Source organism: Candidatus Sulfotelmatobacter sp., from assembly GCA_035504415.1.
In the GTDB taxonomy this organism is placed as follows: Bacteria; Vulcanimicrobiota; Vulcanimicrobiia; order Vulcanimicrobiales; family Vulcanimicrobiaceae; genus Vulcanimicrobium.
On sequence record DATJRY010000003.1, the window covers coordinates 56,260 to 113,930 of the forward strand.

At 66.4% G+C, this 57,671-nt stretch carries 44 protein-coding genes (2 of these 44 only partly in view); 39 read left to right on the plus strand and 5 right to left on the minus strand.

Annotated features, from left to right (window positions below; translation table 11 throughout):
* From VMD91_00525 to VMD91_00555, 7 genes are all read left to right on the plus strand, one after another.
* A protein-coding gene (locus tag VMD91_00525) for a chemotaxis response regulator protein-glutamate methylesterase (protein HTW82530.1) crosses the window boundary here: on the plus strand, window positions 1-144 show its 3' end. It extends 993 nt beyond the left edge of the window; only the last 144 of its 1,137 coding nucleotides appear in the window; the start codon falls outside the window, past its left edge; it ends in the stop codon at window positions 142-144.
* A gap of 124 nt (window positions 145-268) precedes the next feature.
* On the plus strand, window positions 269-1,114 hold the full coding sequence (locus VMD91_00530) for a FliA/WhiG family RNA polymerase sigma factor (protein ID HTW82531.1): 846 nt from the start codon (window positions 269-271) through the stop codon (window positions 1,112-1,114).
* 19 nt (window positions 1,115-1,133) lie between these two features.
* A complete protein-coding gene (locus VMD91_00535) occupies window positions 1,134-1,454 on the plus strand; it encodes a hypothetical protein (GenBank protein HTW82532.1) in 321 nt (106 codons plus the stop codon).
* 11 nt (window positions 1,455-1,465) lie between these two features.
* Window positions 1,466-3,688 (plus strand): hypothetical protein, encoded by a 2,223-nt coding sequence (locus tag VMD91_00540; protein ID HTW82533.1) that lies wholly within the window; start codon window positions 1,466-1,468, stop codon window positions 3,686-3,688.
* On the plus strand, window positions 3,685-3,984 hold the full coding sequence (locus VMD91_00545) for an EscU/YscU/HrcU family type III secretion system export apparatus switch protein (GenBank protein ID HTW82534.1): 300 nt from the start codon (window positions 3,685-3,687) through the stop codon (window positions 3,982-3,984). The genes VMD91_00540 and VMD91_00545 overlap by 4 nt, the downstream gene beginning before the upstream one ends.
* A 20-nt stretch (window positions 3,985-4,004) precedes the next feature.
* The gene (locus VMD91_00550) at window positions 4,005-5,540 is read left to right on the plus strand and encodes a hypothetical protein (GenBank protein HTW82535.1); all 1,536 of its coding nucleotides are present in this window, start codon (window positions 4,005-4,007) and stop codon (window positions 5,538-5,540) included.
* The gene (locus tag VMD91_00555; GenBank protein ID HTW82536.1) at window positions 5,540-7,075 is read left to right on the plus strand and encodes a hypothetical protein; all 1,536 of its coding nucleotides are present in this window, start codon (window positions 5,540-5,542) and stop codon (window positions 7,073-7,075) included. Before VMD91_00550 ends, VMD91_00555 begins: the two co-directional genes overlap by 1 nt.
* Window positions 7,076-7,103: 28 nt before the next feature.
* On the opposite strand, the gene VMD91_00560 is transcribed toward VMD91_00555, so the two are convergent.
* Window positions 7,104-8,024 carry an aldo/keto reductase gene (locus VMD91_00560; protein HTW82537.1) on the minus strand — a complete coding sequence of 307 codons (921 nt, stop codon included), beginning with the start codon at window positions 8,022-8,024 and terminating at the stop codon, window positions 7,104-7,106.
* Between the two features lie 40 nt (window positions 8,025-8,064).
* Here VMD91_00560 and ftsY point away from each other — a divergent pair, with 40 nt between their 5' ends.
* The gene (gene ftsY / locus VMD91_00565) at window positions 8,065-8,988 is read left to right on the plus strand and encodes a signal recognition particle-docking protein FtsY (GenBank protein ID HTW82538.1); all 924 of its coding nucleotides are present in this window, start codon (window positions 8,065-8,067) and stop codon (window positions 8,986-8,988) included.
* A gap of 9 nt (window positions 8,989-8,997) precedes the next feature.
* Here ftsY and VMD91_00570 read toward each other — a convergent pair whose 3' ends face one another.
* Entirely contained in the window at window positions 8,998-10,833 is a 1,836-nt protein-coding gene (locus VMD91_00570; GenBank protein ID HTW82539.1) for a hypothetical protein, read from the minus strand.
* Window positions 10,834-10,957: 124 nt separating this feature from the next.
* On the opposite strand from VMD91_00570, the gene VMD91_00575 reads away from it, so the two are divergent.
* The gene (locus tag VMD91_00575; GenBank protein HTW82540.1) at window positions 10,958-11,611 is read left to right on the plus strand and encodes an HAD-IA family hydrolase; all 654 of its coding nucleotides are present in this window, start codon (window positions 10,958-10,960) and stop codon (window positions 11,609-11,611) included.
* Here VMD91_00575 and VMD91_00580 read toward each other — a convergent pair.
* Together VMD91_00580 and VMD91_00585 are read right to left on the minus strand one after the other, a co-directional pair.
* A complete protein-coding gene (locus VMD91_00580) occupies window positions 11,600-12,085 on the minus strand; it encodes an SRPBCC domain-containing protein (GenBank protein HTW82541.1) in 486 nt (161 codons plus the stop codon). The two genes, VMD91_00575 and VMD91_00580, sit on opposite strands and share 12 nt — an antisense overlap.
* Window positions 12,086-12,170: 85 nt before the next feature.
* Window positions 12,171-12,503 (minus strand): metalloregulator ArsR/SmtB family transcription factor, encoded by a 333-nt coding sequence (locus tag VMD91_00585; GenBank protein HTW82542.1) that lies wholly within the window; start codon window positions 12,501-12,503, stop codon window positions 12,171-12,173.
* 177 nt (window positions 12,504-12,680) lie between these two features.
* Here VMD91_00585 and recA point away from each other — a divergent pair, with 177 nt between their 5' ends.
* The 10 genes from recA to VMD91_00635 all read left to right on the plus strand — a co-directional run bounded on the left by recA (window position 12,681) and on the right by VMD91_00635 (window position 23,193).
* Window positions 12,681-13,730: a recombinase RecA gene (gene recA / locus VMD91_00590; protein HTW82543.1), complete on the plus strand. Its 1,050-nt coding sequence runs from the start codon at window positions 12,681-12,683 to the stop codon at window positions 13,728-13,730.
* 6 nt (window positions 13,731-13,736) lie between these two features.
* On the plus strand, window positions 13,737-14,195 hold the full coding sequence (locus VMD91_00595) for a regulatory protein RecX (protein HTW82544.1): 459 nt from the start codon (window positions 13,737-13,739) through the stop codon (window positions 14,193-14,195).
* 77 nt (window positions 14,196-14,272) lie between these two features.
* Window positions 14,273-15,595 carry a glycoside hydrolase family 125 protein gene (locus VMD91_00600; protein ID HTW82545.1) on the plus strand — a complete coding sequence of 441 codons (1,323 nt, stop codon included), beginning with the start codon at window positions 14,273-14,275 and terminating at the stop codon, window positions 15,593-15,595.
* 129 nt (window positions 15,596-15,724) lie between these two features.
* The gene (locus tag VMD91_00605) at window positions 15,725-16,963 is read left to right on the plus strand and encodes an adenylosuccinate synthase (protein HTW82546.1); all 1,239 of its coding nucleotides are present in this window, start codon (window positions 15,725-15,727) and stop codon (window positions 16,961-16,963) included.
* A gap of 154 nt (window positions 16,964-17,117) precedes the next feature.
* Window positions 17,118-18,779, plus strand: a complete 1,662-nt coding sequence (gene fliF, locus VMD91_00610; GenBank protein ID HTW82547.1) for a flagellar basal-body MS-ring/collar protein FliF — start codon at window positions 17,118-17,120, stop codon at window positions 18,777-18,779.
* Window positions 18,780-18,785: 6 nt separating this feature from the next.
* Window positions 18,786-19,868 carry a flagellar motor switch protein FliG gene (gene fliG / locus VMD91_00615; GenBank protein HTW82548.1) on the plus strand — a complete coding sequence of 361 codons (1,083 nt, stop codon included), beginning with the start codon at window positions 18,786-18,788 and terminating at the stop codon, window positions 19,866-19,868.
* A gap of 1 nt (window position 19,869) precedes the next feature.
* The gene (locus tag VMD91_00620; protein HTW82549.1) at window positions 19,870-20,754 is read left to right on the plus strand and encodes a FliH/SctL family protein; all 885 of its coding nucleotides are present in this window, start codon (window positions 19,870-19,872) and stop codon (window positions 20,752-20,754) included.
* Window positions 20,751-22,082 (plus strand): FliI/YscN family ATPase, encoded by a 1,332-nt coding sequence (locus tag VMD91_00625; GenBank protein ID HTW82550.1) that lies wholly within the window; start codon window positions 20,751-20,753, stop codon window positions 22,080-22,082. Before VMD91_00620 ends, VMD91_00625 begins: the two co-directional genes overlap by 4 nt.
* Window positions 22,082-22,537: a flagellar export protein FliJ gene (gene fliJ / locus VMD91_00630; GenBank protein ID HTW82551.1), complete on the plus strand. Its 456-nt coding sequence runs from the start codon at window positions 22,082-22,084 to the stop codon at window positions 22,535-22,537. The genes VMD91_00625 and fliJ overlap by 1 nt, the downstream gene beginning before the upstream one ends.
* Window positions 22,534-23,193, plus strand: a complete 660-nt coding sequence (locus tag VMD91_00635; GenBank protein ID HTW82552.1) for a hypothetical protein — start codon at window positions 22,534-22,536, stop codon at window positions 23,191-23,193. The genes fliJ and VMD91_00635 overlap by 4 nt, the downstream gene beginning before the upstream one ends.
* Before the next feature lie 162 nt (window positions 23,194-23,355).
* Here the strand turns inward: VMD91_00635 and VMD91_00640 are convergent, their stop codons facing one another.
* Entirely contained in the window at window positions 23,356-24,051 is a 696-nt protein-coding gene (locus VMD91_00640; protein ID HTW82553.1) for a hypothetical protein, read from the minus strand.
* Between the two features lie 7 nt (window positions 24,052-24,058).
* Between VMD91_00640 and VMD91_00645 the strand changes: the two genes are divergently transcribed.
* The 20 genes from VMD91_00645 to VMD91_00740 form a co-directional block, all read left to right on the plus strand.
* Window positions 24,059-25,099 (plus strand): flagellar hook-length control protein FliK, encoded by a 1,041-nt coding sequence (locus VMD91_00645; GenBank protein ID HTW82554.1) that lies wholly within the window; start codon window positions 24,059-24,061, stop codon window positions 25,097-25,099.
* Window positions 25,100-25,109: 10 nt separating this feature from the next.
* Window positions 25,110-25,619: a flagellar hook capping FlgD N-terminal domain-containing protein gene (locus VMD91_00650; GenBank protein HTW82555.1), complete on the plus strand. Its 510-nt coding sequence runs from the start codon at window positions 25,110-25,112 to the stop codon at window positions 25,617-25,619.
* A 1-nt stretch (window position 25,620) separates the two neighbouring features.
* Window positions 25,621-26,022, plus strand: a complete 402-nt coding sequence (locus VMD91_00655; GenBank protein ID HTW82556.1) for a TIGR02530 family flagellar biosynthesis protein — start codon at window positions 25,621-25,623, stop codon at window positions 26,020-26,022.
* A gap of 111 nt (window positions 26,023-26,133) precedes the next feature.
* A complete protein-coding gene (locus tag VMD91_00660) occupies window positions 26,134-28,287 on the plus strand; it encodes a flagellar hook-basal body complex protein (protein HTW82557.1) in 2,154 nt (717 codons plus the stop codon).
* 205 nt (window positions 28,288-28,492) lie between these two features.
* The gene (locus VMD91_00665; protein ID HTW82558.1) at window positions 28,493-45,127 is read left to right on the plus strand and encodes a hypothetical protein; all 16,635 of its coding nucleotides are present in this window, start codon (window positions 28,493-28,495) and stop codon (window positions 45,125-45,127) included.
* A 587-nt stretch (window positions 45,128-45,714) separates the two neighbouring features.
* Window positions 45,715-46,542 carry a hypothetical protein gene (locus tag VMD91_00670; protein ID HTW82559.1) on the plus strand — a complete coding sequence of 276 codons (828 nt, stop codon included), beginning with the start codon at window positions 45,715-45,717 and terminating at the stop codon, window positions 46,540-46,542.
* A gap of 121 nt (window positions 46,543-46,663) precedes the next feature.
* Entirely contained in the window at window positions 46,664-46,870 is a 207-nt protein-coding gene (locus VMD91_00675) for a flagellar FlbD family protein (GenBank protein HTW82560.1), read from the plus strand.
* Window positions 46,871-47,019: 149 nt separating this feature from the next.
* The gene (locus VMD91_00680; protein ID HTW82561.1) at window positions 47,020-47,853 is read left to right on the plus strand and encodes a motility protein A; all 834 of its coding nucleotides are present in this window, start codon (window positions 47,020-47,022) and stop codon (window positions 47,851-47,853) included.
* 63 nt (window positions 47,854-47,916) lie between these two features.
* Window positions 47,917-48,609 (plus strand): flagellar motor protein MotB, encoded by a 693-nt coding sequence (locus VMD91_00685; GenBank protein HTW82562.1) that lies wholly within the window; start codon window positions 47,917-47,919, stop codon window positions 48,607-48,609.
* A gap of 2 nt (window positions 48,610-48,611) precedes the next feature.
* Window positions 48,612-49,592, plus strand: a complete 981-nt coding sequence (gene fliM, locus VMD91_00690; GenBank protein HTW82563.1) for a flagellar motor switch protein FliM — start codon at window positions 48,612-48,614, stop codon at window positions 49,590-49,592.
* 2 nt (window positions 49,593-49,594) lie between these two features.
* Window positions 49,595-50,488 (plus strand): flagellar motor switch protein FliN, encoded by an 894-nt coding sequence (gene fliN, locus VMD91_00695; GenBank protein ID HTW82564.1) that lies wholly within the window; start codon window positions 49,595-49,597, stop codon window positions 50,486-50,488.
* Between the two features lie 28 nt (window positions 50,489-50,516).
* Window positions 50,517-50,861, plus strand: a complete 345-nt coding sequence (locus VMD91_00700; GenBank protein ID HTW82565.1) for a flagellar biosynthetic protein FliO — start codon at window positions 50,517-50,519, stop codon at window positions 50,859-50,861.
* Window positions 50,858-51,643, plus strand: coding sequence for a flagellar type III secretion system pore protein FliP (gene fliP / locus VMD91_00705; protein ID HTW82566.1), 786 nt, complete (start codon window positions 50,858-50,860; stop codon window positions 51,641-51,643). The genes VMD91_00700 and fliP overlap by 4 nt, the downstream gene beginning before the upstream one ends.
* A gap of 4 nt (window positions 51,644-51,647) precedes the next feature.
* Entirely contained in the window at window positions 51,648-51,917 is a 270-nt protein-coding gene (gene fliQ, locus VMD91_00710) for a flagellar biosynthesis protein FliQ (protein HTW82567.1), read from the plus strand.
* The gene (gene fliR, locus VMD91_00715) at window positions 51,914-52,705 is read left to right on the plus strand and encodes a flagellar biosynthetic protein FliR (protein ID HTW82568.1); all 792 of its coding nucleotides are present in this window, start codon (window positions 51,914-51,916) and stop codon (window positions 52,703-52,705) included. The genes fliQ and fliR overlap by 4 nt, the downstream gene beginning before the upstream one ends.
* Window positions 52,705-53,772, plus strand: coding sequence for a flagellar biosynthesis protein FlhB (gene flhB, locus VMD91_00720; GenBank protein HTW82569.1), 1,068 nt, complete (start codon window positions 52,705-52,707; stop codon window positions 53,770-53,772). Before fliR ends, flhB begins: the two co-directional genes overlap by 1 nt.
* Before the next feature lie 115 nt (window positions 53,773-53,887).
* Window positions 53,888-56,020: a flagellar biosynthesis protein FlhA gene (gene flhA / locus VMD91_00725; GenBank protein ID HTW82570.1), complete on the plus strand. Its 2,133-nt coding sequence runs from the start codon at window positions 53,888-53,890 to the stop codon at window positions 56,018-56,020.
* Window positions 56,021-56,023: 3 nt separating this feature from the next.
* Window positions 56,024-56,704: a PilZ domain-containing protein gene (locus VMD91_00730; protein HTW82571.1), complete on the plus strand. Its 681-nt coding sequence runs from the start codon at window positions 56,024-56,026 to the stop codon at window positions 56,702-56,704.
* 20 nt (window positions 56,705-56,724) lie between these two features.
* The gene (locus tag VMD91_00735; protein HTW82572.1) at window positions 56,725-57,090 is read left to right on the plus strand and encodes a response regulator; all 366 of its coding nucleotides are present in this window, start codon (window positions 56,725-56,727) and stop codon (window positions 57,088-57,090) included.
* On the plus strand, window positions 57,087-57,671 hold the 5' portion of the coding sequence (locus tag VMD91_00740) for a chemotaxis protein CheC (GenBank protein HTW82573.1). 27 nt of this gene lie beyond the right edge of the window; only the first 585 of its 612 coding nucleotides appear in the window; it begins with the start codon at window positions 57,087-57,089; its stop codon lies beyond the right edge, outside the window. The genes VMD91_00735 and VMD91_00740 overlap by 4 nt, the downstream gene beginning before the upstream one ends.

Sequence of the window (57,671 nt, forward strand, 5' to 3'; positions counted from 1 at the left end):
GTCGGTCAGGACGAGGCCAGCGCGGTCGTCTACGGGATGCCGCGCGCGGCGGCGGTCGCCGGCTTGGTGGACCGCGTCGTCCCGCTCGACGCGGTCGGTCGCACGCTCTGCGAGCTGACGGGCACTGCGTTTGCTCCGGCTTGACGGGAAGGCAACCATCATTTAACCCGGCTCACACTTTCGCGGGAGGCCTGTACGGGGGAGCCGGACACTACCTGCGTGAACCGATGGAGACGATGGGAGTGGGTGCCCGACGTGGGAGCATGCCGTGAAAGCACTCCGTGATGGCTCGCGCTACGTGATCGGCGGAGTCGAGCTCAGTCGTGAGGAGATCGTCCACAAGTATTTACACCTGGTGAAGTATGTCGCCGGGCGTATCTCCATCAACTTGCCCCCCAACGTCGAGATCAACGACCTGATCAACGATGGCATCCTGGGCCTGATCGACGCGATCGAGAAGTACGACGACGAGCGCGGCGTCAAGTTCGAAACCTACGCCATCACCCGCATCAACGGCGCCATTCTGGACGCCTTGCGTGCCCTGGATTGGGTGCCCCGTGCCGTCCGCCAGCGGGCGCGCGAGCTCGAGCGCATCTATCAAGAGCTGGAAGTCCAGCTCGGCCGGGCCGCGACCGAGGAAGAAGTCGCCGACCGGATGGGGCTCTCGGTCAAAGAGCTCGACGTCCTGATGCAAAAGATTCGCGGGACCTCGGTCCTCTCGCTCGAGGAGTTCCTCCCCAACGAGCGGGGCTACGAGATCCCGCTGCTCGACACGCTCCGCGACGACGGCACCGAGGTCACCAACGCCGTCGAGGCCCGCGAGATCAAGGCCGCGCTGATCCGGGCCGTCGACGAGCTGCCGCCGCAAGAGCGGACCGTCATCTCGCTCTACTATTTCGAAGGGCTGACCCTCAAGGAGATCAAGGGCGCCCTGAACGTCTCGGAGTCGCGGGTCTCGCAGATCCACGCCCAGGCCGTGATCCACCTGCGCACGAAGTTACGGGCACTGCGCGCCGACCTTGGTTACCGTGAGGGCGACCCGACGGTGAAGCAGAAGTACACGCGACGCAACGCCGCGCAGGCTTCGACCGGGGACGTCGGGGCCACCGGCTAAGACTCGGAGGCACACGCTCGTGGCGATTCGTCCCACCGACCTGCAAGGGGCGATCTTCCAGGCGACGCAAACGGCGCCCATCACGCAGCGCGCCGAAGAAGCGCCGCGCCTGGCGCAGGCCGCCGCGCAGGCAGCCTTCGTCAACGAGACCGAAGTCCGCGAGGAGCGGGTCGCCGGCACGTCCGAGGCGCTGGGCAACAAGATCGACCCCAACGCGCACCATCGCCAGGACGCGGAATACGACCCGCAGGAGCGCCGTCACGCCGGCGCGTTCGAGGAGGTCGTCGACGAAGCTGCGGGCTTGGACGAACCGGCCCACCTCATCGACTTCACCGCTTGAGGTAGGCGAAGGTGTCCGTCGACCCGCTCGGGGGTGCCGGCGCCGCGGAGCTCGCGGCGCTCGTCGACGCCGAGCTGGCGGCGTTGGCGGCCAACGGCGAAGCGCTGCAGGCCCTTGTCGCGCAGCACCAGGGTGCGGTCGTGCAGGCGCGCGTGCTGGCCTCGAACGGGCTGACCGATCTGCTCGAGATCGGCGGCCTGCGCGTGGCCGCCTCGTTGCCGCCGACCGTGCATCCCGGCGACCTGCTGCTGGTGCAGATCACGGGAAGCTCCGAGGACGGCGGGATCCAGCTGCAGATCGTCCAGAACGAAGGGCCCCTCGCCGCTCAGCCGCAGGCCCCGCCGGTGATTCAGAACCCGCTGCCGCCGATCATCCCGCCGGCGGCCAGCAGCACCGCGACGACGGCACCACCGGCACCGGCGACACCCGCGACGGTACCGACGGCGCCGTCGGCGAGTACGCCGGTATCGGTGAGCACGCCGACGGCGAACGCCGCGCCGGCCGGCGTTGCGTCGCCGCCGGTCGCGTTGCAGGCCGGCATGCAGGCGTCGGCGCGCATCGTCGGTACGCAAGGGCGCAGCGACGTCCTGATGGTCGGCGGGCAGCGCATCGTCGCCGCGCTGCCCCAACCGCAGCCGGTCGGCGCCAGCGTCACGGTGCGCATCCTGGCCGTCGAAGGCGATCGCGTGCAGCTGCTCGTCGTGCCGCCGGACGGCGACACCGCCAGCGCGCCGATGGTGAGCGGACGCGTCCTGCCGGCCAACGTGCTCGGTTCGCTGCTCTCGGACACGCCGGCGCCGCGCAGCGGTGCGCCCGTCGTGCCGGCACCGCCGACGTCGCCGCCGGCGAGCGCGAATCGGCCGCCCCCGGTCGTCTCGGGCGAGACGCAGCCGCGCGTGACCGTGCAGGCGCCGACCGGGACCGCGGGCGTGCCCGTGCGCGGAGCCGCCGACGGCGCACCGGCGCCGACCTCGATCGAGGCGCGCCTGGCCGCCGCGCGCGCGACCGCACCGCCGCCCGAACCCGCCTCGGGCGCAACCGCGGCCAACGAGCCGGCCGCTCCACCACCGCGGGCGGTCCTGCCGCCGCTGCTCGGACGCGCGCCGATTCCTGCCGCGCCGTCCGGACGATACGCCGCGCCCTTGCCGGTCGCCGCACCGCTCGGCGTCACGCGTGCAGCCGGCTTGGCGGCGTACGCCGAGCCGGTCGCGTTGCTGCGCGCGCTGCGCCTGCCGGTCACGCCGAGCGGCGTGTCCGCCGCCACCATCGCGCTCGAGTCGCCCGAACGTCTTCCGGCCGCGCTCGCATCGCTGGAGAACGCGCTGCCGCGCGCGTCGAGCGATCCGCACGTCGCCACGCTGCGCACGCTGCTGGCGTTCGTCGGCCGGATCGACCCGCGTTCGCCGACCCTGCCGGCGCAGATCGCCGCGTACGTCGATCACGTCGTGACCGGCGGCGAACCGAAGCTCGCGCTGCTGTTGGCCGCCTCCGAAGCGGCCGATCCGACCGCGGTCGACGCACCGTTCGCCGACGCAACGCCGCCGGCTGCACCCGCCAACGCGCCGGCCGCCGCGGCGCCCGCGCCGCCGACGGCGGCAGCGGCGCCGGCTGCGCCGGCAGTGAGCGACGCCGGCACCGACCCGGCGGCGATGCGTCCGCTGGCCGCCGCGATGGCGGTCGAGCGCGCGGCCGCGCTCGACGTCGATCTCAAGCAGACGATGCTCGCGGTCGCGGCCGAGGGCCCGACCCTCTCCGCGCCGCTGAACACCGCGTTGACGAGCGCGCTGACCGCGCTGACCGCCGTGCAGACGAACGCCGCGCAAGCGTTGGCGGCGCGGCCCGACGGCTTCGCGTTCACGCTCCCGCTCGCGACGCCCAACGGGATCGCCAACGCGTCGATCGCGGTCAGCCGCGAGGGCGGCGGCTCGCAGCGGCAGCCACTCGACGCGAACAACTTCCACGTCGCGTTCGTGCTCGAGACCGCCAACTACGGCACCGTCGCGATCGATCTGATCACCGTCGATCGCGAGGTCAGCGTCGACGTACGCGCCGAGGCCGCGCCGGCCGTGCGCGCGTTCCGCGACGCGCTCGGTCATTTGACCGCGCGCCTGGAAGCGCTGCACTACCGCGTCTCGTCGGCCGGTGCGACGCTGGCGTCGACCGCGACCATCGGCGTCGCCGCGCCACCTTCACGGCCCGTCGATCCGAATGCGACGGTGGACCGCTCGGCATGAGATCGCGCTATTTCGACGCGCGCCGCAACGCGCCGGAACGTCCCGCCGCGGCGGCGCTCAACTACGACCCCACCAAGCCGGGGCCGCCCGAGATCGTCGCGATCGGACGCGGGCTGACCGCCGAGGAGATCGTGCGGCTGGCCCGCGAGCACGAGGTTCCCGTCCACCAGGATGCCGGGCTGGTCGAAGCGCTGGCCAAGCTCGAAGTCGGACAGCGGCTGCCCCGCGAGCTGTACGCGATCGTCGCCGAGGTCTTGGCGTTCGTGTACGCGGTCGACGCGCAGGCCTCGGCGTAGCGCGCGCGAAGCTCGTCTCCGTGATAATTAGGAGATACGTCGCCCTGGCGGCGGCGCTGTTGGCGTGTGCCCCGGGGGCGGGATTGGCGGCGGCGCCGGCCGCGTCGCCCGCGCCGGCACCCTCGCCGAGCGCGGCCCCGGCCTCGAACGAGGTCGTCACGCACCACACCGTCACCATCGACGGCCACCCGATCGCCTACACCGCGCACGCGGGCACGATTCCGCTGACCAACGCGGACGGCGAGGAGATCGCCCAGCAGTTCTACGTCGCCTACACGGCCGACGGTGCCGACCCGCGCACGCGGCCGGTCACGTTCTTGTGGAACGGCGGTCCCGGCTCGTCGACGATGTGGCTGCACATGGCCTCGTTCGGACCGTTGCGCGTCGCGATCCCCGGCAACGCGACGCCCCCCGCGCCGGGCACGCCGCTCGGCCCCAATCCCGAGTCGCTGATCGACACCACCGACTTGGTGTTCATCGACGCGATCGGCACCGGCTACAGCCGCATCACCGGCAAGGGGAAGCCGACCGACTTCTTCGGCGTCGACGAGGATGCCAAGGCGTTCGACCAGTTCATCCGCAGCTGGACGACGCGCAACGACCGCTGGGGCTCGCCGAAGTTCTTGTTCGGCGAGTCATACGGAACGACGCGCGCGGCCGACGTCGTCAACCGCCTGCAGGACGACGGGATGGCGATCGACGGCGTGGTGCTGCTCTCCTCGGCGCTCGACTTCAACTCGCTCGACAACAGCCAAGGCCCGGGCGAGGATCGCGGGTACATCGCGTTCCTGCCGACCGAGGCGGCGGTCGCGTGGTACCATCACGCGCTGCCGAATCAGCCCGCCGATCTGCCGGCGTTCCTCGATAGCGTGCGCGCGTTCGCGATCGGCCCGTACGCCGACGCGCTGATGCGCGGCGACACGCTCGACGCCGCCACGCGGGCGCGCATCGTCGCGACCCTGCACGCCGACACCGGACTCGATCCCGCCTACATCGAGCGCGCGCACTTGCGCCTCGATCCCAGCCGCTTCGAGCACCAGCTGCTGCACGGCCAAGGGATCGTGACCGGTCGTCTGGACGGGCGCTACTCCGGCCCCGACCTCGACCGCACCAATGACACCTCGCAGTACGATCCGACCAGCGACGACGCGCTCGCCGACGCCATCGTCGGCGCGTTCAGCGCCTACGCGCGCGACGGTCTGGACTACAAGGTCGATCGGCCCTACCTGGGGACGAACTACCCGCTGGTCGGCGCGCACTGGAACAACCGCACCGAGAACTCGATCGTCACCGCCAACGTCGCCGACGACTTGCGCCAAGCGATGGTCAAGAACCCGTACCTGCACGTCTTCTCCGCCAACGGCTGGTTCGATCTGGCGACGCCGTTCTTCGGCACGCAGTACACGCTCGACCATCTCGGGCTCGATGCGGCCGGGCGCGCCCGGATCGCCTACGGCTTCTATCCCTCCGGCCACATGGTCTACCTGAACGACGAGGCGCGTCGCGCCTTGAAGGCCGACCTGGTGCGCTTCTACCACGAATCGATGGCCCGCTGATGCGTCGCACGTTCCTCGCCCTCGCCTGCTGCGTGGTGGTCGCCGCGTTCGCGGCCGCACCGAGCGCGCTGCGCGCGCAAAGCGATCCGCCCGCCTCCCCCACCCCGACGCCCAAACCAATCCCGCGCGTGCCCGACGCCGTCACGCACCACACGATCGTGCTCGACGGCAAACGCATCGCGTACACCGCGCGCGCGGGCACGATCCTGCTGCGCGACGACGAAGGCCGTCCGACGGCCAGCGTGTTCGCGGTGTCGTACACCGCCGACGGTGCCGACGCGCGCACGCGACCGGTGACGTTCTTCTGGAACGGCGGCCCCGGCTCGTCGACGATTTGGCTGCACATGGGTTCGTTCGGCCCGGTGCGGGTCGCCGTGCCGAAGAACGCGGCCCAACCGGCCGCCGTCGGGACGCTGGTCGACAACGAGTCCTCGCTGCTCGACACCAGCGACCTGGTCTTCGTCGACGCGGTCGGTACCGGCTGGAGCGAGCTGGTCGGCAAGGCGACGACCAAGGACTTCTACGGCGTCGACGAAGACGCGAACGCGTTCAAGCAGTACGTCGAGCGCTGGCTGACCGCCAACGGGCGCTGGAGCTCGCCGAAGTTCCTGTTCGGCGAATCGTACGGCACGACGCGCGCGGCCAACGTGGTCAACAAGCTGCTCGACGACGGGGTCGCCTGCAACGGCGTGGTGCTGCTCTCCTCGGCGCTGGACTTCAACTTCTTGCCGCTGGGCCAAGGCGTCGGCGAGGACTACGCGTACATCGGCTACTTCCCGAGCGAGGCGGCGGTGGCGTGGTACCACCACCGGGTGCCCGGCAAGCCGCCGGACCTGATCACCTTCGTCAATCGCGCGCGCGCCTTCGCCGGCGGCCCGTACGCCGCCGCCCTGCGGCGCGGCGATACGCTCGATCCGGCCACGCGCGCGCAGATCATCGCGCAGATCCACGACTTCACCGGGCTGAGCACGAGCTACATCGACGCGGCGAATCTGCGGCTCGACCCCAACCGCTTCCAGGCGCAGCTGCTGCGCGGCAGCGATCAGAACATCGGCCGCTTCGACGGCCGCTACATCGGCCGCGAGATCGACCCCAACACGACCAATCCGAGCTTCGATCCGTCCGACACGATGACGTCGGCGGCGTACGTCTCGGCCTTCAATCACTACGCGCACGACGTGCTGGGCTACCGTTCGCAACGGCCGTACGACGTCGTCGACTTCACCGTCAACCAGGCGTGGAAGTACCAGCGCGGCGAGGACTCCAATGCCCCCAGCGTCGTCGGCGACCTGCAGGCGGCGATCGCGAAAGACCCAACCTTGCACGTCCTCTCGGCCAACGGCTACTTCGACCTGGCCACCGGCTTCTACGGTACCGAGTACCTGCTGCAGCACATGAACCTCGACGCCGCGCAGCAGCGTCAGGTCCAGTTCGTCTACTTCCGTGCCGGCCACGAGGTGTACCTGAACCACGACGCGCTGGTCGAGTTCAAGCGCTACCTGGTCGGCTGGTACAAGAACGCGCTGGAGCGCTGACCCGGCCCTCGCTGCCGGCGGCCGGCGTTTACATCGCCAGTTCCGACATCGGCGGGAAGCCGTGCTGCGCACGGCCCTCGTCGGCGTCGTTCTTCATCGAGGACTTGTAGAGCTCGAGGTGGCCGTCGGTCGCGCGGTCGTAGTACTTCTTGCGCAGCGCCTGCAGTTCGCTCTCCTCGAGCGGAGTGAAATCGTTCGCCACGCGCAGGTGGTGGTCGAGCACGGCTTGGCTGTCGATGCCGGTGATGGTGGTCAGCACGCCGGGCAGGGACATCGCGTAGCGCAGCGCGTCGTCGGGGTCCACGCCGCCGGCTTCGAGCATCCGCCCTTCGCTGAACGCCTTCATCCCGAGCACGGCGATGCCGCGCTCGCGCGCCGACGGGAGCACATGCCGCTCGAAGCTGCGGAAGTGCGGGTCGAGCACGTTCAGCGGCATCTGGACGGTGTCGAACGGGAAGCCGCGCTCGATCATCTCGCGATGGATGGCCGGGCGCTTGTGGCCGGTGAAGCCGACGAAGCGCACCTTGCCGGCGCGCTTCGCCTCGTCGAGCGCTTCGAGCACGCCGCCCTTGGCGTAGTGGCGCGCGGGATCGTCGTCGTAGACGCACTCGTGCACCTGCCACAGATCGAGGTGGTCGGTGCGCAAGCGCCGCAGCGACTCCTCGAGCTGCTCGCGCGCGACGTTGGCGTCGCGGCCGTGCGTGCAGACTTTCGTCATCAGGAAGACGCGGTCGCGCGCGCCGTTCTGCGCCAGCGCTTTGCCCATCCGCTCCTCGCTGACGTGGTCGTTGTACTCCCACGCGTTGTCGAGGAAGGTGATGCCGCCGTCGATCGCGGCGTGGAGCAGCCGAATCGCCTCCGCTTCGCCGGCGATCTTGCCGAGATGATAGCCGCCGAAACCGATGATCGAGACGGCCGCGTCGGGACCGAGCATGCGTTGCGGGATCATGCGGGCCCTGTACCCACCCGCGGCGAACACGCCGTCCCCGATGAGTTGGTTCGCGAAGCTGCGCACGGCGTTGACCCGGACGCGCGAGGCGTTCGGCGGTGAGCTCGAGGAGCTGGCCTTGGCGAAGCGCCCGGTCGACGAGGGGCTGTGGGACGACCTCGAAGAGTTGCTGCTGGCGGCCGATTTCGGCGTCCCGACGACGCTCAAGATCGTCGACGGGTTGCGCGCGGTCGCCCGCCAGGACCGCTATACGACGAGCGACCAGGTCGTCGCCCGGTTCCGCCGCGACGTCCAGAACTTCCTGACCCTCGCGCCGATGACGCTGACCCTGAGCGGCAAACCGGCAGTGGTGCTGGTCGTCGGCGTCAACGGCAGCGGGAAGACGACCACCATCGGCAAGCTGGCCGCGCTGCTGCGCGCGCAGGGCAAGAAGGTCATGGTCGTCGCCGCCGACACGTTCCGCGCCGCGGCCGCCGAGCAGCTCGCGATCTGGGCGCAGCGCGCGGGCGTCGAGTACGTGCGCGGCGCCGAAGGCTCGGATCCGTCATCGGTCGTGTTCGACGGGATGAGCGCGGCCAAGGCGCGCGACATCGACGTCGTGCTGGTCGACACCGCCGGGCGGCTGCAGACCAAGACCAACTTGATGGAAGAGCTCAAGAAGATGCGCCGGGTGATCGAGCGCGAGACCGGCGGGCCGCCGGCCGAGACGCTGCTGGTCGTCGACGGCACGACCGGGCAGAACGCGCTCTCGCAGGCCAAGCTGTTCAACGAGGCTACGCAGCTGACCGGCGTCGTCGTCACCAAGCTCGACTCGACCGCGAAGGGCGGCGTGCTGGTCGGGATCGTCGACCAGTTGGCGGTTCCGGTGAAGTTCGTCGGGGTCGGCGAAGGTCAGGACGCGCTGGCGCCGTTCGACCCGGCGCAATTCACCCGGGCCCTGTTCGAAGTCGCGCCGGCGGCCTGAGGCGTTCGCCTACGGCTCGACGACGAGCGCCTGCGGCTGCGTGATGCCGGTGGTGATCGTCGCGATCTTGGAGGTCAGCGCGAAGTTGAACTCCTGGATGTTGGGTTCGCCGGTGTTGGTACCGAGGTCGTTGACGTAGACGCCGTTCGCGCCGAGCCCGAGCGAACGCAGCTGGCTGACGGCACTGCCGGAGTAGTACGGTTCGTTGGACGAGATCGCGATCGCCGCCGACGGCGACGTCGTGCCGGCCGGGATGAGGAACATCTGCGAGGGATACGGACCGGAGCAACAGGACCACGCGTCTTCGTAGATGTTTCCCCCGGCGTCCGAGACGATCGCCGCGCCGACCCACGGCGAGATGTTGACCGTCGTCGCCGTCGAGCCGCTGGTCACCGGTGCCGCGAACTTGTAGATCTGATAACTTTGCGTGTTGACCACGAACAGGTTCCCGGACGGGTCGAGCGCCAGCGAGCCGGGCTCGGACACGCTCGTGATGGTGACCGCCGGGCTCGGGCTGCCGGTGACCGGTGCGGAGAACTTCCACACGTATGAGTTGTAGTCGTCGTCGATCCACAGGTCGCCGTTCGGTCCGACGGTGATGCCGGCCAAACTGTTTGCGATGCCGGTGAAGCCGATCGGATTCCACGCCGCTTGCGCGGCGCCGGTGTACGGCGGCGCGTATGCGGCCATGTTGTCACCGTTGGTGGTATCGCCGAGGTACAGCGTGCCGTTCGGCGCGACCGCCATCAGGCCGCCGCCGAAATCGATCGTCGTCGTCTTGGTGAACGACGGCGCGGCGAACACGGTCACGGTGTCGGTGGCTTGGTTGGCGACGAACAGGTCGCCGCCCGCGTCGGCGACGACGTTCTGCGGTTCGCCGACGGACGACCCGCTGAGCGTCACCAGCGGCGCGCTGCCGCCGTCCGCGTAGATCTCGACGTTGTTCGGACCCGACGTGCCGTCGCACGCGCTGCAGTTGGCCACCACCAGCGCGCGCACCATGTCGACGGTCACGTCGACCGGCCCGCAGACCGCGCCCGATTGCGCGCAGCCGTCGGTGGCCTGCCCCGTGTAGGTCGCGCTGACGCCGAACGTCGCGGTGTCGCTGCCGAACGTCGTCGGCGGCACCAGCGAGAACTGATTCGGCGACGTCGTCGTCGGCTGGACCGCCGTGGCCGCGAGGGCGCCCGTCGGCGCCGCGATGGTGAACGTCGGCGAGCCGGGACCGACGATGATGTTGCCGTCGGCATCGAGCGCCTGGGCGAGGAACGCGTGGGCGGCGGGACCGACCAAGTCGTACGCGTTGGTGCCGGTCGCCGGCGCGAGCGCCGAGAGCGCCGTGACGACGATTTGTGCCGGAACGCCCGACAAGCTCAAGGCGATCGAGTTGGTCTGGCCCGCGAGGATGGTGAAGGCGAGGTTCTGGCCGGTCGAGAGGACGTTGCCGGTCGCCGCTTGCGTGCCGGCGTCGTAGCCGTCGTACGTGGAGAGCGTCGCGGTGTAGCTGCCCGGCGCGAGCGAGACTTGCAGCGTGCACTGCGTACTGGCGAGCGTGCTCGAACAACCGGTGAACGTCGGCGTCAGGGCGACGGTCTCGTCGATCGTCGTCGGGCCGTTGATCGCGACGCTCAACGCCTGCGTCGCCGGCGACACGTAGGCCGGCACGCGGCTGCGACCGCTGGTGGCGGCCTTCTTCGGGATCGAGACGCGAAAGAGCGCGGTGCCCTTGCCGGACGGCTTGCCGGTCGGCGTCAGGCCGCTGCCGCCGCCGCCGCAGCCGGCGGCAGACCAACCGAGTACGATAACGCTCAGTGTGAGGCTGAAACGACGCCAAAACGAACGCATGCCCGCTCCTTAAGGACCTCGGCGCTGCGCGGCGTTCGCAGCGATTAGCGCATTTCCCCGCAGGACGGCCGTCGGCGGAGATTCGCTGGAGGGCGCAGGGCGCGTTCGAGCGAGAGAGGTTCGTATGGATACTCCGGCCGCACTGATCATCTTCGACTGCGACGGCGTTCTGGTCGACAGCGAACGGATCGTCAACGCGATCGAGTCGCGCGAGCTGCGACGCCTCGGGATCGAGCTCTCGCCCGATGAGGTGCGCCGCCGCTTCAAAGGCAAGACCATCGACGAGGACAACGCCGAGATCGAGCGCATCGCCGGTACGCGCGTGCCGGCGAGCTGGACCTACGACTACGCGATGGCGAGCGCGCTGGGCTTCGTGCGCGAGCTGCGCGCGGTCGACGGCGTCGAGGGCGTGATCGCGCGCGTGCAGGCGGCGGGCGTCGCGTCGTGCGTCGCCTCGCAGTCGCCGCCGGCCCGCGTCGCGCTCTCACTCGTCGTGACGAACCTGGACCGCTACTTCGGCGAACGCGTGTACACCGCGTCGGTGGTCGCGCGGCCGAAACCCGCGCCCGACCTGTTCTTGTACGCCGCCGCGGCGCTGGGCGTCGCGCCGGAGCGCAGCGTCGTGATCGAAGATTCGCCCAGCGGCGTGCGGGCCGCGGTTGCCGCCGGAATGGACGTCTACGGCTACGCGGCGGACGAAGACGCGCACGCGCTCGCCGCGGCCGGCGCGCGCGTCTTCACCGCGATGGCCGAGCTGCCCGCGCTGTTAGGTGTGTGAGGCGATGCGCTCGGCGTAGAGCGGTTCGAGCGCCGTGTAGTCGCTGTCTTCGGCGTCTTCCGCGGTGCCCGCCAGCGCCGCCGCGAGCCCCGCCAAACCGGCGTGCCAACCGGCGCCGAACCCGCTCAGCGACCCGGCGGGCATGCGGCTGTGCGTGAGCGTGAGCCGCACGCGGTCGCCGTCCGCACGCAGTTCCCAGCGCACGAGCCCATCGACCACCGGGCCACCGGACGCCTCCGGCTCGTTCCAAGTGTACTCGATGACCCGCGGCGGCTCGTACTCCGTGATGGTTCCGATCATCCCGAACGGAAACGAGACCCCCTCGCCGACGCGCGTTCCGACGGTGCCCCCTTCGAACCAGGTGGCCAGCAGCTCCGTCTTGGTGAGATGATCCCAGACGCGCTCGATCGGGCCGGGCAGCACGCGTTCGAAACGCAGCGTGCCGGGCGGGATGAAGGTGGCGAGCTCGTTCACGACGTCCGCTCCATCGTGGCGTGCGCGAACGACGGTGGTCGCTCGAAGCGAATCGTGTCGGGCGCGATGACGGTACCCTCGTCGGTCACGGCGTGTTCCTCCGCGTTGCGTCGGTGTCGGTGAGTTGGCGTTCCAGCGCGTCCAGGTGCGTCGACCAAAAACGGCGGAAGCGCGCCAGCCAGGCGTCGAGCTCCGCCAGCCCGTCCGGCGCGAGCGCGTAGATGCGGCGCTGCGCTTGCGGGCGGACGCGGACCAAGCCCGCGTCGCGCAGCACGCGCAGGTGTTGCGACACGGCCGGCGGCGTCATGTCGAAGCGGTGGGCCAGCTCGCCGGCGCCGTACTCGCGTTGCGCCAGCAGCTCGACGATGCGCCGCCGGGTCGGGTCGGCCAGCGCCGCGAAGGCTTCCACGGCGGTCATTATGTAGCTGTCGCTTAATTAAGTCAAGTCTTTTAGAGAATGCTCGTCGAACGTAGGTTCGATTGCCGGCCGGGGCGAACGTCGTGAATTAATAGGGCGCTGGTGCCATCCAGATGGCACCCGGGCGCGATACGGTCGAGTCCGTCAAACGATTCGACGCACACCGTACGGAGCATCATGGCCGACGAAAAACAAGTAGCCCTGAGCAACGCGCTCGCCCAGATCGAGCGCCAGTTCGGCAAGGGGTCCATCATGAAGATGGGCGAGATCCAGGAGCGGATGGCGTTCGACGTCATCTCGACCGGGTCGATCGCCCTCGACCTCGCCCTCGGCGTCGGCGGCTTGCCGCGCGGACGCATCGTCGAGATCTACGGTCCGGAGTCGTCCGGTAAGACCACCCTCGCGCTGCACGTCATCGCCGAGGCGCAGCGGGCCGGCGGCACCGCCGCCTTCGTCGACGTCGAGCACGCGCTCGACCCGACCTACGCCCAAGGGCTGGGCATCGATCTCGACAATCTGCTGGTCTCGCAACCGGACGCCGGCGAACAGGCACTCGAGATCGCCGAGATGCTGGTGCGCTCGAACGCGGTCGACGTCGTCGTCGTCGACTCGGTCGCGGCGCTGGTCACCAAGGCCGAGCTCGAAGGCGACATGGGCGATACCCACGTCGGCTTGCAGGCGCGCCTGATGTCGCAAGCGCTGCGCAAGCTGACCTCCGCGATCTCGCGCTCCAAGTGCGTCATGATCTTCATCAACCAGCTGCGCGAGAAGGTCGGCGTGATGTTCGGCAATCCCGAGACGACCTCGGGCGGCCGCGCGCTGAAGTTCTACGCCTCGGTGCGCCTGGACGTGCGCAAGCTCGAGCAGATCAAGGTCGGGCAGGACGTCGTCGGCTCGCGCACCCGGGTCAAGGTGGTCAAGAACAAGGTCGCGCCGCCGTTCCGGCAGGCCGAGTTCGACATCACTTACGGTAAGGGCATCTCGAAGATGGGCTCGATCATCGACGTGGCACTCGAACGCAACATCATCGGGAAGTCGGGCTCGTGGTATACCTACGGCGAGCAGCGCATCGGTCAGGGCCGCGAGAACGCCAAGGCGTACCTCGAGGAACACACCGACGTGGCCGACGAGATCTCGGTCAAGATCCGCGAGGCCCTCAAGGCCACCGCGTCGCCGAACGGGATCGCCAAGCCCGTCGGCGCGGTTGCGGTCGGCGACGACGAATAATCCGCGGTGGCGACCGCACGGGTGACGGCGCTGCGCATGTTGGCGCGGCGCCGTCTCACCGAGGCACAGTTGGCCGCCGGTCTGCAGCGCAAGGGGTTCGACGACGAGACCGTCGCCGCCGCACTCGAGGCGTGCAAACGTGACGGTCTGCTCGACGATCGACTCTACGCAGCGCTCTACGTCGAAGGCCGGCGCGCGCCGGTCGGCGACGCGCGGCTGGTCGCCGAGCTCGTCAAGCGCGGGATCGACCGTGAGGCCGCGCGCGAGCGGGTGCACACCTCGGAGACGTCCGAGGCGCAGCGCGCCGCGCTGGCCTACGAGCGGCTGCGCCGGACGACGCCGGCGCTCTCGTATCCGTCGGCCGCGCGCAAGCTGGAACGGCTCGGGTTTCCGGCGGCGTTGATCTATCGCGTCCTACGCGAGCGCGCCGGCGTCGATCTCGAGGGCCTCGCCGATCTGTGCTAGGGCTGGGAGTGACGATCGTCAAGCTCGTGTGACGCGCGAGGAAAGTGAAGGGACCGTATGGTAAGGGCGCTCTGAGGATGCGTTTCCACCTCGTCCGCGCGCTGCTTTGCATGCTCGTGGCCGTCGCGTTGCTCGCGCCGAGCTACGCCTTGGCAGTCGAACTCGACGCCGTCTCGAAAGCCGCGGCAGGGTATTCCGTCTCCGATCCCAAGCTGGAAGCGCTCTACCGGTCGGCCTTGCTCGAAACGGGCAAGGAGATCACCATCGCGTCCGACGGCACCGCGTACGTGCGCACCGGCGACATCCCGGCCGAATGGCTGCGCGACGCAAGCGCCGAGGTGCGCCCATACCTGTTCTTCGCCAAGGACGATCCGCAAGTGCGCAGCCTGCTGCGCGGGATCATCGCGCGCATGGGCAAGTACCTCCAGATCGATCCCTACGCGAACGCCTTCACGCTCGACTACCGCGTTTGGGAAGAGAAGTTCGAGCTCGACTCGCTGATCTACCCGATCTCGCTCTCGTGGACGTATTGGAAGCAGACCGGCGACGACTCGATCTTCACCGGCGATCTCTCGGCCGGGTTCGACAAGGCGCTCGAGACGATGGAGCGCGAGCAAGACCATCCGGCCGTTACGACGCACCCGTATTCGCACAAGGAGCTGCCCAACGGCGGACGCGGCAACAACGTCGGCTACACCGGGATGATCTGGACCGGCTTCCGTCCCTCCGACGACGCCTGCACGTACAACTATTTGATCCCCTCGGAGATGTTCGCCGTGGTCGGGCTGGGCGAGCTCGGCGAGATCGAGCGCGACGTCTACCACAACCTGATCAAAGCGCAGCGCGCGTTCGCGTTGCGCGATGAGGTGCAGGCCGGGATCCAGACGTACGGCGTCGTGTTCACGCCGAACTACGGCTACGTATACGCCTACGAGGTCGACGGACTCGGCAACTCGATCCTGATGGACGACGCCAACATCCCCTCGCTGCTGTCCGCTCCCTACCTCGGCTACGGTACGACCAACTCGCTGATCTACCGCAACACGCGGCGGTTCTTGCTCTCCAAGGACGATCCGACGTACTACGCCGGCAAGCTGGCACGCGGAATCGGCTCACCGCACACGAATGACGGCTACGTGTGGCCGTTGGCGCTGCTGATGCAAGGCTTCACGGCCACCAGCGAGACCGAACGCAAAGACGTCATGAACGAGCTGCTCGCGTCCGATCCGGGCGATCATCTGCTGCACGAATCGTTCAATCCCGACGACCCCGCGAAGTTCTCGCGCGTCGACTTCGCGTGGCCCAACGCGCTCTTCACCGAGTACGTGATGACCGACTTCGAAGGCGTCCCCGCGCTGCCGGTCGGCTCGACCTCCGACTTGGATTTCCGTGGCGACTAGCAGCATGGTGAGAAGCGCGCCCACGGGGAGCCGCGCCGTGAGGCAATCGTGAGCGCGCTCGGTGCGTGGGGGCCCCACGCGCAGCGTGGGGCGCGCGGAGCCGGGGGCGGAGCGCCGTTGGACATTTGCGTGGGGATTCAGTGGGGGGACGAGGGCAAGGGGCGGATCGTCGATTTGATGGCGCGCGACTACGGCGTCATCGCGCGCTTCGGCGGCGGCGACAACGCCGGGCACTCGATCGAGGTGGGTGACACCAAGCTGGCGTTGCACGTGGTGCCCTCCGGCGTGCTGGTCGAGAACACGCGGCTGCTGATCGGCGGCGGAACGGTGCTCTCGCTGCGCGGGCTGGTCGACGAGCTCGACACGCTGGCGAAGCTCGGCGTCGACATCGGGCGGATCGTCGTCTCCGACCGGGCGCACGTCGTGTTCCCGTATCATGGCGTGCTCGATCGCCTGGCGGAAAAACAGCGCGGCGGCTCGGCGATCGGAACGACCGGGCGCGGGATCGGGCCGGCCTACGTCGACCGGGTCGCGCGGCTCGGCGTGACCTTCGCCGACCTCGCCAAGCCGGAAGTGCTGGCGACGAAGATTCGCGCGACGCTGTTGGCGCGGGCCGCGCAGTTCGCCGGCGCCGACGAGGTCCCGCGCGAGGAAGACGTCGTCGGCGAGACGCTGGCGCTCGCGCGCCGCGTCGTCCCGCACGTCGTCGACGGCGTCGGCTGGCTGCAAGCCGCCTTCGCGCGAGGCGAGCGGGTGCTCGCCGAGGGCGCGCAAGGCACCATGCTGGACGTGACTTACGGCACCTATCCCTACGTCACCAGCTCGCACACGCTGGCCGGCGGCGCCTGCACCGGACTCGGGGTCGGTCCGACCGCGGTCGCGCGGGTGCTCGGCGTGGCGAAAGCCTACTGCACGCGCGTCGGCGGCGGCCCGTTCCCCTCCGAGCTGCTCGACGAGCGCGGCGAACGCTTGCGCGCGCAGGGACACGAGGTCGGGGTGACGACCGGTCGCCCGCGTCGCTGTGGGTGGTACGATGCGGTCGCCGCTCGCTACGCCGCGCAGCTCAACGGTTTGGACGCGATGGTCATCACCAAGCTCGACGTCCTCTCGGGGTTCGACCGGATCGGGATCGTGACCGGCTATCGCCGCGCGGACGGCCTCGAGGCCGGCGCCGAGGCGCTGATGGACCCCGACCTGCGGGTCGACGTCGAGGAACACCCCGGTTGGACGGAAGACCTGCGCGGGGTCCGCCGCATCGCCGATCTGCCGCCCACCGCGCGGTCCTTTCTCGACCGGCTGGCACAGCTCACGGGGACGCCGATCGCGGCCGTCTCGGTCGGTCCCGAGCGCTCGGCTATCGCGACGTGACACGGGTCGCACGCTTGCTCACCGCCGATCATCCAATAAAGGTGAGCAACCCTCGCGCCGATAGTGCTGATAGCGTCGTGCACGGAGGCACGATGGATCACGCCACGGTCGGCATACCGCGCGTCGCTGCGAGGACGGCGCGCAAAGGTGGCTTGTGGATCAATTGAGCTCGTCGTTCGCGGCGTTCACGGGGCGTTTCCGTGAATGGTGGAACGGCCAGTCCCCATCGACCCGGCTCGGATACGGCGCCGTGGTCTTGGCATTGGTCATCGGCGTGGCGATCTTCGGAGCGTTCCGCTTGCGGGGTCCGGCGTACGCGGTGCTGTTCAGCAACCTTCCGGCCGACGAAGCCAACGCGGTCCTACAAAAACTTGACGCGGAGAAGATCCCGCATCGGTTGGCCGACGGCGGGACGACCGTCCTGGTCCCCGAGCAGGACGTCGCCGAGCAGCGCGTCGAGCTCGCCGGTGAGAATGTCGTCAAGGGCGGCGGCACCGGCTGGGAGCTCTTCGACCGCACCAACCTCGGCATGACCGACTTCCAGGAGAAGATCGCCAAGGAGCGCGCCGTCGAAGGCGAGCTCGAACGGACGATCTCCGGCCTGAGCGAAGTGCAGTCCGCGCGCGTCCACATCGCCAGCCCCGAAGCCTCGCTCTACTCGACCTCGCAGCTGCCCACGACCGCGTCGGTCGCGATCGTCACCAAGCCCGGGATGCAGCTCGACGCGGCGCAGGTACGCGGCGTCACGCAGCTGGTCGCCGGCGCCGTCGACGGCCTCAAGCCCGAGAACGTCACGCTGGTCGATCAGAACGGCACCATCTTGCGTCCCGCGCCCCTGGGCGCGACCGCCGACGGCTCGACCGGAGACGACGGCGCGAGCGCGCTGCGCATGACGCAAGACCAGCTGGTCGCGAAAGAAAAGTTCGAGTCGGACCTGCAAGAGAATCTGCAGGGGCTGCTCGACAACACGCTGGGCGCGCACCACTCGGCCGTCCGCGTCGCGAGCGAGATGAACTTCGACGCGAACTCCACCGAGACCAAGCAGTACGCGCCGCAAGGCACGGTTCGCTCGCAGCAGACGGAGCGCGAAAGCTACAACGGTACCGGCACCCCGCCGCGTCAGGCCGGCGGCGTTCCCGGCACGACAACCAACGTCGTGCCGACCTATCAGGGGACGCAGCAGCAGCAGGGCAACAGCCGCTACACGCACACCAAGAACACGACCAACTACGAGATCACCGAGACCGACGGCAAGCACGTCGACGCGCCCGGGAAGGTCACGCGGTTGTCGGTCGCCGTCCTGGTCAACGTCCCGGCGACCGCGCCGGCCGGCGCCAACGCGCCGTACACGGTCGCGCCGGCCGACGTCACCAAGATTCGCAACGTCATCGCCGCCGCCGCCGGCATCGACCCGGCGCGCGGCGACCAGATCTCGGTCGAAGCGATTCCGTTCGCGCCGGTACCGAACGCCGTCGGGTACGGTCCGACCTCGACGACCGTGCTGGGTATCCCGCTGGTCCCGGCGCTGGCGCTGCTCGCGATCCTCGGTGTGATCGGTGCGGGCGCGGCCTTCGCCCTGGTGCGCCGCCGGACGTTCCGTCCGAGCGCCGAGCTCCCGACCTTCGACTCGACCTTGGCCGAAGAGCTGCCCTCGTTCGAAGAGCACCCCATGCTCGACGGCACCCCGTCGATCGCCGCCCCGATACGCTCCGCGGCCGACCTGACGCGCGAGCAGATGATCGAATACGTGACCACCGTCGCGCAAGAGAACCCCGACAACATCGCCAAGCTCGTGAAACTATGGCTCGCGGAGTAAACAGCTGTGATCTCTGATAAGCCGATCTTGACGCTTGGCGACGATCCGATCGGGACGTCCCTGGTCGACGCCTACGGCTCGGCGTCGGTTCCGGACATGACGGGGCCCGAGAAGGCCGCCATCTTGATGATCACGATCGGCCTGGAGCTGGCCGCGACGATCTTCAAGTTCCTGCGCCAAGACGAGGTCGAGCGGATCGTCCTGGAGATCGCGAAGATCTCGACGGTCGCGATCGACAAGCGCGACGCCGTCATCCAAGAAGCGTATCAGCGCGCGATCGCCCTCAAGTACATCAACGAGGGCGGGATCGAGTACGCCAAGGAGATCCTCGAGCGTTCGTTCGGCGCCGGCCAAGCCGACGACATGACGAACCGCCTCTTCGCGGCGCTCAAGCACGGCAACCCGCTCGAGCTGGTGAAGAAGACCGAGCCGGCGCAGCTGCTCGAGTTCATCAAGGAAGAGCATCCGCAGACCATCGCGCTCATTTTGGTCTACATGTCGCCCGACCAGGCCGGCGCCGTGCTCTCGCAGCTCGAGCCGGAGCTGCAGGGCGAAGTCGCGATGCGCATCGCCATCCTCCAGAAGACCGCACCGGAGATCCTCGAGCAATTGGACGAGCTGCTGGGTCGCCGTCTGCTGGTCAGCGGTTCCGACTTCACCAAGGCCGGCGGCGTGCAGTCGCTCGCGCAGGTCATGGGCTTCGTCGACCGCGAGACGGAGAAGAACATCCTCGACGGCCTGGCCCGGCGCGATCCGGCCGTCGCCGAGGAAGTCAAGAACCTGCTGTTCGTGTTCGAGGACATCATCAACCTCGACGACCGCGCGATCCAACGCGTCCTCAAGGAAGTGGACGGTAAGGATCTGGCCCTGGCGCTCAAGACCGCCAACGACGACCTCTTGGCCCGCATCTACAAGAACATGTCCACCCGCGCGGCGCAGACGCTGCGCGAGGACATCGAGGTGCTCGGCCCGGTGCGCGTCCGCGAGGTCGGCAAGGCGCAGCAGAACATCGTCGACGTGATTCGCACGCTCGAGGAGAACGGCCAGATCATCATCGCTCGCGGCGGGAAAGACGATCGGATAGTCTAGCTTGGGCCGCGTAGTCAAAGGCGCGAAGCTTCGGACTGAGCGCTATGCGCTCGCGGTTCCGGAGGCACCGCCGCCGCCGATCGCAGAGTACCTCGAGACCGACGGCGTCGAGCTGACGGACGGTTTCGCGTACGATGCGGACGGCGGGCTGCTGCCCGACTATCCGCTCGCGCCGCCGCCTCCGCCGGCGGTCGACGTCGAAGCGCTGCGCGCGCAGGCGCAAGCGCTGCTCGACCGCGCCGCGCAGGAGGCGGAGACGCTGCTGCGCGACGCGCATGCGCGGGCACGCACGCTGGTCGAGGAAGCCTCGGCCCACGCGCGCACGATCGAGCAGGATGCGCGCACGAAGGCGCACGACGAAGGATTCGCGCAGGGCCGCGAAGCGGCCGACCGCGACATGAACGACATGCTGGTGACGATGCGCGGGCTGCTCGAGATGGCGCGCGTCGAGCGCCACAAGCTGATCGAACAGGCGGAGCCGGAGCTGGTGCGCCTGGCTCTGGGCTTGGCCGAGCGCGTGCTGCACCAGCAGGTCGCGCTCGACCGCGGCGTGGTCATCGAGATGGCGAAGACCGCGATCGCGCGCTTGATCGAGCGCGACACGGTGACCGTGCGCGTCAATCCGGCCGACCTCGAGCGGATGCGCGAGCACCGTGACGAGCTGATCGCGATCGGAGACATCCGCAACCTGCGGGTGGTCGAAGACCAGCGCGTCGACCGCGGCGGCGTCGTCGTCGACACCGCGGCCGGGACGATCGACGCGCGGATCTCCACGCAGCTCGAAGAAGCGCGCAAGATCCTGCACATCGAGGAAGAGCTCATCGTCGAGCCGGCCCCGAGCGAACACCTCGCCGCGAACGGACTGACGACGGCGAGAGCGTCGTGACCACGACCGAACCGCGCCCGCACCCGTTCGACGCCGGCCGGTACCTCGAGGAGCTGAACGACGTCGACCTGATCCGCACCAACGGCCGGGTCAGCCAGGTGATCGGGACCGTGATCGAGTCGAACGGGCCGCCGATGGCGATCGGCGAGACCGCCGCCATCGCGTACCGCCGCACCGCCGAGCCGGTGCTCGCCGAAGCGGTCGGCTTCCGCGACGCCAAGGTGCTGTTGATGCCGCTCGGCGAGCTGGGCGGCATCGCCGCCGGCTCCGAGGTCGTCGCGCTCGGCCGCCCGTTGCAGTTGGGCCTCGCGCCGGGTTTGCTCGGCCGCGTCCTCGACGGCCTGGGCCGCCCGATCGACGGGCTGGGCGCGATCGCGGACGCGCGCCGCGCCGAGATCTCGGGCCGGCCGCCCAACTCGCTGACCCGCCGCCGCGTCACCGAACCGCTGGGCGTGGGCGTGCGCGCGATCGACGGCTTGCTGACGGTCGGCAAAGGCCAGCGCGTCGGCATCTTCGCCGGCTCGGGCGTGGGCAAGTCGACGCTGCTGGGGATGATGGCGCGCAACACCGCCGCCGACGTCAACGTCATCGCGCTCGTCGGCGAGCGCGGCAAAGAGGTCCGCGACTTCCTCGAGCGCGACCTGGGCGAAGCGGGTCTGCGGCGCTCGATCGTCGTCGTCGCAACCTCGGATCAACCGGCACTGGTCCGCATCAAGGCGGCCTTCGTCGCGACGCGCATCGCCGAGTTCTTCCGCGACCAAGGCCTGGACGTGATGCTGATGATGGACAGCGTCACGCGCTTCGCGATGGCGCAGCGCGAGGTCGGCCTGGCGATCGGCGAGCCGACGACGACGCGCGGCTACACGCCCTCGGTGTTCGCGCTGCTGCCGAAGCTGCTCGAGCGGACCGGGACCTCGGACGTCGGCACGATCACCGCGCTGTACACCGTCCTGGTCGACGGCGACGATCTCAACGAGCCGGTCTCCGACGCCGTGCGCTCGATCCTCGACGGGCACATCGTCCTCTCGCGCAAGCTGGCCTCGGCCAACCAGTACCCGGCGATCGACGTGCTGGGTTCGGTCAGCCGCGTCATGCCCGACGTGGTCCCGCCCTCGCACACCGCCGCCGCCTCGGTCGTGCGCGACATCCTGGCCACTTATCGCGACGCCGAAGACCTGGTCAACATCGGCGCCTACGTGCCGGGCTCGAACCCGCGCGTCGATCACGCGCTGGCGCGCATCGATCAGGTCCGCATGTTCTTGCGCCAAGGCATCTACGAGGGCTCGACCTTCGAAGACGCCGAGCGCGGCGTGCTGGGGCTGGGCTGATGCGCTTCCGTTTCCGGCTCGACCCGGTCCTCCAGCATCGCGAGCGCGTCGAGCGCGAGCGCGCCGGCGACCACGCCCGCATGCTGGCCGCGCAACTGGCCGCCGAAGCGGCGCGCGACGATCTGATCGGACGGCGCGACGGCGCGCGCGACCGCCTGATCCGCGAGCACGCCACGCTCGACGTCGTCGAGCTGCGCGCCACCTACGTCCACCTCGACTACCTCGACCGCGCCATCGTCGGCGCGCAGCAGAAGGTCGCGACCGCCAAGGTCGACACCGAGCAGGCGCGCCTCAAGCTCGTCGACGCGGCGCGTGACCGGCAAGTCCTCGACACCCTCAAGGAACGCCGCCGCGAGGCGTTCGCGCTCGAGGAGAATCGCGTCGAACAGCGCGAGCTCGACGACCTGAACGCCCGTCTGTTCGAGCGAACCGCTCCCGAAGGAACCGCATCGTGATCGTCACTCGTCGCCGGCGCCGCAAAGTCCGTCTCGGCCGCTACGTCCTCCCGCTGCTCGCGCTGGCCGCGCTGGCCGTCGCGCTGGCCTGGCCGCCCTCGCACAACGCGATCGCCAACGGACCGCTCAAGCCGTTCTGGACGGCTGCCGGCAACGTCTTGGGCGTTGCCGCCCGCCCGCTCAGCTTCGCCGCCCAGCAACAGACGATCGTCGACCGCAACCGCGAGATTCGCTCGCTGAACGCCCAGCTCGAGCAGTCCCGCCAGGCGCAAGCCGCGGACGACGCCCGCGTCACCGCGGCCCAGCAGCAGGTCCAATCGCTGCTGGCCCAACCGCGGCCGAGCACCGCCCCGATCGCCCGCAGCAGCCCCGGCGCCATCGCCGCGGCCGGCACGGCCGGCGCCGGCACGACCGAGATGACCGCCGGAGGCCAGCCCGCGACCGACGACGAGAAGCGGCTCGGGGCGACCTGGGCACAGATGGACCCGGACAAAGCGTCGGCGATCGCGCAGCGGCTGCCGGTCGAGGAGGTCAGCCGGATCCTCTCGACCATGGACCCTGGCGACGCGGCCGAGGTCCTCAACGCCCTGCCCCCCAAGCTCGGCGCCCAGGTCAGCGCGGCTGTCGCTCAGGTCCCGGACGCTTCTCGCCGATAAACCATCCAGGCGTCCGTCCCGGGCGCCTATCCGACCTTCCAAGAAGGGAGGTGACACCCTGAACGCAGCCACAGTTCCCACCCTCGCCGGGGCGGGTCAGACCGTGGGGACGCACGCCGCCGCTTCAAGCAAAGCGCTGGGCGACGACCCCACCTTCAAGACTCAGCTCGACGGCTCGATCTTCGCGCTGACGTCCGCCAAGAGCGGCACGTCCGCTTCGACGTCTTCGAGCACGACGGCGTCCACCGCGACGACCGCCGCGACCTCGATCGACGCCGAGCTGCAGCAACAGATCGAGCAGCTCCTCGACGCGGGTACCGCGCCGGCCGACGTCGCGACGAAACTCGCGAGCTCGCTGGCATCTTCGGTTGCATCCGCGCTCGGTATCTCGACCGACGCGGCCAAAGCGAAGTTGACGAGCGCGTTCGATGCGGCGATGAGCGCCGCGAACACGGGTCCACCACAAACCAATGTCGAGAGGGCGTCAGCCCTCGTAACGAGGTTCCGGCAACTAGCCGAGCTCGCGACGAGGGTGACGAACGGAGACCCGGGGCAACCGATCCGATTGATCGCAGGAAAGAGCTCGGACGCCGAACAGGCGGGAGCAACACCGGCCCCCACTCCCGACAGCATCCTCCGCGATGCGCTCGCAGCGCTCGCGGGATCCGCGTCTCCGTCGACGACCGCGCAAGCGGCGACGTCGTCGCTCGTCACGCGCCCGGTCACCGCCGCACCGATCGCCCCCACGGGCGACGGCGCGCCGGCGACGGTCTTCCCCGTTCGCCCCGTCACCACGGCCCCGGTCGGCGCGACGAGCGCGAGCGGCGGGACGTCACCGAGCGCACCGACGGCGTCCACGCCGCCGGTGAAGGGCGGCTGGGACCCGCAGCGCCCGGTCGCGGCCAACCCGATCGCGCCGGCGCCGGACCTCACCGGCAGCGCCGGCGACGGGCGCTCGGTAGCGGCCGATCCGGCAACGCTGGTCGCGACCGGCGGCGAGACGACCGTCGGTCGTATCCTCGCGCGTGCGACGCTCGCGGCGCCGGCCACGACCGCGGCGGTGCAGACGGCCGCCAACACCTCGACCTCGACCACGACCGCGCCCGCCGCCCCGGCGACGAGCGCGGCGCCGGTCACCGCGACGACGACCGCGACCAACGCGACCGTCGCGACGACGGCGAGCGTCGACGCGGCCGCATCGGCGGCGGCGAAGACGGTCGAGGCGTTCACCCAAGCGTTCGGTGCCGCGCTCGCGCGCACCGATGCGACCTCCGGCAGCAAGGACGCCAACCCGTCCGCGTCGCCGGCGATCATCCCCACCACCAGCACCGGCTTCGCCTCCCTGGAAGCGGCCGGCGGGCTCGCGGGCTCGACCACGCACGACGCGACCGCGATCGCGCCGCCGGCACCCGCCGCGACCTTGCCGCAAACGCAGCAAGTCGATGCGAACGCCATCGTCGAGCAAGTCCTCCAAGGGGTGTCGCTCCGTACCTCCGACGGTTCGTCGACGGTGCGGCTGCGGCTGGTCCCCGATTCGCTCGGCGACGTGAGCGTCAAGCTCACGGTGACGGGCGGCTCGGTCGACGCCTCGATCACCGCCTCGACGCCCGCCGCGCAGTCCGCGCTGCAGGGTGGTCAGGCACAGCTCGCGCGTACGCTCGCCGATTCCGGGTTGAAGCTCCAGAGCTTCACCGTCGGACTGGGCACCGGTAGCGGCACGACGGGTAACGACTCCCAAGGCTCGGATGCGCAGTCCCGCTCGCGCACCTCGTCGACGCGTCGCGTCGGCGCGGTGAGCGGCAACGACGACGCCGATGCCGACGACTCCTCGCAGCTGGGTGCGCAGATCGGTCCGCCGATCTACACCGCCTCCACGCCGCTGGGAGCACTCAACTACCTCGCCTAGGAAGGGCACGATGTCCAGCTCGATCAGTCAAGTGATCAACAACGGTACGTCGTCCACGGCGAACTCCTCGACGAGCACGGCGAACAGCGCCATCTCGGAGAGCGAGTTCCTCACGCTGCTCACCACGCAGCTGCAGAACCAAGATCCGCTCAACCCGATGGACAACACACAGTCCGTCGCGGAGCTGGCGCAGTTCTCGGCCCTGCAGTCGCAAACGCAGCTCGCCTCGCAGTTCCAGACGTTCCAGTCCAACTTCTCCGTGATGCAGTCGGCCGGTCTCATCGGTCAACAGGTCTCGGCGCAGTACACCGACGCGAACGGGAACACGCAGACGGTCAGCGGCACGATCCAGACGATCTCGGTCGTCAACGGCACCCCCGAGTTCACCCTCGCGGGTACCAACGGTCAGCTACTGACGGACGCGAACGGCAACACGCTCCTCATCCCGACGACGGGCATCTTGAGCATCGGCGCGGCGCCGTCGAGCTCGGGCAGCTCCGGGAGCGGATCGGGCAGCTAAGATGGCCGACTCGAAGATCGACGGCGTGCAACTGCCGCCGATCCAGCCCGTCCGCCCGCAAGGCGTTCCGGTGCAGATCCCGCCGACCTCCGGCGGGTCCACCTTCCGCGACGTCCTGCGCACGACGAGCACGCCGACCACCTCGGCACCGCTCAAGCTCTCGGCTCACGCGCAAGCGCGGCTCGCGTCGCGCAACATCCAGCTCACCTCCGACGACATGGCGAAGATGAGCGCGATGGCCGACAAAGCGGCCGCCAAGGGTGCCAAGCAGTCCCTGTTCATGCTGCACGACGTCGCGATGGTCGTCTCGATCACCAATCGCACCGTCATCACCGCCGTCGACCAGCAGAGCATGAAGGACAACGTCTTCACCAACATCGACTCCGCCGCCATCATCGAGTGATGCGGCCGACCCAATACAACCTGCCGGGGGTGGACCACATCGTGGGGCTCCCGCACGAAGCGGACCGAACGACGCTTCGTGACTCGATGACACGAAAGGTCAACTAGAACAATGGGATTCGACTCGTTGTTCGTCGGCGTCTCCGGTCTGGAAGCGTACCAGAACCAGCTCGACGTCATCTCGAACAATATCGCGAACGTCAGCACGACTGGCTATAAGTCGCAGAACGTCAACTTCGAAGACCTGCTCTACCAGGCCCAGCAGTACGCTTCGGCGCCCACCAACACCAACGGCGGCGTCAACGGCCAGTACTACGGCTTGGGCGTGAAGGTCGGCTCGATCGACACCGACTTCTCCGAAGGCGGGATGGAGACGACGGGCGTCAACACGAACCTCGCCATCAACGGCGACGGGTTCTTCATCCTCTCCTCGGGCGGCACGAACGCGCCGGTCTATACGCGCAACGGCGACTTCCAGCTCAACGAGAACGGCCTGCTCTACGATCCGTCCTCGGGTCTGGCGGTGCAGGGCTGGACGGCCAACGACGACGGCGTCGTCAACAGCGGCCAGCAGCCGGGCAACGTCACCATACCGCTCGGCCTCTCGGAACAGGCGGTCGGCACCGGCACGACGGGCGCGCAGAAGCTCGGGCCGTCGGGTGACGAGGTCTACGACTCGACCTACACGGGCAACCTCTCTCAAACGAACTGGCAGAGCGCTCTGCAAACGTATCTCACGAGTCAGACGGGCCCGACCAGCGCCCAAGACGAGACCGTGACGACGACCTTGTACGACTCGCTGGGGAACGCCCACACCGCGACGCTCACCTATACGCCGTACGTGATCGGGGCGGTCGCCGGCACAGCGCAGATCCCGAACCCGCCAGCGGCGAACAATCCGAACCTGAACCTGATTCAGTCCGTCAGCGGCGCCGACCCGACGTTCACCGGTCCGATCACCGTCACGGTGAACGCAACGGGCACGTCGGCGGCGGTTTCTGATGGGACGAATACGGTGAACGTCGTCCCGAACGGAAGCGCGAACCTCGACGGCGTGACGATCAAACTCGGCGATTTCGACTCTTCGGACGCGACGAAGACCGGGACCGTGACCGTAGCAACCGGCGTAACCGCTGGAAATGCCGACATCACGACGCAGGCGACGCTCGCGCAGACGCTGATCAGTGCGGTTTCCGGCACGGACTCGACGTACACCGGCAACTTGTCGGTCACGGTGAACGCCGGCGGAACGTCCGCGAGCATCACAGACGGCAACGGGAACAAGGTGACCGGCGCGTCCGGGCAGCAGGTGACGCTCGACGGTGTCGTGATCACGCTGGGCAACTTTGGCTCGTCCGACGCGGGCGATACCGCGCCGATCGCGACGACGGCCGAGGAAACCAACCTGCCTTCGGACGTCGACAACGTGGACGGTCAGCCGGTCACCCCGTCGACTGCCTGGCAGGTGAGCGTTTCCTTCGCCGACGGTACAACGTTCGATAACATCACGAATCCGGGCGCTACCGACGGGGCTGGCAACGTTGCGGCGCCGACGTACGGCGTCGCGTCGTCCGGAGTCGTCGGCTATGTGTACTTCGATCAGAACGGGCAATACATCAACTCCTCTGCGACGATCGGAGATGTCGGCGTGCCTCCGGGCGGAGCACTCACGACCGGAAACGGTAGCGTGCACGAGGCCGGCAACGCAACGACGCTCGCCAACGGCGATCAGCTCAACATCGAGTCGTGGGGCATCGGCGACAACGCCACGGCTCCGACCTCCGGCTCGTCGACGAGCGCTACCGCGGCGACGACCGGGCCGATCGGCCTGGGCTGGTCGGACCTGACCTCGCTCGCGACCGCGAACAGCGTGACCACGCTGGCGCAGAACGGGTACGCGGCCGGAACGCTCGAGAACATCACGATCGGGCAGGACGGTACCGTCACCGGCGCGTTCACCAACGGGCAGAGCAAAACGCTCGCTCAGGTCGCGCTGGCGACGTTCCAGAACGAGGAAGGTCTCGAGCAAATCGGGTCCTCGCAGTACAAGGAGACGGCGAACTCGGGTCTGCCGCAGGTCGGCGTGGCGAACAGCGGGCAGTTCGGCGCGATCAACTCGGGTGATCTCGAGGAGTCGAACGTCGACCTGGCCGGTGAGTTCACCAAGATGATCGCGGCGCAGAACGCCTACCAGGCGAACTCGAAGTCGATCACCGTGGCGAGCCAAGACATCCAGACCGCCGTCAACCTGATCCCCGGTGGCTAGTCCTTCGCGCTGAGCTGCGGTTCGGCAAACCTGAGCGCCCCGCGATGATCGTCGCGGGGCGCTTTCGTTTGCTAGCAGTACTGATAGGGTCAAATTCCCAGGAATCTTGACGCGCACGTGACAAAAGTTGCGCGCACAGCGCCCCACCAACGGACGGGCCACGGACGATCGGCGCGCGCTGGTTACCCACGGGAAGGGTACAAAAATGAGTCTGGGTGTCAGCGGCGTCACGACGACGCCTGGTTCCGCATTGCTCGTCGCCGGCAACGGCGGCGGCACCTCAGACACGTCGAGCCAAGGCGCTGCGTCGGTAGCCACCGCCGCGGCAGCCTCGTCGACGTCGAGCACAACCGGGACGACCGACTCCTACGCGGGGAGCTCGAGCGACGATACCGGGCTCTATACCTCGAAGGGGACGCTTGCTCTCGGCGGTGAGATCTCGCCCGATACGGTGCCCTCAGGCGATCCGTCGACGTGGACGCAGGCGCAGATCCAGGCCATGACCGCCGCCGATATCGGGTCGCTCACGCAGACGCAGCTCTCCGAGCTCAGCGCAACGCAGATGAGTTACTTCACGACGTCGCAGGTGTCGGACTTCAGCGCGACTCAGCTCGGTTATCTCTCGGCGCCGCAAGTCGCTGGCTTCGCGACCGGGCAGATCAGCGCACTCAGTCTCTCGCAAATTGGAGGATTGAGCGCCGCTGACATCAACGCGCTCAGCTCAGCGCAGCTCAACTCGTTCAACACGACCGGGAAGTCAATTCAGGGCATCTCGACGACGACGCTGGCGGGTGTCAACGCCTCGCAGATCGGCCTCCTCAATGCGACGGAGACGGCTGCGCTGAGCACGACCCAGGTCGCGGCCCTCTCTACTCCGCAGCTCGCTGCGCTTACGGCTACACAGATAGGTGCCCTGACTCAGGCACAGGTTGGCTCGCTGTCGGCGACTCAGGTCGGCGGCCTCACCACGACGCAGATTGCCGGCTTCGTCGCCGCGAACATCCAGGGACTCACGGTCGCGGACATCGAGGTCCTTTCGACGGCGCAGGTTGCCGCGTTCACGGCCGGAGCGGTCGGGAACGGTGCCTCGACGTCCTCGTCGACGAGCTACTTGTCAGGACCGCAGCTCGAGGCGCTCTCCACCGCACAATTGAGCGCCACGACGACGGCGCAAATCGGCGAGCTATCGCCGTACCAAGTCAGCACGCTGAGCGCGACTGACCTCGACTCGCTGTCCGCCGCGCAGCTTAACGCGTTCAACACGACGAACAAGTCGATCCAAGGCATCGCGACGACGACGCTCGCTGGCGTGAATGCCTCGCAAATCGGCGCACTGAACACGACGCAGACCGCTTTGCTGAGCGCTGCGCAAGTAGCGGCACTCTCCGCTCCTCAGGTCGGCGCGCTCTCGGCCGCCCAAATTGGGGCCTTCACGACGACGCAGGTCGCGTCGCTCACCACGGGTGAGCTGGGCGAGCTGACCGCCACGCAGATCGGGGGGCTGACGGCGGCCCAGATCGGTGCGTTCTCGCAGCCGCAAATCGGTGGACTCTCCGCCACGCAGGTTGCTGGACTGACGACGACCCAGATCGCAGGCGTCACAGCCGCGAACATCCAGGGCCTCACTGTCGCTGACATTGAGGCCCTTTCGACCGCGCAGGTTGCCGCGTTCACAACTGGAGCAGTCGGGAACGGCGCCTCGACGTCGTCATCGACGAGCTACTTGTCAGGGACACAGCTCCAGGCGTTCTCAACGGCGCAACTGGAAGCGATGACGACCGCACAGATCGCGGAGCTTTCGCAGTACCAGGTCAGCGCGCTGAGCGCAACCGATCTTAACTCCCTCTCCGCTGCGCAGCTCAACGCATTCAACACGACCAACAAGTCAATCCAAGGCATCGCGACGACGACGCTGGCGAACGTGAACGCGTCGCAGATCGGTGCGCTGAATACTACGCAGACCTCTCTCTTGAGCACGGCGCAAATCGCAGCGCTGACGAGTCCGCAGGTCGGGGCGTTGTCGGCCGCGCAGGTCGGCGCTTTCACGACGACGCAAATCGCGGCGCTCACTGCAACCGAGCTCGGCGAGCTGACGCCGTCGCAGATCGGGGGCCTGACGGCCGCTCAGATCGGCGCCCTATCTCAAGCCCAGATCGGCGGTTTCTCGTCGACGCAAGCCGCTGGACTGACGACGACCCAGATCGCGGGCTTCACGGCCGCGAACATCCAGGGCTTATCGGCTGCCGACATCGAGCCGCTTTCACCCGCGCAAGTTGCCGCATTCGCGACTGGTGCAGTCGGTAACGGGGCCTCGACGTCGACGTCGACGAGCTACTTGTCGGGCACCCAGCTCGACTCACTTTCCACCGCGCAACTCGAAGCGCTGACGACCGCGCAAGTCGGCGAGCTCTCGCCGTACCAGGTCAGCATGTTGAGCGCGAGCGACCTGAACGCCCTATCCTCTGCGCAGCTCAACGCGTTCAACACGACCAACAAGTCGATCCAAGGCATTGCGACGACGACGCTGGCGAACGTGAGCGCGTCGCAGATCGGTGCGCTAAACACGACGCAGACGGCTCTCCTGAGCACGGCGCAAGTCGCGGCGCTTACGATTCCGCAGGTCGGGGCGTTGTCGGCTGCGCAGGTCGGCGCTTTCACAACGACACAAGTCGCCGCATGTACCGCGACCCAACTCGGTGAACTGTCTGCGACGCAGATTGCCGGCTTGACGGCCGCGCAAATCAGCGTCCTCTCGCAAGGACAGATCGGCGGATTTTCTTCCGCGCAGATCGGTGGAATGACCACGACCCAAATCGCGGGGTTCACGGCGGCCAACGTGCAAGGACTGACCGCCTTCGATTTGCAGGCGTTGTCCACGACGCAGGTCTCAGCGATCGCGGCGTCCGCGGTCGGTAACGGAACGTCGACGTCCGGGTCGACTAGCTATCTTTCGGCGACTCAGTTGGAAGCACTGTCGACTGCCCAGATCGCTTCGCTGACCGCGGCGCAAATCGGCGAACTCTCGCAGTATCAAGTTGGCACGTTGAGCACGGCCGACGTAAACGCGTTCACGGCCGCACAACTCAACGCGCTGAGCACAACCAACAAAGCGATCCAAGGCATCTCGGTTGGAACACTTGCCGGTGTCAACGCGTCGCAGATCGGTGCGCTTAGTGCGGGAGAAATCGCCGCGCTCAGCACGGCGCAGGTAGCGGCGCTCTCGAGTTCGCAGCTCAGTGCTCTCACGGCGGCGCAAGTCGGGGCCTTTACGACGACGCAAGCTGCCGCGCTAACCGCGACACAGTTGGGCGAGTTGACGGCGTCGCAGATCGGCGGCTTGACGGCGGCCCAGATCGGTACGTTCTCGCAGGCACAGCTCGCTGGATTCTCTGCAGCCCAGGTTGCAAATCTGACGACGACGCAGATCGCCGGTTTTACCGCTGCCAACATTCAGGGCCTCAGCGCCGCGGACGTGCAAGCGCTTTCGACGACGCAAGTCGCGGCGTTCGTCTCGACAGCGGTCGGCGACGGAACATCGATCGCGACGTCGACGAGCTATCTCTCGGCGACGCAGCTCGATGCGCTCTCTACTGCGCAAGTGGCCGCTTTGACGATCGCGCAGGTCGGCATGCTCTCGCAATATCAGGTGTCGGCGCTCGGCGCGACCCAACTCGACGCGCTCACGGCCGCGCAGCTCGACGCGTTTAACCTTACCGACAAGTCGATCGACGGTATTATTTCGTCGACCCTCGCGAACGTGAACGCCAGTCAGATCGGGGCGCTTAGTGCGAACGAGCTTAACGCCTTGACGGCGACGCAGGTTGCCTCGCTGACCGCTTCACAGCTAAACGCGCTCTCGGCGGCCCAGATCAACGGGCTCACGGCGGCACAGGTAGATGCGCTGACGCCGACCCAGCTCAGCGAGCTGGGTTCAACCCAACTCGGCGCGCTCACCGCTGGGCAAATCAGCGGCTTCACGCCCGCGCAAATCGCGGGTCTTTCAGCCCCCCAGGTTGCCTCCTTAACGACGGCGCAGATCGCCGGTATCAGCGCGGCCAACGTCCAAGGCCTGTCAATAGCCGACCTAGCCGGCCTCTCGGCCGCGCAAATCGGCGCGTTTGCGACGACGACGGTCGGAAACGGCGCGTCGACGTCAATCGCGACGAGTTTCTTCACCGCGACGCAGCTCGCTGCGCTTACGCCAACGCAGATTGCGGGCCTCACCTCGGGGCAAGTGGACGAGCTTTCGCAATATCAGGTCTCGGCGTTGACCGCGCAGCAGATCAACGCGTTTTCGCCCACCCAGCTCAACAGTCTCAACGTCGCGGACAAGTCGATCCAAGGTATTTCGACAGCGACCCTTGCAGGCGTGAACGCGTCGCAGTTCGCGGCCTTGAGCGCGAACGAAGTGGCGGCGCTCAGTACAGCACAGGTCAGTGCGCTCTCGAGCGCGCAGTTGGGGGCCTTTTCGGCCGCGCAAATCGCTGCCCTGACGACAAGCCAAGTCGCAGCCCTCACCACGACGCAGCTCGCGGGACTGATGGTGTCGCAAACTGCGAACCTCTCGTCGACCCAGATTACGGCTCTGTCGCAGGCTCAGCTCAGCGCGCTCTCGACCGCCGTCGTCGGGGCGTTCACGACCTCGCAACTCGCGGGCGTGACCGCGACCAACATCCAAGGCCTGACGATGGCTCAGCTGCAAGCGTTCTCCAGCACGCAAATTGCGGCGTTGCCTGCAACTGCAGTCGGCAACGACGAATCGACCACCACCTCCGAGTTTTTAAGCCAAGCGCAGCTCGAGGCGCTCTCGTCGAGCCAGGTCGCGTCCTTCACAGTGACCCAGATCGGCGAGCTTTCCCCCTATCAAGTTGCCGCGCTCAGCGCGAACGACCTCAATGCGCTTTCGTCGTCACAGCTCAACGCGTTCGATACGTACTACGCGTCGATCCAGGGTATCTCTACCGCGACCATTGCCGGCCTGAACCCCACGCAAATTGGAGCGCTGAGCACCACGCAGACCGCGCTGCTGACCGCTGCTCAAGTCGGGGCGCTTTCGGGCGGCCAACTCGCCGTGCTCTCTGTGGCCCAAATCGGAGCGTTCACGAAGCAGCAAGTCGAGAGCCTGTCGGCAGCACAGATGTCGGTCCTTGGGACAACGCAGCTTTCTGGCCTAAGCGCAACGCAGATCTCGTACTTGACGGAGTCGGCGGTCTCGGGCTTCAGCGCCACCCAAGCCGCAAGTCTGACCGCGAGCCAGCTGTCCGGTTTCGGCGCGAACATCCAGGGTTTGAGCACGGCTGCGATTCAGGCGCTTTCGCCCGGGCTGGTCAGCGATCTCACAACGCAGCAGGTCGTATATCTTTCGCCGAGCCAAGTTGCGGCGTTCTCCACGGCGCAATTCGAAGCGATTACGCCATCCGCATTCTACGGCCTGACCGCGCAAGACATCGCCGGGCTTTCGAACCAACTCGTCGAGACGATCAGCCCGGCTCAGATGGGCGAGCTGGTCGTGGGACTGCCGGGTTTTAGCAATGGACAGCTCGCGCTCTTGACGACGGAGCAGCTCTCCAGCATGACTTATGCCGCGGAGCTCACAGCGGGTCAGCTCGCGAGCCTTACTCCCACGCAAGTTGCAGCGCTGCCCAGTGAAGCGTTTTCGCAATTCAGTGCAGCTCAGTGGGGTGCATTCACCGCCGCCGACCTCAACGCGTTGACCGCTGCGCAGCTTGCGGCGACGAGGAGCCTGGCCGGCATCGCGCCGAGCGTTCTCGCGGAGGTTGACCCGCGCCAGTTGGCAGCGTGGTCGGCGGTCTGGGTTCCGCCGGCCTCCCTGATAGATAATGCCGCTTCGAGTCCGACGACCCTCTCGATCACGAGCGCACAATTAGCGGCGTTGAGTCCCGATCAGGTCGAGGTGTTAACGCCCGAATTCTTGCTGTATGCGCCACAGGCGGCACTAACCCAGGCCGACGTGCAGGCTCTCGATCCCGATCAGGTCGAGGTTCTTACCTCAGCTGCGATGGCAAATCTCGCCCCCGACCAGATGCAGGAGTTGGACATCTGGCAACTCGGCTCGATCGATCCTACAAAGCTGACTGCTGCGCAACTGGCCGGTATTGGGGGCTTACTCGCCTACTTACCCTACGGAACAGCAGACGAGTTGACGGCGGCGCAAATCGCTGGCCTGAGTAGCGACGACCTTCAGGCGCTTCAGGCGACGGAAAATCCGGGCGAATACGAGATCAATACGAGCGAGCCGATCAACGACTGGCTTTTCACCGCTATTGCCGGCGCTTTGGTGTCGGGTGATGTCGTCGCCTCCGATACAGGGCAGCCGCTCTCCACCGATCAGATGAGCGCAATCGGTCCCCTGACCGTCGGTGCGAATCCCGACTATGAGAAGATCGACCTGGCTAACGTTCTTCCAACACTGCTTTCGGCATTGGGCGCCGGCGGATCCATTACTCCGGTCCTCGCTGCGGAGACCTTCTTCGACATCACACCCTCGGAGGCAGCGGGAAACATATCGCCAGCTGCCGTCAATGAATGGTTAGAAGCGGGATCTTACGGCTTGACGACCGCGGAGATCGAGGCGCTTCCGACGTGGGATGTCTCCGCGATTGACGAAGGACATCTCCGCCTGCTTCCGACCAGCACGATGACCGCCTGGTCTAACGCGCAATTGGCCGCAGTCAACCCGACGAGCCTCGGCGGTCTTGACGGCTCGCAGTTTGCTGCATTCAGTGTGGCGCAGATCGGTGCCTTCACAACTGCGCAGGCGGGCGCGCTAAGCGCTTCGGAGATACAGGCTCTTTCGACAGTTCAATTTGCGGGCTTCACTGCCATTGCGCTGAGCGGGTTCGGGGCAACGCAGCTAGCTGCAGCGTCACCCCAGCAGCTTGCCGCGCTCGGCGGGGCGCAGCTAGCAGCGCTGTCAGCATCGGCCGGCGTTGGAGTCTCAGCGGCCGACGTACAAGCGCTGTCTCCTGCACAGGTTGCAGCCTTCCAACCCGGTACCCTCGCGGCTATCAGCGATTCTGCATTAGAGGCCTTATCGCCATCGCAGGTTGCCGCTTTGACGCAGCAGCAGCTCGCGGCGCTTTCGGCGCACCAGCTCGAGATATTGGGAATCACCGACCTGGATGCATTGTGGGGCGCGCAAATCGGCGTGCTCGACGGTACGCAAATTGCAGGCCTCGACGCTGACGAGATCGCTTCTTGGACGCCGCCTCAACTTCAAGCGATCACGCCGACCGCGATTCCGGGCCTCACGGCGGCCCAACTTCAGGCGCTCAGTGGCGTGCAAATCGCCTCGCTGACGACTGCGCAATTCGGCGCAGTCACGGACGCACAGTTGGCCGCGCTCTCGGATAGCCAAATCGGCGCGATCACTGCGAATCAGGCGGCCGTCCTCACGCCGTCGCAAGTCGACCTGCTCTCGGGCGACCAGATCGGGTCGTTCACTCTGGCGGCGATCGCAGCGCTCGCTCCAAGCGTGATCGCCTCGCTGACTCCGGCGCAGCTGAGCGGTCTAACCGAGGCGCAGATCGCCGTGCTGACGCAGGCACAGATCGAGGCGCTCTCCGACACGCAGTTGGCCGCACTCTCGGGCGGCCAGCTCGCCGCGATCACGGCGGATCAAGCGTCCGTCATCGGGGACGGCCAGGTGGATCTGCTCGCACCCAATCAGATCGGGGCGCTCGACCCGACGGCGATCGCGGCGTTCGACCCCGGCGTGCTCGGTGCGCTCACGGCGCAACAGATGAGCGGGCTGACCGCCGAGCAGATTCAGGCCTTGTCGGACGTGCAGGTCGGGGCGATCACGCCGGACGGTGCCGCGGGTATCACCGCTCAACAGATATCGGCCTTCTCGCCGGAACAGATTGGCTCGTTCAGTGACGCCGCTGTCGATGCGTTGACTGCCGCGGCTTTGTCCGCACTTTCGCTCGCGCAGATTGCCGTCTTGAGCGAAACCGCGGTTCAGGACCTTTCGGCGGACCAGATGAGCGCGTTTTCGCCGGCGCAGCTGCAGTCGTTTAGCGACCAGCAGGTCAGCATGATCAGTGAGTCAGCCGTCAGCGGCATCACGATTGCGGCGATGCAGTCCCTCGGCGACGAGCAAATAGCCTCGTTCGACACGATGACGATCGCCGGGATGACGACGGCGCAGCTCCAAGCGCTTTCTCCCGATCAGGTCCAATCGCTGACGGCCGCCCAGTTGGAGGGGACGTTCCAGCGCGGAAACGGCTACGTCGGTGGCCCCTCCGCGTCGCAACTCGATGAGGTCGGGGCGAGGTTCATCGACGAGCTCACGCCGCAGCAAGTCGCCAACATCCAGTCGTCGGTCATTGGCGAAATCGCCGACAGCACGCTGCAAGAGTTCACCCCCGCGCAAGTCGCCGCATTCACGTTGCCGGATGTCGAGAGCTTGCGTCCCGACCAGGCCGCAGCGCTGACCGATGACCAGTTACAGGCGCTCTCCGACCTTCAACTCGGCCTGATGGGTGACGCAGATTGGAGCGCCCTCAGCCCGGAGCAGACAGCGCTGCTCACGCCGGCGCAGGTCGACGACCTTGGGCCCGACCAGATCGGCGCGCTCTCGGCGGAGGCGTTTGCCGCGCTGAGCTCGCCGGTATTGTCGACGCTCACGGCCAGCCAATATTCGGGCACTACCGCGAATCAGTTCGCGGCCGTTTCCGACGTTCAGCTCGGAGCGCTGACCGACAGTGTCCTGGGCTCCCTCACGGGCAGTCAGGTCTCGGAGCTCACGGCGGGTCAGGTCGATCTCTTGACGCCCGACCAGGTCGGAGCCCTGGATCCTGATGCGATCGCGAGCCTGGATCCGTCGGTCATCGCCGCGCTCTCTCCGGCGCAACTCGGTGGCGTCACGGTGTTACAGGCCGACGCGCTCACCGCTGCGCAAATCGGCGCCATGAGCGAGCCGCAGCTTGACGCGTTACCGGTCGCGGACCTGCAGAGCCTCGGCGCGGCTCAGCTGCAGGCGATCGATCCCACCGTGGTCTCGCAGCTCGATGACTCGACCGTCGAAGCTCTGTCAGCACAGCAAGTCGCCGATCTGACCGAGACGCAGTTACAGGTGCTGACGTACGATCAAATTGGAAGCCTGACCGGAACGCAGCTGACGTCGTTGAGCGGGAGCCAGCTCAACAGTTTCCTGGCGACGCAGGTACCCGGCATCGATTTCGAGGCGTTTCCGGCGCTTACCGACGAGCAGGTGGCGGAACTCGCGCCGACGACGCTCGCCGAGTTCACGACGGGGCAGGTCGCGAGCTTCAGCGGAGAGCAGCTCGCACAATTCGAGGCGCCCCAGGTCGCAGCACTGTCGGCAGCCGACCTTTCGTCGCTTACGTCCAACGCGATCATTGGTCTGACGACGGCGCAAATCGCCGAGCTCTCGACCATGCAGTTCAGCGGCTTCACGAGCAACCAACTCACCGAGCTGAGCCCGACCCAGGTTGCGGCGATTTCCGAAGGCGTCGTCGACAGCCTCGCCGCGGCCGATATCGCAGGCTTCAGCGGCGCCGCGCTCGCCGCAATGGCACCCGACACGTTCGCCTCTCTCGACGCCGACCAGCTCGGATCTCTCACCACGCAACAGGCCCCGGCTCTCACGACGGCCGAGGTCGGAAGCCTCAGCGAACCCCAGGTCGGCGAAATCGGCGTCTCCGTGCTTTCATCGTTGGCGCCGACCGCGTTGGCCGAAACAGGCGCCGTCGTCGACCAAGAGTTCTCACCGAACGTCATCGCGTCGCTCTCGACGTCGGACGTCGCGGCGCTTACGAACGCGCAGCTCCAGGGTTTATCCTCGGCCCAGGTCGGCGCGATCGATGCGCAGCAGCTGGAGGCCCTGGCGCCCGAGCAAGTTGCGGCCCTCGGTAGCAACATCTCCTCCCTCGATACCGCGACGCTGTCAACGCTGAATGACCAGCAGGTTGCCGCGATCGACCCGAGTGCCGTGGCCGCGCTTAGCGCCATTCAGCTGGCGGCCCTCGGCGAGGACAACATTGCGGCCCTCTCGGGCGACCAGCTGTCTGTGATCAGCAGCGCGCAACTCCAGGCGCTTTCGGCGCTCGAGGTCGCGAGCATCGGCGAGCTCTCGTCGCTTTCCACGACGGCGTTGCGTTCGCTCGACGAAACGCAGACGGCGGCGCTCAGCAGCGCGCAGCTGTCACAGCTTACGGGCTCGAACATCAACGACCTGCCAGCCGCGCAATTTGCTGCGCTCAGCGCGGAACAGGCGGCGTCGCTCTCGGCCGATCAGGTCGGAGCGATCGACGCGGAAAACTTGGCGAACGTACAGGGGAGTGCACTGGCCGCGCTCTCGGTAGCGCAGACGCAAGTCCTTTCGGCGGCGCAACTCAACGGTCTGAGTACATCGCAAGTCGAGGCTCTCGGCGGCGCGCAGATTCAATCGCTCGATCCTGAGGTTCTCGCTGACCTTCAGCCGCGCATCATCCGTGCGTTGAGTGCATTGCAGATCCAGTCCCTCACGCTGGAGCAGCTCGCGGCCTTGACCCCAGGGCAAGTCGCAGACCTCAAGACCGATGCGGACCTCGCGACGGACCCCGACGATGCGGCTGTCGTCGATCTGACGCCGACCGAGTTGAGCAACTTTACCGCCGTCCAGCTGCAAGCGCTCACACCGTCGGAAGTAGCCTCGTTGACGGGTCCTCAACTGCAAGCGCTGAGCAACGCTCAACTTGCCGAGTTCCTGCCGATTCAGCTCCAGTCGTTGTCGCTGACCCAGCTGAACAGCCTGCTGCCCTCCCAAGCTGCCGCACTGGTCGTTCCGCTCGCGACGCTCGGCTACGAGCTCGAGGACATGGGCGAGAGCGGTTCGGTGAACGGCGGCGATTCCGCGACAGAAGGCGGTGCGCTCGTCGCGGGCGACGAATCGGGGCCGTCCCAGCCTAGCTTTGTCATCGTCGACGACACCGGGGGCTCGCAGACGCTGGCACTCGCGAGCAGCGCTCTTGTCGCGGACGGGGACTTCACCGCCACCACGAGCGGCGGAGGTACCCTTTCGGCAGCGACACCGCCGGTGGGTTGGCCAGCGTGGTCGCCGCCGGCTGGGTCGGATCTGCCCATCGCGTCCGCGATGTATCCGGTCATCGACGCGGCGTTTCGGAGTTGGATCTCGACCGTTCCGGGCTATGGTTCGGGCGGCGAGAGCGAGTACGACGCGATTTCGTACGTCTACGACCAGCTCGATGCGAGCGGCCAATTCACGTCAACCGAACTGAGCGCCGCAGGGACCGCGCTCGCCGGAATCTTCAATTGGGGCTCGATCGAAGATCAGGACAACGGCAACACTGGGGGAATGGAAAACGCGGTTCCCGGGTGGTCGTTCACGGTCATCCAGGCCGTCGCTCCGGTCGCGCAAATCACGGGCACGCCATTCACGGGTCTGACGGGTGTCACGAACGATCAGCCGGGTTGGTACTACGCGGCGGATCCGAACGACCCGACGTTCCAAATCGGCTACGACGTACAAACCGGCGAATGGGACTTCGAGAATTCCACCAACGGTCAGGGCGTCGTGAGCTCGAGCCTGGGAACCGCGATGTCGTATGATCAAGCCTACCAGCTCTACCAAGCGGCGTACAACGATGCGCCGGCGGAGAATCCGCCGCCCGAAACCTATACCGTCGCCGGCTTGACCACGGCGCCGGCGAACGGCGTGCAGACGTTCACCAACACCGGATCGTCGGCCTCATTGTTGGGCAACACCGGCGTGCTGTCGGATCCGGGTGACTCGACCGTGTTCGCGCCGCCCGGCACGAGTGGTGCTGCCGTCATCGGGTCGAACGGAAGCGTTTCCCAGACGATCAGCGGTCTCACCTCAGGCCAGTGGTATGCCCTGTCATTCTCAGCGATGACGTCTATATTCGACGAGCTGGCCCAAGGGAGCGATCAGCCGAGCCAAGATCTCGGATACCAGTCCGCGGCGCCACAGACGATCGAAGTGACGTTGGACGGCCAGGCTCTCGGCGTCTTCTCGACCGGTTCGAACGGCGATGTGAACCCGTACGGGACCTCGGACTGGCAAGAGTTCGCGACCGCGGCCTTCGTCGGCACAGCCGGATCGCACGTCTTGACGATCACCGGCATCGCTCCGGACGGGGCATCGTCCTCGATATCGCTCACGAACTTGCAATTGCTGACCGTCACGCCGGCGGATACACCGCAGGAGCCACCGGGTGCGATCTCGTCGCTCTCCCCAACGGCCATCTCTCAACTCGCGCCGCTCCAGCTGGTCGCAGCAAACGATGACGACCTCCAGAGTCTCGACCAGGCACAGTTTCAGGCGATAACCCCACAACAGATCGCGTTCTTCTGGGGCTCGCAAATCGATCGTTTCACGAGTACGCAGCTTTCTTGGCTCACACCGACGCAGATCGCCGGCCTCGGCGCCGATCAAATCGGCTGGCTCGGAAGTACGGTGCTCAATGGCTTCGGCTCGGGACAATTAGGGGCAGTTTCGTCGCTTTCGACCATCTCGACCTCAGATTTGGCGAACCTCTCGACGAAGACACTCGAGACGTTCAGCGCGCAGCAGGCAGCGACACTCACGCGCGCACAGCTCGCGTCATTGGCCCCACAGCAGTTGGCGGCGCTCAATCCGCAAGCGTGGGGATTGTTCGATGCAGCGCAGGTAAACGGGTTGACGGCGCACCAGCTCGCAGCTTTGTCTCAGTCATCTATTGCCGCAATAAGCAATGCAGCGGCGTCGGGCCTTTCGATCGGAGGCGATGTCCAAGCCTGGGCTTCCGCTCCGGTCGCGGCGGCGACAATGGCGCCCTTGGCATCAATCAGTGGCAACGTCTCGCAGCTTTCGACGAGCGGAACAGTTGCGGTCGCACTGGCTACGGCCGGGAGCGTCGGCGGCGGAGGTGCCGGCGCAGCCCAACTTTGGAACGGCGAGAGTTGGGTGCAGTTGCAAGGTACCTGGTCGCAGGTGCTCGCAGGGCCGGACGGATCCATATGGGGAGTCACCTCCGCTGGCGAGGTCGAGCGTTACGTCGTCGACCAATGGGTCGACCAGGGGCTCTCTGCGAGTAACATCGCCGCTGGGCCCGATGGCGCCGTCTATGCGGTAGGTTCCGCAAATACGGCCGGCGGGAACATCTACGAATGGAACAATGGAAAGTGGAGCGATCTGTCGCTCTCTGCATCACAGATCGCCGTCGCTTCGGACGGTTCGCTCTGGAGCATCGGGGAAGATGGAAATGTCTACCATGAGGTAAGCGGCTCCTGGATTTTGGCAGGCGCGAGCGCGACGAGCATTGCTGCCGGAAGCGGCGGAAGCGTACTTATTATCGGGCAGCAAAATACTGCTGGCGGGAACGTCTCCGAGCTGACTAGTACCGGATGGAATGCTGATTCGCAGATCCTAGCATCGGTCGAGGTCGACGCGTCAGGATCCGTAATCGGAATCGATTCGAGCGGCGATGTCCTACAGTTGCAGAATGACGGTAGCTGGAATGCGGGCGTCGGTAACCCGATCGGCGCGTATTCATACACTACGTCGGGGTCGCCGGGGCAGAGCTCCGTGGCCAATGGAGCGTATTCCGCACTCGAAGCTCTCGCCGCACAGTACACAGATGGCGCTTCGAGTGCTCAGTTCGGTGAAGCGTTGCAGCAGGTATTGGACGCCATTGCGTCCGGAACCGCGTCGGCCGAGCAGTATCAGCTCCTCAATGGGATCGCGAATGCCATAGCCTACGGCAATGCGGACGGGCCGACGTTCCGCGGAGCCAGCGGCGTGGCGGGCCTCGACGGTGCTAACGCCGTGGCGGCGTTAACCGCAGGTCTTGTGCTCTCAACTGGCGTCTCGGTCGACCCGACGACGCTCGCATTCCTCTCAGCCGGTGCTGCAATTCAAGTCGCCAGGCAGCTCGGCGGTGCGACTCCGGTTGAGGTTGCGTCAGTACTCAGTCAGACAGAGGCGCCCTCTTTCAATCCCGTTTCTGATTTGAGTACGAGTGCTGCGGCGTCACTCGGCGCCCAGGCTGCGCCGGCGTATAGTGCCGCCGCCGCTGCTATAGCGCAGCTAAGCGACTCACAAGGCGACGTTTCAGCCGCCGTGAACTCGGTGCTTGGCCAGCTCTCTCAGAACGTAGCGCTTGGCGCTCAAGGAGCCGCGAACATCGCAGCTCTATCGATCCAGCAAGTCGAATGCTTGACGTCAAGTCAGCTCATCGCGCTGACGGCAGACCAGCTCGGGGGACTGACGTCCCATCAGTTGAGTAGTCTCTCGATCGCTCAGATCAACGCGCTTCTACCGGGCCAATTTGGCAGCTTGAACGATGACCAGCTCGAGGCGTTCACGACAAGTCAAATCGCGGGGCTCTCGGCCGGCTTATTAAATGCGCTCAATGCAGATCAGATTGCCGCTTTGTCGACGCCACAAATTGAAGCATTGACAGCAAACCAGATTGGCGGCCTGTCCGGTGACTTTATCAACGCACTAAGTGCGGCGCAGATTCAGAGTCTTTCGTTCGCACAGATCGGTTCATTCGGTTTGACGCAGATAAACGCGCTCTCCAATGACCAGACGTTCGCGCTGTCAAGTTCGCAAATCGAGAGTTTTGATCCGGTTGCACTACAACAGTCGATTTCGCAGTACTCTGGCGTCGGCGGTACAGTGCCGACGGAACCTATTTCGGTGTGGAACCCACCCAATCAGGCGCCGACGGTCGCGACGACGGTCCTCGTAACCAACGCGACCTTCGTATCGGGAGACTATTCGCAGGTTCTCTCAGTTCTCAACGGTTCGAACCTCCAGATTCAGCTGTGCGCCCATTGGATATTTGGGGATGACTCAGCCTCGTACGGCTCGGTTAGCGGGACCTCTCGGATTGATACGGCTTCGCTTCATACGTGGATTCAGATCTCTAGTGTCGATCAGTCCGGAAATACTGAGACTTTCACCCTGGGGTTCTATCTGGATCCACAGACTGGGAAGCTCTACGGTGCGTTCAACGGGGACTTACAAACTGCAAGCACGCCGTATGACGATAGGGACGTCATCGTGCCTCTGAATTTGGCGCCGCCCCTTGCCCCGATGGGGCAGCAGCAGAAGACGCTGAAGCAGATGGCCATCGACATGGTCAATGAGATGTTGAGATATAATGGGCAGCTGAACTACGATAAGCTTCCCAATGGCTCGACCACGTTCAACAGCAATTCAGGGACATCGACGCTTCTGACCGTAGCAGGGTGCAACACTCACGGCTTGGAGGTTACATTCAATAATGATGTAGAGAATACGTGGCAATACCTTCCTATTCCGGTGGCTGGAGCTACGGTCGCACTTGACAGCTGGGACTACGAGGATGGTATCGCCGCGCCGTTCATTCAGTGGGCGCCCGGCTGGAACCAGAAATTTCCGACTTCCAGCGGTATTTCGTTCGCTGGTCTCACTACGACCATCAAGACGATAACGACCAACCCAGTACAAGCGCTACTGGCTAGTCCATATCTACGGAATCTCATTCTGGGAAGCGGTCTCGGGGGCGCATTTTCGACGGCGGCAGATGACTTGGAGACGCTGTCCAAGCTTGTCGCGGGGGTCGAGCAGATCAAGAAAGGGGGCCTGCTGAACATTCTCTCGGGCGGATTCGATTTGGCCCAGGTCGCAGTACAGGCCGGCATTCTCCCGGAGACGCTCAACGGCGTTCCCATTGAGCAGGCAGTCCAAAATTATGGGCAGGCGCTGCAATTTCTGAGTGGGCTCCCAGGCCTCTACGCTGCTTACGAAGAGGGAGGCGTTAACGGTGCAATCCTGGCGGGGACCGAGACCGAAGGGATGCTGTTGGCCGCTGCACCAATGATTGCGGAGATCGCGCAGGATGGCCTGATACCGTTCTTGGATGGCACTGGTCTCGGGGCGTCCCCTGCTGAACTTGCGGCGGTGAGCAGCACGTTCTTGCCTATTGCGGTGGGCGTGGCCTTGATAGTGCTCGTACTTGGCGGTAGTCACGACAATCCTGCGGAGATGCCCGACAAGTACGATACAGCGCGGTACACAGAGTACATCGGCGAGCTTCAGGGGGATGCGTCCACCGCATACGGACCCGCTTATGACCCGACAACAGACCCGGTGCAGTCGTTGCTAGGCGGCCTTCCGATGCTCCAGTACATCGAGGACTGGGTGAAGGCGAATCTTTCCTCGTCGAATTCCGAAATTGCGAACCTAGCGCAACAGCTCTATGGCGAGTACGGGGACACTGGAGACGGTCAACTTGCGTTCCAACACGATATTGCGAACGAGTCCGTCGTAGGCGGGACGCTCTCAGGAACCTATGTGACGCTCCACGCAGATGCGGGGCAGGCGGTTGGGGAGATTCAGATGTTGGAGGAAGCGGTCCAGCCGGCACCGGAGCCGACGTACGGAGGACTCGAGTGGACGGCGTTCATGCTGCCGGATGGATCGACAGGATATTGGGCTCCGAACGGGGCTGGCGATTATTACTATTATGGACCCGATGGAACGTTGTATCTCGATCCCTATCCGGATGCGGTGCATTCCGGCGACCAAGGAAATGCCGTCGGCAACGTCGCGACGTATGATTTCCCTCCGTACAGCCCGTCATTGCCAGCGCCTGCCGAAGACTACGGCGGTCTCGATTGGACGGCGTTCACGCTCCAGAACGGAGGCGTCGGCTACTGGGCGCCGGACGGGTCCGGGGCGTACTATTATTTCGGCCCGGATGGCACTTTGTACCATGATCCATACGCGGGTGAGGTACAGCCCGCCGACCTGGACAACGCGGTGGGCAACGTTGCGACGTATCAGTTCCCGACATCTCCGTGATTCCGGAGCACGAAGGCGTTGTGTGTCTGGCCGCTCGGTTCGCGCCCCATGACTCATCGCGCCCGCACCCTCGCGTTGTGCGCGGCCGCCCTATCTACCTTGATCCTGACGCGACTCACGTACGGTCTCGAAACCTCATATTGGACGGACTTCGCGCGTTTCGATGTTGCGCTGATCGTGACCGCTACCGCGGCGTCCGTTACTGTGCTCGGAGATCAAGGAGTCCGATGGCGGTCATGTTTGGCCGTACTCGGCATATCCACGTATCTGCAAGCTGCCGAGGCAGCAGTGATGGTGAGTTCGGGGGCACACTGTGGAACGGCAAGTGGCGACTTCACGTTCGGGCTCGTGTTGGGCAGCCTGGTACTTGCGGAAAACCCGCTCGTGTTGTTCCTCGCGCTGGGCATTGCCTACGTTCTAACGCGCTTCGTCCTGCCGAATCAAACGTTTTGGCCCCGAGTGGCCACCATCGCAGGAGCTCTAATAGGCGTCGGTGGGATATCGGCCGCCGCCTTTTGGGTGCGTATCAGTCTCCAAGGACATCACTGTTGGCAGTTCTGAGCAGCCACTCTAGGAGAAGGAAGGCCGTGAGAAAACGTCTCGACGTCGCGGACATCATTGAAGGCGTGTCGCGCGCGCTCGACAAGGCGCCCATCGCGTTGACTTGGGCATTCGGAAGCTCCAAGCAGCAGCAAGGCAGACACATCGACGTGATCGCAGTCGCAGAGGGACCGCCGCCGTCCGAGCTCCTCTTTGCGGAGGCGGGGTACGTTTTGCACGTAATGATTGAGACGCCCCGGTCTTTGCGCGCTGAATTGGAAGCGCCCCGGCGAGCGGTGACCATTCGGCGTCTTGCTTCGAGCTCGATTGCGTTCGATCATGACGGCATCCTGACCAAGGCGGTGCTTCGCGCGCGCGAGCTTCTCAATGAGCCGCCGCCACCGTCTGTGTTTCGCGCCGAACTCGAGTTGATCCGAGATGTGCGGGAGACTTTCGCGCGGTTACCCGTGGAGGCTGGGCCTACACGAGCGCTCGGGCGCGCGGTGCTGCTCGAACGGCTCATGGAGCTGACCCACCTGCGCTGCGGGTGCTGGCCGGCGCATTTCGTGGATGCGATTGAGGCACTCAGCAATCGGGATCCTGAACTGGGCAAACTCCTTTCGGCTGCTACGCTCGACGATTCGGCTTTACGGTCGCTCATGCGGAAACTATTGGCAAATAAGCCACAGATCGCGAGCTGGCTGCTGCCGCCAGCCGCCCTTGCTCGATTGAGCCCGGAAGACGCGCAGCACATCCAACCATCTGATCTGCGTCGAATGACGAAATTGCAAGTGTTGACGATGAAGAGGGTGCATGGCAATGTTCTCGCGCCGCCAGCACGGGCGTACTTAGAGTCGACGATTGGCGCCCACTAGGTGGTCGACTAAGACAACCGAGGCTGCTGGCACGACGGATTCTGTGTTCCGGCCGAGGGACGGCGGCGCCGGGCTCGTGCTATCGTTGGAAACGGACGATCTCTAAGGAAAGGAGGCCGCTGTGATCGCGCTTCGTAGGCTGAACAACCAAGCCATCATGGTCAACCCGGATCTCATCGAGTCGCTGGAAGCGACCCCGGACACGGTCGTGACCCTGACCTCGGGCAACAAGCTCCTGGTGCGGGATTCGATGGAAGAGATCCGCGAGAAGATCATCGAGTTCAAGCGGCGGATCCACGGGCCCGAGGGCGCGCCGACCGGGCGCTGAGGTCACCGCAGGCTCGGCGCCTGCCTCGCCGAAGCGGAAGGCAAGCGGGCGTGGCCTCCGTCACACGGGCTCAATCCCGCACGCCGTAGGGCCGATAGCTACCCTGAGAGCTCTCCCGTTTCCGGTTGCCCTATCGGAAAGGCTGTACCTTGGATTTCGCGACGATCTTAGGCCTCGTGCTCGCCATCGGCGGGCTCTTTCTGTCTGCCTGGATCGGGCAAGTCGACGGCCGCATCATCTTCGCGCGTTACGAGGCGTTCTTGCTGGTCTTCCTCGGCACGGTCGGCGCGACGCTGGTCTCGTTCCCCCTGCAGACGTTCTGGCGCGGCATCACGCTGGGCTTCCGTACCGCCTTCACCGAGCCGATCTACCACGAGCGCGAAGTGATCGCGACGCTCGTCTCGTTCGCCGAGAAGGCGCGCCGCGAAGGGCTGCTGGCGCTCGAGAACGAGGCGGCCGCGCTCGAAGACGACTTCATGCGCAAGGGCATTCAGCTCGTCATCGACGGGCGCGACACCGACATCATCCGCAAGATCCTCGAGACCGAAGTCGCCTTCGTCCAGGAGCGCAACAGCAAGGCCGAAGCGGTCTTCATGACGATGGGCGGCTACTCGCCGACGCTGGGCATCATCGGCACCGTGCTCGGTCTGATCGCGATGCTCAAGAGCCTGGGCTCGCTGAGCGGCTCGGGCAACGTCGCCGGCACGCTGGGCATCGCGACCGCGCAGGCGTTCGTCGCGACGTTCTTCGGCATCTCGCTGGCGAACTTGCTGTGGATCCCGATCGCCTCGAAGATCAAGGAGCGCGCCGGCCAGCAGCTGCTGCTGCGCGAGATCATGATCGAAGGCATCCTCTCGATCCAGGCCGGCGACAATCCGCGCCTGCTGGAGGAGAAGCTGCACGCCTTCCTCGATCCGGACGAGCGCGAGACGGAGATCGAGGCCGGCGGCGGCGTCCCGGAGCCGGGACTGGCGGGCGCATAACCTATGGCGGCGACCGGAGGAGAGACCCGCTCGCGCCTCCGGCGCGCGCAGGGCGAATCCAAGATGGAAACCGCGGGGATGATGCGGTGGCTGCTCACGTACGCCGACATGATCACCCTGCTGCTCGCGCTGTTCATCATCTTGTTCGCGATCTCGACCATCTCGAGCGTGAAGTTCCAGCGGCTGGCGCGCCAGATCTCGGGCGGTTTCAACAGCACCGACGCGATCAACAACCCGCCCAACGGCGGCACGATCGGGAGCGACAAGGGCCAGACCGAAGAGGCCAACATGGCCGCGGTCAAGAGCCAGCTCGACCGCTACATCGCGCAGCGCAACCTGCAGTCCAAGGTGCAGACCCAGATCACCAAGCAAGGGCTGACCATCACGCTGCTGAGCGACAAGGCGTACTACGACTCCGGCTCGGCCGAGCTGCGACCGGAAACGAAGGCGCTGCTCGACGACGTCGCCGGCCAGATCCGCCACGTGCGCAACGACGTGCGGGTCGAAGGCAACACCGACGACGTGCCGATCGCCACCTCGATCTATCCGACCAACTGGGAGCTTTCCGCGGCCCGCGCGACGAACGTCACCCGCTACCTCGTCGAGCACGACAAGATTCCGCCAACCCGCCTCTCGTTCGCAGGCTATGGCGAGTACCGGCCCAAGTATCCCAATGACACCGACGCACACCGCCAGCAGAATCGCCGCACGGACGTCGTGATCCTGAACGGCAACGAGGGGAATTCGACCCCGTGAGCATGCTCTCGCAAGAAGAGATCGACGCGCTGGTCAATCAGCTGGCCGCCCCCGAACCGGGGACGCAGGCCAGCGATCTGCGCAAGGTCAAGTCGTTCGACTTCCGCTTCAACAAGCGGCTGGACAAGTTCTCGAACAACCAGCTGCAGACGCTGCGCACGCTGCACGACAACTTCACCCGGCTGCTCAACAACTCGCTCTCGGTCTACCTGCGCACGCGGGTCGAGGCGACGATCGTCTCGCTTGAGCAGATCAGCTACGGCGACTTCATCGCCTCGATCGGCATTCCGTCGATCCTCTCGATCTACTCGATGGACCCGCTGCCGGGCTCGGGGATCGTCCAGGTCGACCTCAACCTGGTGTTCTCGATCATCGACCGGCTGCTGGGCGGCCCCGGCTGGTACCCGCAGAAGCTCCGCGACCTGACCGACATCGAGCGCACGCTGATGCAGCGCTTCATGGCCCGCATGCTCAACAGCTATCGCGAGTCGTGGAACTACCTGCTGACGCTCTCGCTGAAGATCGAAGCGCTCGACTCGAACCCACAGTTCATCCCGCGCATCATCCCGCTCGATCAGATCGTCGCCTTCGTCTCGTGTGAGCTCAAGGTCGGCGACATGGCCGGCGTGATGAACTTCTGCCTGCCGTACCTGGTGCTGCAGTCGATCGGGCCGCAGCTTTCCGACTTCCAGTGGTCGCCGACCGTCGTCGCCGGCCGCGGCGTCACCGAAGAAGACATCGCGCAGCTGGCCCGCAACGTCGAGCGCGCGCCGGTCGACGTCAAGGTCGAGCTGGGCCGCACCGTCGTCTCGCTGCGCGACCTGATCGCGCTGCAGCCCGGCGACCTGGTGCTGTTCGACAAGCCGGTCGATCAGCCGCTGGCCGTGACCGTCAACGAGCGCGAGAAGTTCAAGGTGTTCCCCGGCGTCAACCGCGACAAGCTCGCGGTGCGCGTCTCCCACATCGTCGAGAACGAGGAGTAGCGGTGTCCGATACCTTGCGTCCCTTGGCCGACGCCATGTTCGCCTCCGCCGCCACAGTGTTCGGGACGCTCGCGGGGCGTAACGTCACCGCCGGACCGGCCCAGCAGACCGAGAGCGAGTCCTCGATCCGCGTCGAGCCCGACGTCGTCGCGACCGTCACGCGCGTCCCCTCGGCCGACCTCGCGTTCGTCGCCCGGTACCCCAAGCGCGACCTCGCGCAGGTGGTCGAGCTGATGCTCGGCACCACCAGCGAAGGCGGCGAGCTCGACGCGATGCAGCTTTCGATCATCGCCGAGACGGTGGTCCAGGTTTCCAGCGCGATGGGCGAAGCGCTCTCGACCCTCGCTCGTGCCGACAGCAACGGCATCGAGTCCGCCGTCGCCGCCGATGCCGGCGCGTTCCCGGCGCCGCCGTTCGTGACGTACATGGCCGCGCTCGAGCTGGGTGACGGCTTCGTGACGGCCCTGACGCTCGATTTCGACGTGCTCGCGCAGCACCGCCTCGAGGCCGCGACGGCGCCCGCCGCGCCCGAGCCGGTCGCCGCCCCCGCTCCGCCGCCGGCCCGTCGCAGCGCGCCGGTCCAGGAAGGCCAGCCGGTCAGCTTCACCGCGATGGCGCCCACCCCGGTGCGCGCGCCCGCCCCGGGCCACGCCAACCTCGACCTGGTCCACGACGTGCCGCTGGAGATCTCGGCGGTGCTCGGCCAGACCGAGCTCTCGCTGCGCGAGGTCGTCTCGATGCAGACTGGCAGCGTGTTCGAGCTCGACAAGCTCTCGACCGACCCGATCGATCTCTACGTCAACAGCATCTTGATCGCGCGGGGCGAGGTGGTCGTCGTCGACGACAAGTTCGCGGTCAAGATCAGCGAGCTCAACCCGGTCGTCGACAAGGTTTGACCGGCCTGCCGGCCGGAGGTGCGTTGAGATGAGCGTCGCGCTCACCTACGTCTGGGCGCTCCTACTGGTCGCTCTGATGCTGCTCGCGCTGACCTACGGCGTCCGGCTGCTCAACCGCGGCCGAATCGTGGCGGCCGCCGGGAAGCGCCTGGTAACGGTCGTCGAGTCGACCTATTTGGGGCAGCACGTGACCGTTCACGTCCTGAAGGTCGGCGACCGATACTACTTGGTGGGCGGAGGAACCGCCGGAGTGACCCACATCGCCGACGTCCCCCCGGACGCCGTCGAGCCCTATATCGAGTCGCAACGGAAGGCGCTCGGGGAGCAGCGGGATGCGCTGCTTCGTCTCATGCAGAGATTTCGCCGACCGTGAACCGCCGTACGTTCCTGCTTCTTGGTAGTCTCGCCGCCGTCTTCGCGTTCTTCGCGCTGGCGATGCCGGCGTTCGCCCAATCGGCACCGACCGCGCCGACCGTCCCGATCCCGCGCATCAACCTGGGCGTGAGCCCCGCGACCAAACCCTCGGACGTCGCGCTCTCGTTGCAGATCCTCTTGCTGCTCACGGTGCTGACGCTGGCGCCGACGATCCTGATCCTGATGACCTCGTTCACCCGGATCGTCGTCGTGCTCTCGTTCGTGCGCACCGCGATGGGGACCAACACCGTCCCCCCGACGCAGGTGCTGGTCGGCCTCTCGCTGCTGCTGACGTTCTTCGTGATGAACCCGGTCATCCAGGACATCAACAAGAACGCCCTGCAGCCGTACCTGGGCGGCAAGATATCGCAGACCCGAGCGCTCGACGAGGCGCAGGTGCCGCTGCGCGCGTTCATGTTCCGCCAAACGCGCGAGAAGGACATCGCGTTGTTCTACACGCTCTCGAAGGAGAAGACCCGGCCGGCCACCCAGAAGGACGTCCCGACCTACATCCTCGTCCCGGCGTTCGTCATCAGCGAGCTGAAGACGGCCTTCCAGATCGGCTTCGCGATCTACATCCCGTTCATCGTCATCGACATGGTCGTCGCCTCGGTGCTGCTCTCGATGGGTATGATGATGATCCCGCCGGTCTTGATCTCGCTGCCGTTCAAGATCCTGATCTTCTTGCTGGTCGACGGTTGGAACCTCACCGTCCAGGCCCTCTTCGCGAGCTTCAAGTAGCGCGATGACCTACGCGACGGCACTCTCGCTGGGGCGCGAAGCGATCGTGGTGGCGCTCTTGGTCACCGCGCCGGCGCTGCTGCTGGGGCTGATCACCGGGCTCATCATCTCGGTGTTCCAGGCGGTCACGCAGATCCAGGAGCCGACGTTGGCCTTCATTCCGAAGATCGTCGTCGTCGCGATCGCGATCTTGCTGTTCGGTCCCTTCATGCTGGCGCTGCTGACCGACTTCGCGAACCGCGTCTTCAGCAACCTACCGGCCTTCACCCAGTGACCGCGGACTTCAACCTCTTCGGGCTCACCCTGCCGCGCTTCGAGACGCTGATCTTGGTGTTGGTGCGGGTCAGCGCGATGCTGGCGATGGTCCCGATCTTCTCGCAGCAGCAGTTGCCGCGCCAGCTGCGCTTCGCGATCGGGCTCATGTTCACGTTCGTCTTGGCCTCGACCGTCCCGACGGTGGGCGTCATGCAACTCGGCCCTTTGACGGTGGCCGTCTTCGCGCAACTCTTCGTCGGCCTGGTGTTCGGCTTCGTCTCCTTTTTGCTCTTCACCGGGATCGAGTTCGCCGGTCAGGTCATCGATTTGCAGATCGGCTTCGCGATCGCGAACGTCATCAACCCGCAGACCTCGCAGAGCGTCACCATCATCGGTGAATACGAGCTGACGCTGGCGACCCTGCTCTACCTGGCGATCGACGGCCACCACCAGCTGATCGCGGGCATCGCGCGCTCGTTCAACCTGGTCCCGCTCCCCTACGCCGCGACGCCGCAGCTGCTGACGGGCGATGTGATGGGTTTCTTCACCGGGGCGTTGCTGGTCGTGCTGCAGATCGCGGCACCGGTCGCGGTCTCTTTGTTCCTGGTCAATGTCATGCTCGGCTTGATGGCGCGCGTGGCGCCTCAGATGAACATGTTCGTCGTCGGCTTCCCGCTGCAAATCGGCACCGGTCTGATCATGCTGATCATTTCGATCCCGATCATGGGCAACGTGTTCCCGGCGCTGGTCGACCAGTCGAGTCGCGAGATGGACACGGTCCTGCGCGCGCTGGGGCCGCAACCGTAATGGCACGTCCCGAAGCCACCGAAAAACCGACACCCAAACGCCGCCACGAGGCCCGCGAGCGCGGTCAAGTCGCGCGCTCGCAGGACATCGGCGGCTCGGCGATCTTCATCGCGATCGTTACGGCGCTGCACGTCGGGTTCATGCACGCCGTCGGCTCGAGCATGACCGCCTTCACGATCGCGATCTCGAACGCGGGCTCGCCCGACACGCTGACGGTCCGCTCCATCGCCGGGCTGTTCGTGCGTGCCGCGATGCCGTATACGGGCTTGATCGCGCTGGCGTTCTTTTCGGCGCTCGTGCTGGCGGTGCTCGCCAACCTCCTCCAGTTCGGCTTCTTGTTCTCGCCGGGACTGCTGCGCCCCAAATTCGGCAAGCTCAACCCGCTGGCCGGGTTCAAGCGCATTTTCTTCTCGGCGCAAACGCTGGTTCAGTTCGCGAAGCAGGCGCTCAAGCTGACGATCGTCATCTTCATCTGCTGGATGGGGATCAAGGACAACGTCCCCGTGCTCGCCGGACTGGCGAGCGCCGCGCCGCACGACATCTTGGCCACCATCGAGGGCATCGTCTTCGGCATCGGGATCAAGGTCGGCATCCTGCTGCTCTTGCTGGGCATCGTCGACTACGTCTGGGAACGCCGGCGTTTGGAGACCTCGCTCAAGATGACCAAGACCGAGGTCAAGGACGAACAGAAGCAATCGGAAGGCAACCCGGAGGCTAGGCAAGCGCTCAAGCAGCGGCAGCGGGCGATGGCGCGCCGTCGCATGATGGCGGCCGTTCCGAAGGCGACCGTCGTGGTCACCAACCCGACCCACTTCGCGGTCGCGCTGGAGTGGGACGAGCTGACGATGGACGCGCCCCTGCTGACGGCCAAGGGCGCCGACCTGATGGCCCGGCGCATCCGCGAGCTGGCCAAAGAGCACGGGGTGCCGCTGGTCGAGAACCCGGCCCTGGCCCGGACCCTGTACGCCAAGGTCGAGCTCGATTCGCCGGTCCCGGCCGATCTCTACGCGGCGGTCGCCCAGGTCATCGCCTTTGTCTACAAGCTCAAGCACCGGACGATCGCATGACCGCATACCAAGCGGGGCCCCGCCGAACGAAAAGAGAACGCCGGGCCGGTGCCGGCGCGCTTACGTCGGGGCGCCAATTCGCCGATGGTAGTAGCAACGTGGAGACCGTGACCTAGTGGCGACGGCCGCATCACCGCGTCCGAACCTGCTCGACCGCCTGGCGTCGACTTCGCACGTCTGGGTGGCCGCTTCTTCGGTGTTGCTGGTCGTCCTGATGATCATCCCGGTCGCGCCGTGGGTGCTCGACCTGCTGCTCTCGGTCAACATCGCGATGGCGCTGGTCATCCTGCTGACCACGCTGTATACCGAGAACGCGCTCGCCTTCAGCGTCTTCCCGACGCTGCTCTTGATCGTCACGCTGTTCCGGCTCTCGCTCAACATCACCGGCACCCGTTCGATCTTGCTGCACGGCTACGCCGGGCAAGTCATCGAGGCGTTCGGGAACGTCGTCGTCGGCGGCAACTACGCGGTCGGCATCGTCATCTTCGCGATCCTGATCGTCATCCAGTTCGTCGTCATCACCAACGGTGCCGGGCGCGTCGCCGAAGTCGCAGCGCGCTTCACCTTGGACGCGATGCCCGGCAAGCAGCTGGCGGTCGACGCCGATCTGAACGCCGGCCTCATCACCGAGGCCGAAGCGCGCCAGCGGCGCAAAGACATCCAGCGCGCGGCCGACTTCTACGGCGCGATGGACGGTGCGTCGAAGTTCGTGCGCGGCGACGCGGTCGCGGCCGTCATCATCGTCTTCGTCAACATCATCGGCGGCTTCTTCATCGGCATCTTCCAACAGGGGATGACGGTGGTCGAAGCGCTGCAGCGATTCACGCTGCTGACGATCGGTGAAGGTATCGTCACCCAGATCCCGGCGCTGTTGATCTCGACCGCCACCGGTATCATCGTCACCCGCGCCGCCGCCGAAGGATCGTTCGGCCACGATCTCTCCAAGCAGCTGGTCCAGGATCCGCGCGCGCTGGCGATCGCCGCCGGCCTGCTGATCATCTTCGCCTTCTTCGGTCTGCCGCCGTGGGCGATGCTGATCATGGCCTCGGTCCTGTTCTTGCTGTTCTTGCGCTCGCGCTCGCAGCAGCGGCTCATGAAAGCCGCGGAGACCAAGGGTGTCGGCGGCAAGCCGGGCGCGCCGGGCGTCAGCGGTTCGACCGCGCAGCCCGCGGTTAAGCCGGCCGAGTCGGTCGTGCCGCTGCTCTCGTACGATCCGATGGAGCTGGAGATCGGCTTCGGCCTGATCCCGCTGGTCGATGTCTCGCAGGGCGGCGACCTGCTCGAGCGCATCACGATGATCCGCCGTCACGCCGCGCGCGAGCTGGGCATCGTCGTCCCGCCGATTCGCGTGCGCGACAACCTGCAGCTCAAGCCTTCGACGTACGTGGTGAAGATCTACGGGCTCGAGGTCGCGCGCGCCGAGGTCATGGTCTCGCGCTTGCTCGCGATGAATCCCGGCACCGCGACCAACGGCATCGACGGCATCCCGACCACCGAGCCTGCCTTCGGGCTGCCCGCGCTGTGGATCGCCGAGAGCGCGCGCGGCGACGCCGAGCTGGCCGGCTACACGGTCATCGATCCGACCTCGGTCATCGCGACGCATCTGACCGAGATCATCCGCGGCCACGCACCCGATCTGCTCGGACGCCAAGAGACGAGCGCGCTGCTCGACAACGTCAAGCAGCACTACCCCGTCGTCGTCGAAGAGCTGATCCCGAGTCTGCTCACGGTCGGCGAAGTGCAGCGCGTCTTGCAGAACCTCTTGCGCGAGCGCATTCCGATCCGCAACCTGCTGCTGATCCTGGAGAACCTCGCCGACGGCGCGCGGCAGTCGAAAGATATCGATTTCTTGACCGAAAAGGTCCGCGCGGCGATGGCGCGCCACATCTGCGCCGAGTACGCTGAGAACGGTATGCTCTCGGTCATCACCGTCGACCCACGACTCGAGTCGCTGCTCGCCGAGGCGGTCCGCCGCGGCGAGGACGCCTACGCGCTGCTCGACCCGGGGACGGTGGCGAAGATCTACAACTCGCTGACCCGCCAGATCCAGACGGCCCAGCAGACCGGCCTGCAGCCGATCGTGCTGACCTCCCCCTCGACCCGTTTGGCCCTCAAGCGGCTCACCGAACGCGCCGCGCCCTCGCTGGTCGTGCTGTCCTACAGCGAGATCGCCCCCGGCCTGCGGGTCGAGTCGATCGGCCAGGTCTCGACGACCGACGAGCCGGCGGTGGCGGGATCGCCGGTATAAGCGATGCTCCGGATGCTCGGCTTGGGCCCCAAGCCCCTCTCGCAGCAGATCAAGCTCAAACTGCCGCAGGTCAACACCTTCGTCGACGTCGCGACGACCGGCAACGGTCCCCGCGGGTCGGTCTGTGTCGAGTCGGTCAACCCCAAGGGGCTGACCATCAGCGGTTTACCGGGCCTGGCGGCAGGCCAGACCGTGGTCTTCTCGTACCAGAACGCCCACGGCCGTTTTCGCTTCTCGAGCCGGTGCTCGGGGGTGCGGGGCGCGCACGCGCAATTCTCGGTCCCCTCACGGATCGAGACGATCCAACTCTTCAGCGGGGCGCAGAAGCGCTCCGCCGTCCGTCTCGACGCCACGGTCCCGGCCCAGTGGCGCTTCGCTCCGGGTGGGAAGGGGTCGGGCGAGTACGTCCGTGCCTCCCTCACCGACATCAGTCGCTCGGGCGCCTCGTTGATCGTGGATCGGGAGGTGAAGAAGGGGACCTCGGTCGAGGTCCGGTTTGCGGTCAGCACCACCAGTACGCCGCTGACCCTACTCGGTGAAGTCATGCGGACCGCCAATATCGAAACCACGAAAAAACTCTCGCTCGGGCTGCGCTTCCACGGGGTCAAACCCGAGGAGGACCGGGCGATCATGGAGTTCATCAACAAGCGTCAAGCCGAGCGGCGCAGCCGCGGCCTGGCTTGAGAGGGCAGTAGGACACAAGGATGTCGGGGAAGCGAGTGCTCATCGTCGACGACGCCGTCGTCATGCGGATGATGATCAAGGGGATCCTCAGCAAGAACGGCTACGAGGTCGTCGGTGAGGCGCAGAACGGCCTCGAGGCGGTCGAGAAGTACAAGGCGCTGAGCCCGGACCTGGTCACCATGGACATGGTGATGCCGGAGATGGACGGAATCACGGCCGTCAAACAGATCGTCGCCCAAGATCCCAACGCGCGCATCATCATGTGCACGTCGATGGGTCAGCAGGCGCTGGTCGTCGAGGCGATCCAGGCCGGGGCGAAGTCGTTCATCACCAAGCCGTTCCAGCCGCCCAAGATTCTGGAGACCATCCAGAAGGTGCTGGCATGACGCCTCCGCTGACGCTCAGCGAGATCCAGCGCGACGCGCTCAAGGAAGTCGGCAACATCGGCGCCGGCCACGCGGCGACCGCGCTCTCGCAGCTGCTGAACACGACGGTCAAGCTCTCCGAGCCGACCATCGACGTGCTCAAGTTCCGCGACCTCTCGACGCGGGTGGGAACCGGCGATCGCACCGTGGCGGCGCTGCACATGTACGTGCGGGGCGAGGCGCCCGGGCAGATGGTGGTGCTGTTCGACCGCGATCAGGCGCTCGAGTTCGTCAACGTCTTCATCAAGCGCATCATCGGCGACATCCAGATCTTCGACTCGATCGTCGACTCGACGCTCAAGGAGCTCGGGAACATCATCGCCGGCTCGTACCTGACCGCGCTGATCTCGCTGACCGGGATCAACTTGCTCCCGTCGGTGCCGACGCTCTCGTACGGGACGATCCAGGCGGCGTTCCGCACGCTGATGTCGATCCTGCCCGATCAGGACGTGTTCCTGATCGAGTCGCAGTTCCTCGACAAGGACAAGGCCGTCTCGGGCCAATTCATCCTGATTCCGGAGACCGGGTCGCTCCAACCGCTG

Excerpts from the sequence above, each read along its gene's own strand:
- VMD91_00665 (HTW82558.1), top strand. The coding sequence starts at position 28,493 with ATGAGTCTGGGTGTCAGCGGCGTCACGACGACGCCTGGTTCCGCATTG.
- flhB (HTW82569.1), top strand. The coding sequence starts at position 52,705 with ATGGCACGTCCCGAAGCCACCGAAAAACCGACACCCAAACGCCGCCAC.
- VMD91_00600 (HTW82545.1), top strand. The coding sequence starts at position 14,273 with ATGCGTTTCCACCTCGTCCGCGCGCTGCTTTGCATGCTCGTGGCCGTC.
- VMD91_00700 (HTW82565.1), top strand. The coding sequence starts at position 50,517 with ATGAGCGTCGCGCTCACCTACGTCTGGGCGCTCCTACTGGTCGCTCTG.
- VMD91_00585 (HTW82542.1), bottom strand. The coding sequence starts at position 12,503 with ATGACCGCCGTGGAAGCCTTCGCGGCGCTGGCCGACCCGACCCGGCGG.
- VMD91_00650 (HTW82555.1), top strand. The coding sequence starts at position 25,110 with ATGTCCAGCTCGATCAGTCAAGTGATCAACAACGGTACGTCGTCCACG.
- VMD91_00570 (HTW82539.1), bottom strand. The coding sequence starts at position 10,833 with ATGCGTTCGTTTTGGCGTCGTTTCAGCCTCACACTGAGCGTTATCGTA.
- VMD91_00735 (HTW82572.1), top strand. The coding sequence starts at position 56,725 with ATGTCGGGGAAGCGAGTGCTCATCGTCGACGACGCCGTCGTCATGCGG.
- VMD91_00685 (HTW82562.1), top strand. The coding sequence starts at position 47,917 with ATGGAAACCGCGGGGATGATGCGGTGGCTGCTCACGTACGCCGACATG.
- fliQ (HTW82567.1), top strand. The coding sequence starts at position 51,648 with ATGACCTACGCGACGGCACTCTCGCTGGGGCGCGAAGCGATCGTGGTG.
- VMD91_00555 (HTW82536.1), top strand. The coding sequence starts at position 5,540 with ATGCGTCGCACGTTCCTCGCCCTCGCCTGCTGCGTGGTGGTCGCCGCG.
- VMD91_00560 (HTW82537.1), bottom strand. The coding sequence starts at position 8,024 with ATGATCCCGCAACGCATGCTCGGTCCCGACGCGGCCGTCTCGATCATC.
- VMD91_00655 (HTW82556.1), top strand. The coding sequence starts at position 25,621 with ATGGCCGACTCGAAGATCGACGGCGTGCAACTGCCGCCGATCCAGCCC.
- fliM (HTW82563.1), top strand. The coding sequence starts at position 48,612 with ATGCTCTCGCAAGAAGAGATCGACGCGCTGGTCAATCAGCTGGCCGCC.
- VMD91_00545 (HTW82534.1), top strand. The coding sequence starts at position 3,685 with ATGAGATCGCGCTATTTCGACGCGCGCCGCAACGCGCCGGAACGTCCC.
- VMD91_00575 (HTW82540.1), top strand. The coding sequence starts at position 10,958 with ATGGATACTCCGGCCGCACTGATCATCTTCGACTGCGACGGCGTTCTG.
- fliJ (HTW82551.1), top strand. The coding sequence starts at position 22,082 with ATGCGCTTCCGTTTCCGGCTCGACCCGGTCCTCCAGCATCGCGAGCGC.
- recA (HTW82543.1), top strand. The coding sequence starts at position 12,681 with ATGGCCGACGAAAAACAAGTAGCCCTGAGCAACGCGCTCGCCCAGATC.
- VMD91_00660 (HTW82557.1), top strand. The coding sequence starts at position 26,134 with ATGGGATTCGACTCGTTGTTCGTCGGCGTCTCCGGTCTGGAAGCGTAC.
- VMD91_00730 (HTW82571.1), top strand. The coding sequence starts at position 56,024 with ATGCTCCGGATGCTCGGCTTGGGCCCCAAGCCCCTCTCGCAGCAGATC.
- ftsY (HTW82538.1), top strand. The coding sequence starts at position 8,065 with ATGAGTTGGTTCGCGAAGCTGCGCACGGCGTTGACCCGGACGCGCGAG.